Source organism: Streptomyces sp. NPDC001828, assembly GCF_042892175.1.
In the GTDB taxonomy this organism is placed as follows: Bacteria; Actinomycetota; Actinomycetes; order Streptomycetales; family Streptomycetaceae; genus Streptomyces.
Map to the genome: position 1 here is coordinate 56,954 of NZ_JBIATV010000018.1, position 56,625 is coordinate 113,578.

49 protein-coding genes and 7 pseudogenes (2 of these 56 only partly in view) are annotated in these 56,625 nt (G+C 67.9%); 27 read left to right on the forward strand and 29 right to left on the reverse strand.

The features are described 5' to 3' along the window. From ACFYZA_RS36550 to ACFYZA_RS36570, 5 genes are all read left to right on the forward strand, one after another. Positions 1-4,028: the end of an amino acid adenylation domain-containing protein gene (locus ACFYZA_RS36550; RefSeq protein ID WP_388494705.1), read on the forward strand. Its footprint begins 6,391 nt before the window's first position; only the last 4,028 of its 10,419 coding nucleotides appear in the window; the start codon falls outside the window, past its left edge; it ends in the stop codon at positions 4,026-4,028. Then, positions 4,025-4,231: an MbtH family protein gene (locus tag ACFYZA_RS36555; RefSeq protein ID WP_363026334.1), complete on the forward strand. Its 207-nt coding sequence runs from the start codon at positions 4,025-4,027 to the stop codon at positions 4,229-4,231. The genes ACFYZA_RS36550 and ACFYZA_RS36555 overlap by 4 nt, the downstream gene beginning before the upstream one ends. A gap of 39 nt (positions 4,232-4,270) precedes the next feature. Then, positions 4,271-5,287, forward strand: a complete 1,017-nt coding sequence (locus tag ACFYZA_RS36560; protein WP_388494706.1) for an ATP-binding cassette domain-containing protein — start codon at positions 4,271-4,273, stop codon at positions 5,285-5,287. Beyond that, positions 5,284-6,081, forward strand: coding sequence for an ABC transporter permease (locus ACFYZA_RS36565; RefSeq protein WP_388494707.1), 798 nt, complete (start codon positions 5,284-5,286; stop codon positions 6,079-6,081). The genes ACFYZA_RS36560 and ACFYZA_RS36565 overlap by 4 nt, the downstream gene beginning before the upstream one ends. A gap of 89 nt (positions 6,082-6,170) precedes the next feature. Next, positions 6,171-6,587: a VOC family protein gene (locus ACFYZA_RS36570; protein WP_388494708.1), complete on the forward strand. Its 417-nt coding sequence runs from the start codon at positions 6,171-6,173 to the stop codon at positions 6,585-6,587. A 199-nt stretch (positions 6,588-6,786) separates the two neighbouring features. Here ACFYZA_RS36570 and ACFYZA_RS36575 read toward each other — a convergent pair. Then, positions 6,787-7,198 (reverse strand): annotated as a pseudogene (locus tag ACFYZA_RS36575) (NAD(P)-dependent alcohol dehydrogenase); the annotation flags it as partial. Positions 7,199-7,505: 307 nt separating this feature from the next. Here ACFYZA_RS36575 and ACFYZA_RS36580 point away from each other — a divergent pair. Further along, positions 7,506-8,040, forward strand: a pseudogene (locus ACFYZA_RS36580) (IS5 family transposase); the annotation flags it as partial. On the opposite strand, the pseudogene ACFYZA_RS36585 reads toward ACFYZA_RS36580, so the two are convergent. Beyond that, a pseudogene (locus tag ACFYZA_RS36585) lies at positions 7,970-8,867 on the reverse strand (IS5 family transposase). The pseudogenes ACFYZA_RS36580 and ACFYZA_RS36585 overlap by 71 nt on opposite strands. A gap of 396 nt (positions 8,868-9,263) precedes the next feature. Here ACFYZA_RS36585 and ACFYZA_RS36590 point away from each other — a divergent pair. Both ACFYZA_RS36590 and ACFYZA_RS36595 read left to right on the forward strand, forming a co-directional pair. Further along, positions 9,264-9,608 carry a hypothetical protein gene (locus ACFYZA_RS36590; protein ID WP_388494709.1) on the forward strand — a complete coding sequence of 115 codons (345 nt, stop codon included), beginning with the start codon at positions 9,264-9,266 and terminating at the stop codon, positions 9,606-9,608. 181 nt (positions 9,609-9,789) lie between these two features. Then, positions 9,790-10,617, forward strand: coding sequence for a hypothetical protein (locus ACFYZA_RS36595; protein WP_388494710.1), 828 nt, complete (start codon positions 9,790-9,792; stop codon positions 10,615-10,617). 169 nt (positions 10,618-10,786) lie between these two features. Here ACFYZA_RS36595 and ACFYZA_RS36600 read toward each other — a convergent pair whose 3' ends face one another. Beyond that, a complete protein-coding gene (locus ACFYZA_RS36600; RefSeq protein ID WP_388494711.1) occupies positions 10,787-11,140 on the reverse strand; it encodes a hypothetical protein in 354 nt (117 codons plus the stop codon). A gap of 135 nt (positions 11,141-11,275) precedes the next feature. Here ACFYZA_RS36600 and ACFYZA_RS36605 point away from each other — a divergent pair. Next, positions 11,276-12,036 (forward strand): annotated as a pseudogene (locus ACFYZA_RS36605) (IS5 family transposase). A gap of 123 nt (positions 12,037-12,159) precedes the next feature. After that, positions 12,160-12,504, forward strand: coding sequence for a hypothetical protein (locus tag ACFYZA_RS36610; RefSeq protein WP_388494712.1), 345 nt, complete (start codon positions 12,160-12,162; stop codon positions 12,502-12,504). Positions 12,505-12,807: 303 nt separating this feature from the next. Here the strand turns inward: ACFYZA_RS36610 and ACFYZA_RS36615 are convergent, their stop codons facing one another. Then, the gene (locus ACFYZA_RS36615; RefSeq protein WP_363029658.1) at positions 12,808-13,437 is read right to left on the reverse strand and encodes a helix-turn-helix domain-containing protein; all 630 of its coding nucleotides are present in this window, start codon (positions 13,435-13,437) and stop codon (positions 12,808-12,810) included. 81 nt (positions 13,438-13,518) lie between these two features. On the opposite strand from ACFYZA_RS36615, the gene ACFYZA_RS36620 reads away from it, so the two are divergent. The 3 genes from ACFYZA_RS36620 to ACFYZA_RS36630 are packed head-to-tail and all read left to right on the forward strand — an operon-like array spanning position 13,519 to position 16,199. Further along, complete coding sequence (locus ACFYZA_RS36620) at positions 13,519-14,271, forward strand: MBL fold metallo-hydrolase (protein ID WP_388494713.1); 753 nt, start codon at positions 13,519-13,521, stop codon at positions 14,269-14,271. 23 nt (positions 14,272-14,294) lie between these two features. Continuing rightward, positions 14,295-14,939: an NAD(P)-dependent oxidoreductase gene (locus ACFYZA_RS36625; RefSeq protein ID WP_385021792.1), complete on the forward strand. Its 645-nt coding sequence runs from the start codon at positions 14,295-14,297 to the stop codon at positions 14,937-14,939. 3 nt (positions 14,940-14,942) lie between these two features. Next, on the forward strand, positions 14,943-16,199 hold the full coding sequence (locus tag ACFYZA_RS36630) for a multidrug effflux MFS transporter (RefSeq protein WP_388494714.1): 1,257 nt from the start codon (positions 14,943-14,945) through the stop codon (positions 16,197-16,199). Here ACFYZA_RS36630 and ACFYZA_RS36635 read toward each other — a convergent pair. From ACFYZA_RS36635 to ACFYZA_RS36645, 3 genes and pseudogenes are all read right to left on the reverse strand, one after another. Continuing rightward, positions 16,180-16,320, reverse strand: a pseudogene (locus ACFYZA_RS36635) (IS5/IS1182 family transposase); the annotation flags it as partial. The gene ACFYZA_RS36630 and the pseudogene ACFYZA_RS36635 sit on opposite strands and share 20 nt — an antisense overlap. Before the next feature lie 334 nt (positions 16,321-16,654). Then, the gene (locus ACFYZA_RS36640) at positions 16,655-17,317 is read right to left on the reverse strand and encodes a DUF6192 family protein (protein ID WP_388494715.1); all 663 of its coding nucleotides are present in this window, start codon (positions 17,315-17,317) and stop codon (positions 16,655-16,657) included. Between the two features lie 458 nt (positions 17,318-17,775). Next, the gene (locus ACFYZA_RS36645) at positions 17,776-18,267 is read right to left on the reverse strand and encodes a LuxR C-terminal-related transcriptional regulator (RefSeq protein ID WP_388494780.1); all 492 of its coding nucleotides are present in this window, start codon (positions 18,265-18,267) and stop codon (positions 17,776-17,778) included. A 589-nt stretch (positions 18,268-18,856) separates the two neighbouring features. Here ACFYZA_RS36645 and ACFYZA_RS36650 point away from each other — a divergent pair. The 3 genes from ACFYZA_RS36650 to ACFYZA_RS36660 all read left to right on the forward strand — a co-directional run bounded on the left by ACFYZA_RS36650 (position 18,857) and on the right by ACFYZA_RS36660 (position 22,023). Next, entirely contained in the window at positions 18,857-21,058 is a 2,202-nt protein-coding gene (locus ACFYZA_RS36650) for a DnaB-like helicase C-terminal domain-containing protein (RefSeq protein WP_388494716.1), read from the forward strand. Further along, positions 21,058-21,630 carry a hypothetical protein gene (locus ACFYZA_RS36655; protein ID WP_388494717.1) on the forward strand — a complete coding sequence of 191 codons (573 nt, stop codon included), beginning with the start codon at positions 21,058-21,060 and terminating at the stop codon, positions 21,628-21,630. The genes ACFYZA_RS36650 and ACFYZA_RS36655 overlap by 1 nt, the downstream gene beginning before the upstream one ends. Before the next feature lie 69 nt (positions 21,631-21,699). Beyond that, positions 21,700-22,023: a transposase gene (locus tag ACFYZA_RS36660; protein ID WP_388494781.1), complete on the forward strand. Its 324-nt coding sequence runs from the start codon at positions 21,700-21,702 to the stop codon at positions 22,021-22,023. A gap of 210 nt (positions 22,024-22,233) precedes the next feature. On the opposite strand, the gene ACFYZA_RS36665 is transcribed toward ACFYZA_RS36660, so the two are convergent. The 5 genes and pseudogenes from ACFYZA_RS36665 to ACFYZA_RS36685 form a co-directional block, all read right to left on the reverse strand. Then, entirely contained in the window at positions 22,234-22,764 is a 531-nt protein-coding gene (locus ACFYZA_RS36665) for an Imm1 family immunity protein (protein WP_388494718.1), read from the reverse strand. Beyond that, positions 22,765-22,938 (reverse strand): DddA-like double-stranded DNA deaminase toxin, encoded by a 174-nt coding sequence (locus tag ACFYZA_RS36670; protein ID WP_388494719.1) that lies wholly within the window; start codon positions 22,936-22,938, stop codon positions 22,765-22,767. It abuts the gene before it with no gap. A gap of 483 nt (positions 22,939-23,421) precedes the next feature. Next, a pseudogene (locus ACFYZA_RS36675) lies at positions 23,422-24,088 on the reverse strand (IS110 family transposase); the annotation flags it as partial. A gap of 456 nt (positions 24,089-24,544) precedes the next feature. Further along, entirely contained in the window at positions 24,545-25,048 is a 504-nt protein-coding gene (locus ACFYZA_RS36680) for an Imm1 family immunity protein (protein ID WP_388494720.1), read from the reverse strand. A gap of 13 nt (positions 25,049-25,061) precedes the next feature. Next, complete coding sequence (locus ACFYZA_RS36685; RefSeq protein ID WP_388494721.1) at positions 25,062-29,087, reverse strand: DddA-like double-stranded DNA deaminase toxin; 4,026 nt, start codon at positions 29,085-29,087, stop codon at positions 25,062-25,064. Positions 29,088-29,568: 481 nt separating this feature from the next. Here ACFYZA_RS36685 and ACFYZA_RS36690 point away from each other — a divergent pair, with 481 nt between their 5' ends. The 3 genes from ACFYZA_RS36690 to ACFYZA_RS36700 all read left to right on the forward strand — a co-directional run bounded on the left by ACFYZA_RS36690 (position 29,569) and on the right by ACFYZA_RS36700 (position 31,997). After that, entirely contained in the window at positions 29,569-30,078 is a 510-nt protein-coding gene (locus tag ACFYZA_RS36690; protein ID WP_388494722.1) for a hypothetical protein, read from the forward strand. Between the two features lie 143 nt (positions 30,079-30,221). Further along, complete coding sequence (locus ACFYZA_RS36695) at positions 30,222-30,398, forward strand: hypothetical protein (protein ID WP_388494723.1); 177 nt, start codon at positions 30,222-30,224, stop codon at positions 30,396-30,398. 45 nt (positions 30,399-30,443) lie between these two features. Beyond that, positions 30,444-31,997, forward strand: coding sequence for a trypsin-like serine protease (locus tag ACFYZA_RS36700; RefSeq protein ID WP_388494724.1), 1,554 nt, complete (start codon positions 30,444-30,446; stop codon positions 31,995-31,997). Between the two features lie 60 nt (positions 31,998-32,057). On the opposite strand, the gene ACFYZA_RS36705 is transcribed toward ACFYZA_RS36700, so the two are convergent. Further along, a complete protein-coding gene (locus ACFYZA_RS36705; protein WP_388494725.1) occupies positions 32,058-32,186 on the reverse strand; it encodes a hypothetical protein in 129 nt (42 codons plus the stop codon). Between the two features lie 26 nt (positions 32,187-32,212). Between ACFYZA_RS36705 and ACFYZA_RS36710 the strand changes: the two genes are divergently transcribed. The 8 genes from ACFYZA_RS36710 (at position 32,213) to ACFYZA_RS36745 (ending at position 41,116) form a co-directional block, all read left to right on the forward strand. Continuing rightward, entirely contained in the window at positions 32,213-32,647 is a 435-nt protein-coding gene (locus ACFYZA_RS36710) for a hypothetical protein (RefSeq protein ID WP_388494726.1), read from the forward strand. Positions 32,648-34,404: 1,757 nt separating this feature from the next. Further along, positions 34,405-34,689 carry a hypothetical protein gene (locus ACFYZA_RS36715; protein ID WP_388494727.1) on the forward strand — a complete coding sequence of 95 codons (285 nt, stop codon included), beginning with the start codon at positions 34,405-34,407 and terminating at the stop codon, positions 34,687-34,689. Positions 34,690-34,699: 10 nt separating this feature from the next. After that, positions 34,700-35,512, forward strand: coding sequence for a helix-turn-helix domain-containing protein (locus ACFYZA_RS36720; protein ID WP_388494728.1), 813 nt, complete (start codon positions 34,700-34,702; stop codon positions 35,510-35,512). A 2,039-nt stretch (positions 35,513-37,551) separates the two neighbouring features. Next, entirely contained in the window at positions 37,552-37,761 is a 210-nt protein-coding gene (locus ACFYZA_RS36725) for a hypothetical protein (protein ID WP_376498499.1), read from the forward strand. 176 nt (positions 37,762-37,937) lie between these two features. Beyond that, complete coding sequence (locus ACFYZA_RS36730; RefSeq protein WP_388494729.1) at positions 37,938-38,705, forward strand: sigma-70 family RNA polymerase sigma factor; 768 nt, start codon at positions 37,938-37,940, stop codon at positions 38,703-38,705. Continuing rightward, on the forward strand, positions 38,702-39,529 hold the full coding sequence (locus ACFYZA_RS36735) for a hypothetical protein (RefSeq protein ID WP_388494730.1): 828 nt from the start codon (positions 38,702-38,704) through the stop codon (positions 39,527-39,529). Before ACFYZA_RS36730 ends, ACFYZA_RS36735 begins: the two co-directional genes overlap by 4 nt. A 204-nt stretch (positions 39,530-39,733) precedes the next feature. Continuing rightward, complete coding sequence (locus ACFYZA_RS36740; protein WP_388494731.1) at positions 39,734-40,111, forward strand: hypothetical protein; 378 nt, start codon at positions 39,734-39,736, stop codon at positions 40,109-40,111. 3 nt (positions 40,112-40,114) lie between these two features. Then, on the forward strand, positions 40,115-41,116 hold the full coding sequence (locus ACFYZA_RS36745) for a hypothetical protein (protein WP_388494732.1): 1,002 nt from the start codon (positions 40,115-40,117) through the stop codon (positions 41,114-41,116). Positions 41,117-41,415: 299 nt separating this feature from the next. Here the strand turns inward: ACFYZA_RS36745 and ACFYZA_RS36750 are convergent, their stop codons facing one another. From ACFYZA_RS36750 to ACFYZA_RS36825, 16 genes and pseudogenes are all read right to left on the reverse strand, one after another. Beyond that, a complete protein-coding gene (locus tag ACFYZA_RS36750; protein ID WP_388494733.1) occupies positions 41,416-43,338 on the reverse strand; it encodes a hypothetical protein in 1,923 nt (640 codons plus the stop codon). Continuing rightward, positions 43,335-43,916, reverse strand: a complete 582-nt coding sequence (locus ACFYZA_RS36755; RefSeq protein ID WP_388494734.1) for a hypothetical protein — start codon at positions 43,914-43,916, stop codon at positions 43,335-43,337. Before ACFYZA_RS36755 ends, ACFYZA_RS36750 begins: the two co-directional genes overlap by 4 nt. Further along, the gene (locus tag ACFYZA_RS36760; protein ID WP_388494735.1) at positions 43,906-45,009 is read right to left on the reverse strand and encodes a dsDNA nuclease domain-containing protein; all 1,104 of its coding nucleotides are present in this window, start codon (positions 45,007-45,009) and stop codon (positions 43,906-43,908) included. The genes ACFYZA_RS36755 and ACFYZA_RS36760 overlap by 11 nt, the downstream gene beginning before the upstream one ends. A 320-nt stretch (positions 45,010-45,329) precedes the next feature. After that, positions 45,330-45,542 (reverse strand): annotated as a pseudogene (locus tag ACFYZA_RS36765) (helicase associated domain-containing protein); the annotation flags it as partial. A gap of 118 nt (positions 45,543-45,660) precedes the next feature. Continuing rightward, a complete protein-coding gene (locus ACFYZA_RS36770; protein WP_388494782.1) occupies positions 45,661-46,392 on the reverse strand; it encodes a prepilin peptidase in 732 nt (243 codons plus the stop codon). A gap of 264 nt (positions 46,393-46,656) precedes the next feature. After that, positions 46,657-49,959 carry a LysM peptidoglycan-binding domain-containing protein gene (locus ACFYZA_RS36775; RefSeq protein WP_388494736.1) on the reverse strand — a complete coding sequence of 1,101 codons (3,303 nt, stop codon included), beginning with the start codon at positions 49,957-49,959 and terminating at the stop codon, positions 46,657-46,659. A 9-nt stretch (positions 49,960-49,968) separates the two neighbouring features. Continuing rightward, positions 49,969-50,418 carry a hypothetical protein gene (locus ACFYZA_RS36780; protein ID WP_388494737.1) on the reverse strand — a complete coding sequence of 150 codons (450 nt, stop codon included), beginning with the start codon at positions 50,416-50,418 and terminating at the stop codon, positions 49,969-49,971. Further along, on the reverse strand, positions 50,415-50,861 hold the full coding sequence (locus ACFYZA_RS36785) for a TadE/TadG family type IV pilus assembly protein (RefSeq protein ID WP_388494738.1): 447 nt from the start codon (positions 50,859-50,861) through the stop codon (positions 50,415-50,417). The genes ACFYZA_RS36780 and ACFYZA_RS36785 overlap by 4 nt, the downstream gene beginning before the upstream one ends. Next, a complete protein-coding gene (locus ACFYZA_RS36790; RefSeq protein ID WP_388494739.1) occupies positions 50,861-51,214 on the reverse strand; it encodes a pilus assembly protein in 354 nt (117 codons plus the stop codon). Before ACFYZA_RS36790 ends, ACFYZA_RS36785 begins: the two co-directional genes overlap by 1 nt. 50 nt (positions 51,215-51,264) lie before the next feature. Next, positions 51,265-51,507 (reverse strand): hypothetical protein, encoded by a 243-nt coding sequence (locus tag ACFYZA_RS36795; RefSeq protein WP_388494740.1) that lies wholly within the window; start codon positions 51,505-51,507, stop codon positions 51,265-51,267. Between the two features lie 51 nt (positions 51,508-51,558). Beyond that, entirely contained in the window at positions 51,559-52,443 is an 885-nt protein-coding gene (locus ACFYZA_RS36800) for a hypothetical protein (RefSeq protein WP_388494741.1), read from the reverse strand. Further along, entirely contained in the window at positions 52,440-53,351 is a 912-nt protein-coding gene (locus ACFYZA_RS36805; RefSeq protein WP_388494742.1) for a type II secretion system F family protein, read from the reverse strand. Before ACFYZA_RS36805 ends, ACFYZA_RS36800 begins: the two co-directional genes overlap by 4 nt. Further along, positions 53,348-54,829: a CpaF family protein gene (locus ACFYZA_RS36810; RefSeq protein WP_388494743.1), complete on the reverse strand. Its 1,482-nt coding sequence runs from the start codon at positions 54,827-54,829 to the stop codon at positions 53,348-53,350. Before ACFYZA_RS36810 ends, ACFYZA_RS36805 begins: the two co-directional genes overlap by 4 nt. Then, a complete protein-coding gene (locus tag ACFYZA_RS36815) occupies positions 54,819-55,664 on the reverse strand; it encodes a hypothetical protein (protein ID WP_388494744.1) in 846 nt (281 codons plus the stop codon). Before ACFYZA_RS36815 ends, ACFYZA_RS36810 begins: the two co-directional genes overlap by 11 nt. Continuing rightward, positions 55,664-56,371 (reverse strand): SAF domain-containing protein, encoded by a 708-nt coding sequence (locus ACFYZA_RS36820; protein ID WP_388494745.1) that lies wholly within the window; start codon positions 56,369-56,371, stop codon positions 55,664-55,666. Before ACFYZA_RS36820 ends, ACFYZA_RS36815 begins: the two co-directional genes overlap by 1 nt. 25 nt (positions 56,372-56,396) lie before the next feature. Further along, a protein-coding gene (locus ACFYZA_RS36825; protein ID WP_388494746.1) for an ATP/GTP-binding protein crosses the window boundary here: on the reverse strand, positions 56,397-56,625 show its 3' end. The gene runs 242 nt beyond the window's last position; the window shows 229 of its 471 coding nt (coding positions 243-471); its start codon lies off the right edge, out of view — the gene reads right to left on this strand; its stop codon occupies positions 56,397-56,399.

Consider the following 56,625-nt stretch of genomic DNA (forward strand, 5'->3'; position numbering starts at 1 on the left):
CCGCACTGCGCAAGACCCCCAGGCCTGCCCTGCCCCCGCTCTCCCCGGCACAGCAACGACTGTGGTTCCTCCACGAGTTGGATCCCGGGACCGCCGCTTACCACATCGCGGTGGCGGTAAGGCTGAGCGGCGCTCTGGACCGCGTGGCGCTGCACCGGGCACTCGCGGATGTGGTGGCCCGGCACGAGAGCCTGCGCACGCTCGTGAAGATCAGCGACGGTGAACCCTTCCAGGTTGTGCTCGCCCCCGGGGACGCACGCCCCGGCATGGCGGTGACCAAAGTGGATGAGCAGGGTCTCGCTCAGGCCCTGCGGGAGGCGAGCAGGCGGCCGTTCGACCTGGCACGGGAGATACCTCTGCGCGGCGAACTGTTCCAGCCGGCCGAGGACCAGCACACCCTGCTGATCACGGTGCATCACATCGCGGCCGATGGATGGTCCATGGGCCCGCTGGCCCAGGACCTGGCCGGCGCCTACGCGGCACGGGCAGCGGGACGCGCGCCGAGCTGGGCGCCGCTGCCGGTCCAGTACGCGGACTACACCTTGTGGCAGCGCGCGCTGCTCGGCGCCGCCGATGACCCGGACTCGCTGTCGGCCCGTCAACTGGCTTATTGGACAGGGGAATTGGAAGGAGCGCCGGAAGAGACGCCGCTGCCCGCTGACCGGCCCAGGCCCGCCGTCTCCAGCGGCAGCGGCGGCACTGTGGCGTTCCAGGTGCCGGCGGACACGGCAACCGCCCTCGGACGGCTGGCCCGGACGTCCGCGACCAGCACCTTCATGGTCCTGCACGCCGCGCTGGCCGCTGTCCTGCACCGTATGGGCGCCGGGGACGACATCGTCATCGGCACTCCGGTGGCCGGGCGGACGGACGAGGCCCTCGAACCGCTCGTCGGGTTCTTCGTCAACACGCTCGCTCTGCGCACCGAGTTGAGTCCGGCGGCCACGTTCAGCGAACTGCTGGCCCGGGTACGGGAGACCGACCTCGCCGCCTATGCCCACCAGGAGCTGCCGTTCGAGCGCCTCGTCGAGGCTGTGCGGCCCACGCGCTCCCTCTCCCGCCACCCCCTCTTCCAGGTGATGCTCACCCTCAACAACACCCGCCCGCCGCGCCTGGACCTGCCCGGTCTGCGAGCGCGGATGGAGGGAGTCGACACCGCCGGGGCCAAGTTCGACCTCTCCTTCAGTTTCACCGAGCGGCCCGCGGCCACGCCCGGCACCACCTTCCTCGACGGGACCGTCGAGTTCAGCCGCGACCTCTTCGACGAGGACACGGCACGCTCGATCACGCGCTGGTTCCTGCGCCTGCTGGAGCAGGCCGTCGCCGAACCCGACACGCCGGTCGCCGACCTGGGCCTGATCGACAGGGACGAGCAGGCACGACTGCTCGAGCTCGGACACGGAGGCCACGGCGTCACGGCTGCGGCGACCGTCCTCGACCGGTTCGCCAAGACGGTCGCCGCCGCCCGCAGCGGGGACGTAGCGGTCACCGCGCCCGACGGCCGGATCTCTTTCCCGGACCTCGACGCGCGTTCCGAGCGCATCGCCGCTCTGCTGAAGCGGGCCGGCGCGCGCTCCGGCGACGTGGTGGCCGTGCTGCTGCCCCGGTCCGTCGACTCCATCGCGACCCTGCTCGGTGTACTCAAAGCCGGCTGCGTGTACGCGCCCGTCGAGGAGTCCCTTCCGCAGGGGCGGATCGACGCCGTCCTCGACGACGCCCGGCCCCGGTTCGTCGTCACCGTCGATGCCACGGCCGGCCGGGTCCCGGGGGAGTGGCCCCAACTGGTGCTCAACGATGCCGAGTCGGCCCGTTTCCTGGCGGTGACCCCCACCCCGGAGGAGTCCGCGGCCCGGCCCCGGCCCGAAACGCCGGCCTATCTCATCCACACCTCCGGATCGACCGGACGGCCCAAGGGCGTCCTCGTGGGGCACGGGTCACTGGCCCGCTTGCTGGACCACCACCGGGCGCAGGTCTTCGCGCCGGCGGTGCGCGCCGCAGGCGGCCGGCGTCTGCGCGTCGCCCTGACCGCGGCCCTGTCCTTCGACGCCTCGCTGGACCCCGTCCTGTGGATGATCGACGGCCACGAGCTGCATGTCCTCGACGACCTGACCAGGCGGGACACGGAAGCTCTCATCGACGCGGTGCGTGAACACCGCCTGGACGTCATGGAGTCGACCCCCAGCCACATACGCCAGCTGCTGGACTCCGGTCTGCTCGCACCCGGTTCGCCACACCGCCCTTCGGTGCTCGTCCTGGGAGGCGAGGCGGTCCCGCCGGCCCTGTGGACCGCTCTGCGCGAAGCGCCCGGGGTGCGGGCCTGGAACTTCTACGGCCCGACAGAGGCCACCGTCGACACCATCGCCGCCCCCGTCGGCGCGAGCGACCGTCCGGTACTGGGCACCCCGGTAAGCGGTACCCGCGTGTATGTGCTGGACGCGCGGCTGCGCCCCGTCCCTGCTGGTGTCGTCGGCGACCTGTACCTCGCCGGAGAGAGTCTCGCCCTCGGTTATCTCGGCCGTCCGGCCGAGACGGCGCGTGGCTTCGTACCCGACCCGCACGGCCCGGCCGGAACCCGGATGTACCGCACCGGGGACCGGGCGCGGTACATCCGGGACGGCGCGCTGGAATTCGCCGGGCGCGCCGACAGCCAGGTCAAGGTGCGCGGCTTCCGGGTCGAGCCCGACGAGGTGGCCTCCGTCCTCGAAGCACATCCCGACGTGGTGCGGGCCGCGGTGATCGCCCATGACGGCGGCCAGGCGGGCACCCGGCTCGCCGCCTACCTGGTCCTGGCCGGGCCGACGGGCGAACTGGACGGCATATGGGCCCACGTGGTCCGCAACCTGCCCGCGTACATGGTTCCCGCCAGCTGGCAGCCCATGGACCGCATTCCGCTCACCCACAGCGGCAAGCTGGACCGCAAGGCGCTGCCCGACCCGGCACCGGCCGCATCCGCCAGGAGCACCGACGGCTCGGGCAGGGGCCCGCGCAACCCTCGTGAGGACGTGCTGTGCACCCTCTTCGCCGAGGTGCTGGGCGCCGAACAGATCCTGATCGACGACGACTTCTTCGCACTGGGCGGCCACTCGCTGCTCGCGACGCGGCTCATCGGCCGGATCCGCACGGCCCTGGGCGTCGAGACCAGCATCCGTACCCTCTTCGAAGCTCCGACGGTCGCGGCACTCGCGGAACGACTCCTCGACGGCGCGGACGACAACCCGCTGGCCACGCTGCTGCCGCTGCGCACCACGGGGGACCGGCCCCCGCTGTTCTGCGTCCACCCGGCCGGCGGACTGGCCTGGGCGTACGGCGGCCTGCTGCCCCACCTCGACCCCGACCAGCCGGTGTACGGCCTGCAGACCCCCAACCTCGACGGAGCGGCCCCCTTCCCGGACAGCATGGAGGCGATGGCGGCGGTATACGTCGCCGAACTCCGCTCCGTGCAGCCGCACGGCCCGTACCACCTCTTCGGCTGGTCCTTCGGCGGCAACCTCGTGCAGGAGGTGGCGGTCCAACTCCAGGAAGCAGGCGAGCGGATCGCCCTGCTGACCATTTTGGACGCCTTCCCGATCGCGCCCCTCGACGGCCTGGACAGCGCGGGCCGCGACACGGTGTTCCGGGCGCTGCTCTCCAACATCGGCGTGGGCGAGGAAGCCCTCGAAGGCGACGGCGCCGTCGAGGCGACCGCCGTACGCGATGCGTTCCGCCGCAGCGGCAGCCCCCTCGGCTCGCTCGACCCGTCCACCATCGACACGATGGTGGACAACTTCGCCGGTCAGGCGCGACTGATGCGCACATACACCCCCCGCACGTTCCACGGGCCCGTCCTGTTCTTCACCGCCGCCGAGGGCCGCCCCCGCGATGCCTTCGGACTCGACCTGTGGGCGCCCTACATCGACGGACACATCGAGAACCACGACGTGGCGTGCGCGCACGCCCAGATGATGCAGCCGGCTGCGCGGACGCAGATCGGCACGACCCTGGCCGCAGCCCTGCGCGCCGGCCACCCCACCACCCAAGGAGACCACTCGTGACCAACCCCTTCGACGACCCGCAGACCCAGCACCGCGTCCTCGTCAACGACGAGGGCCAGCACGCCCTGTGGCCGTCCTTCGCCGACCTCCCCGCCGGGTGGCAGGCCGTGTTCGGCCCGGCGGCCCACGCCGCGTGCCTGGACTACGTCGAGGTCCACTGGACCGACCTCACGCCCCGAAGCGCCCGCGTTGCCATGGCCTGACCCGTGCGGCACCCACCAGCAACGCGACGAAAGGCAGCGATGACGGAGCGGCAGAGCAACGTGGCGATCAGCGCCGAAGCAATCACCAAGAGCTTCGGCGACAAACGGGCCCTGGCCGGTGTGGACCTGGAGGCGGCACCCGGGACCGTACTCGGGATGCTCGGCCCCAACGGAGCCGGCAAGACCACCATGGTGCGTGTGCTGTCCACGCTGCTCCGCGCGGACGGCGGGCGGGCACGGGTGGCGGGGCACGACGTAAGTGATGATCCCGAGGGCGTGCGGCGCAACCTCGGCCTCTCAGGCCAGTTCGCGGCAGTGGACGAGAAGCTGACCGGCCGGGAGAACCTCTACCTCGTCGCCCGCCTGTACGGGATGGGGCGGCACGCAGCCCGACGCCGGGCCGGCCAGCTGCTCGAAAGCTTTCGGCTGGAAGCCGCCGCCGACCGGCCCAGCGGCACGTACTCCGGTGGAATGCGCCGGCGCCTCGACCTGGCGGGTGCGCTCGTGGCCCGCCCGCCCGTCGTGGTGCTGGACGAGCCGACCACCGGGCTGGACCCGCGCAGCCGGGCCGACACCTGGGCCTCCATCCAGGAACTCGTCGACGGCGGTACGACGGTCCTGCTCACCACGCAGTACCTGGAGGAGGCCGATCAGCTGGCCGACACCATCGTCGTCATCGAACACGGAAGGGTCGTCGCCCGCGGTTCGGCCGCCGAACTAAAGGACCGAGTCGGCGGGGAGCGGCTCTCGCTCACCATCGCCGACCCGCGCGCGCGAGCCGTCGCAGCCGACATCCTGGCCGGCATGAGCCCGCACACGCCGGCCCTGGACGCCCGCACGGGGCGCTTCACCGTCGCTACCGAACACGGCGCGCAAAGCCTCGAATACGCCCTGGGATGCCTGCGGCTGGCGAACGTGACCGTACGGGACGTGGCCCTCGCGCCCCCCACCCTCGACGACGTGTTCCTGTCGCTGACCGGTCAGCCGGAACCGGCCCGGGGATCGGCCACCGCCGAGCAGAGCGTCGGCGCGACGGCAACGGAGGCGCGTCGATGATGATGCGGAGACTGGCCCGCGACGCATCCATCGTCGCCTGGCGCAACCTGCTGAACCTGCGCCGCACCCCCGGCTCGGTGATCACCGCGCTGGTACAGCCCGTGATGTTCGTACTCCTGCTGGCCTACGTCTTCGGGGGCAGCCTTGGCGGGGCGGGCTACCGGACCTTCCTCATGGGCGGGATCTTCGCCCAGGCCGTCACCTTCAACTCGGCTTTCACCGCCCTGGGCCTGGCCAACGACATGGACAAGGGCATCGTCGACCGCTTCAGATCACTGCCCATGCCACGGATGGCCGTGCTGCTCGGCCGCACGATGTCCGACCTGCTGATGAGCACGGTGACCCTGGTGATCACATCGCTGTGCGGTCTGCTGGTGGGATGGCGCATCGATGCCTCCGCGGGCGATGCGATGCTCGCCTACCTCCTGATCCTCCTGTTCGCCTTCGCCATGTCATGGGTCGGCGCGACCATAGGGCTGATGGCCCGGAGCGTCGAGGTGGCACAGAGCGCCGGCCTGCTGTGGCTCTTCCCTGTGACGTTCGTGTCATCGGCGTTCGTATCAACGCACACCATGCCGGGGCCACTGCGGACGGTGGCGGAGTGGAATCCGATCTCAGCCACGGCGACCGCCGTGCGCGATCTCTTCGGGAACGCCGCGCCGAGCGGCGTCCCAACGAGCGCCGCGTGGCCCGTCGTCCACGCTCTGCCCTACGCTCTCGCCTGCGCATGTCTGATAACCGGGGCCTTCATGCTGCTCGCCCTCACGCGCTTTCGCCGGGTGACTCTGGGGTGACACAGCTGCGCATCTTTGGGATGAACATCTCCAGCGCGGTTCGGCGCGGCGTTTCCCCGCCGAGCGGGCGGCGTGACGGAGCATGAGCCATGACCATCAAACCCCGCGGCTACGCCCACGTCCGCCTCACGGTGACAGACATCGACCGCTCCCGCGCGTTCTACGACAAGGTCCTCGGGCTGCCGGTGGCTGTTCAACTGCCGCCCGACGCCGATGAGAAGACGCGCCAGGATCTTTCCTTCCTCTACGGGGGAGTCCTCTACCAGCTCGGGGACTCCCTGTTCGGGCTGCGCCCGGTTGCCAGGGACCGTTTCGACGAGGACCGCACCGGCCTCGACCATCTCAGCTTCGCGGTCGGCGGCCGTGAGGAGCTGGAGTCGGCGGTGCGGGTGCTCGATGAAGAGGGTGTACGGCACGAGGGCATCAAGGACATCGGAGTCGGCTTCATCCTGGAGTTCCGGGACCCGGACAACATCGCCCTGGAGCTCTTCGCGCCCGCGCCCTGACACCCGGTCCCATGGACTTTGACGACAGCGCCCGGCCCACCGGGTCCCGGCGGGCTCACCGCGCTGTCGGTCGCGGTCGCGCTGATCATCGAGACGAACGAATTGCTGGGCCTCATCGCAGACGGCCGGGCTCAAGGAGGTCCTGGCCCGCTGCCCGGCGGTGGCGCTTTCCTGCGGCGGCGGTTCCGCCAGTACTCGGTCAGTCCAGGTCGGACATGTCGAGTACGAAGCGGTAGCGGACGTAGTTGTTCTTGAGGCGGTCGAGAGTTCACTTGGGATGACGGCAGCAACTCGATGTCGGCCGTGATGCCGTGTTCAGCACAGAAGTGCAGCATGTCGACGGTGGACGGACGGCCGCCGCTGCCGGCGGAGCTGAGCTTCTTGCGGCCGATGAGCAAGTCCATGGTTTCCACGGTGACCGGCCCGAGGTGGCCGAGGTGGCTGAGCGTCCCGTCCATGTTGACCACACGCAGGTACGGAGCCAGGTCGTGCGGCGCGGAGATGGTGTCGATGACGACATCGACCTGATCGCGGACCGCCTCCATCTGCTTCGGGTCGGTGGACACGACGAATCCCTGCGCCCTCAGGCTGCGCGCTTCGTCCGCCTTGTCGCGCCGCCAGCTCCGGCCGGCGTGGTCGTCCTTCAACGGACTTCCGGCGACCGGGAGAATGCGGCACACGGATGACGCGTTCACACTCCTTCGGCAGGCCCTCGATCTACTGCCGGAGGACGCAGCGGCAGAGAACGGACAGACGGTCGGGGATGTGCGCGAGGACATCGTGCGCCAGGAGTGGAAGATCGTGCTCGGCGCTCTCATCGAGATCGGGGATGTCCACCCCGTGTGCGTTGACTACTGGGAACTCCTCGCCGAGGCCGCTCGCGAGGTGCTGCTCAACCGCAGCCAGCGGTGGTGCGAGTGGCGTGGCTGGGAAGTTCGACACGGCACCGTTCGGGCAACCCCGTGGGCCACATTGCACACCCGGTTCCGCCGGTGGGCGCTGGACGGTACGTTCGAGCGGATGCTCCGAGCCGCCCAGGCCCGGGCGGACGCCGCGGGGGACATTGACTGGCTCGTGTCGGTCGACTCCACCGTCGTCCGCGCCCACCAGCATGGCGCCGGCGCACGAAAAACGAGGGCTCCGTGGCCTCGCCGTCGGACCCTCCAGAGGTGGCCTGACCAGCAAAATCCACCTGGTGTGCGATGCAGTGGGGCGTCCGCTCGGCTTCACCGTCACTGGCGGGAACACCAACGGCTGCACCCAGTTCGCGGGCGTGATGGACGCGATACGGGTGCTCCGGCTCGGCCCGGGGCGGCCACGGAAGCGACCTGACCACGTGCTGGGCGACAAGGGGTCCAGCTCCAAGGCCATCCGGGCCCGGCTCAGGCGGCGGGGCGTCGGCCACACCATCCCGGAACGGGCCGACCAGATCCACAACCGGCTCCGCCGCGGCAGCCGCGGCGGACGCCCCCCCCGGCCTTCGACAAGCAGGCCCACAGGTCGATCGTCGCGAGCTGGGTCATGGCTTCGGATCGGTGGGAGTGGGTTTCGTAGTCGCGGGCGAGACGCCGGTGGTGCATGAGCCAGCCGATGCTGCGTTCGATGGTCCAGCGTCTCGGGACGATCGTGAAGCCTTTGACGCCTGGTGGCCGTTGGACGGGATGGACGTCGATGCCGAGGCGGGCGCCGTGCTCGATGGCGCTGGTGTGGTATCCGGCGTCCACCTAGGCTTTGGTGATGTGCGGGTGGGCGGCGGCGATGCGAGTCAGCAGCGTGACACCTGCCGCGGTGTCGGAGAGGCTGGCGGCTGTGACCAGTACGGTCAGCAGGAGGCCCAGGGTGTCGCATCCGAGGTGACGTTTGCGGCCGACGATTCGTTTGCCGGCGTCGGTGCCCTGGTCCGTCAGATGCACGTTGGCGGAGGTCTTGATTGTCTGTGAGTCCAGGACGCAGACGGATGGTTCGCCTCGGCGGCCCTCGTTATGGCGGACGAGTGTTCGCAGCAGCCCGGTGAGCTGGTCGAACACGACGTCCTGCTGCCAGCGAGCGAAGTAGCCGTAGACCGTTTGGTGGGGCGGGAAGTCGTGGGGCAGATACCGGGATCCCGGTGCGGTCCACGTAGAGGATGGCGTTCATGATCTGGCGGAGGTCGTGCTCGGGCGGGCGGCCGATGTTCAGGGCGGCCTGGCGGCGCTCGGTCCCCCAGGGCGCCAGGACCGGCTCGATCAGCGCCCAGTAGGCGTCGGAGAGGTCGCTGGGGTAGCCGTCGCGCCGGGTCATGCTTCAGATGTACTGCGCGAGGGCCGCTCTGGCGAGTGGTCAAAAAACCCTGGCCTGGGGCGTGTTGGAGCAAGACGGGAGCAGTACGGGCGAGACATACCTCCCCCGCCGCAGGGAAATCGGACACCCCACCCCTCGCTCCAGAACCAGGGCAGCGGGAACGCACTACCACCACAAGTTGCCGTGAAACACGACCAAACGCCCAGTAAGGCCTGTCCGGCGGATGTGGCTGCAACCCGGGTGACGTTGAGCTGGCGCCCGCCGCTGACCTCGCAATAGGACGATTCTAGGACGCTCCTAGGACGACTGGCGGACCCGCAGCCCTAGCGTCCCCATCCAAAGCCCACCGAACGGCGGGACGTTCCTGCAGGATTCAGAGGGAGAAGTATCTTGAACTTGCGTAGAAAGTTTGCCGCCAGCGCTTTCGCCGGAGCCATAGCACTCGCAGGTTTCGCGGCGGCCACCCCGGCAAGCGCCATCACCAACGTCGGCTGCAACAACAACACTCTGCACGAGTGGAGCCACACCCACGACTACTGCTACGCCGGCGTCGGTGACGGCTGGGCAAACATCTCCGAGGTCTACAAGACGACCTCGGGGAACAGCGGCAGCATCACCGACATCACCGTGAACGGGCATAACTACAGTCGCTCCTTGAGTCCGGGCATGACGGATGACTACATACAGCACTACGGGTACACGGGGACCGTGTTCGGCGTTCACATCCTGTACGTCCCGTAGCGGATCGCTCGCTGCCGGCGGGAGCCTCGGGGGGCCGTCGGCAGCGGTGTCCACGACGTACCCGCGAAGGACCTGCTGAGGAGCCAAGATGAGAAGCGCGGGTCAAGCCGTTGTAGGGCTGCTAGCGCTGCTGCTGACTGCCGGGTGCTCAAGCCAGGCAGCCCGGCCCCCCGCACCGGCCTTGGGGCCGATTCCGGAGATCACCTCGGTCGACGCCATCAGTTTGCCGACTGACGCCTACATACCCACCTCGACTCAGATCCTGGCCTTGCAGAAGGCCACTGACGTGGTGTCCGCGCGCTGTATGCGCAACTACGGACTGCCGTACCACCCGCCGATCATGGAAGGGTTCGCGGACTTCGCCCGGCAGAACAAAATACGCACGGCCCTGTACGGCTTCTTCGACCTTTCCACGGCCCGCAGCAAGGGATACGACACACGGCTCGACAGCCCGGCCGGCACTTCGGGCGAAGCGCCCTACACCGACGCGGAAATGGGTGTGCTCCGTGGCCAGAGCACCACAGGATCCACTGTGGCCACGTTCAAGGGCAAGAAGGTCCCCGCCGGCGGGTGCCGCCAGCAAGGCATCGACGCGATCGGAGGAGACCCTCCGCCACCTCTCGTCAACGCGCTTCCGGGGGGAGGTCCCAAGGTCCCGCCGGATGATCCGCACATAAAGGCGGTCACTGCCCGATGGGCGACCTGCATGAAAGGCAAAGGGTTCACATACCCGAACCCCTGGGCGGCCTACAGCAGTCCTACATGGAAAGAGCCTGCCGCTCAGGCGTCGCCCGGACAGACCCCTCACACATCAGAGGAAATCGCCACTGCCACAGCCGATGTGGAGTGCAAACTGTCCACCAACCTGGTCGGAGTCGCCGTAGCCGTCGAGATCGCCTACGGCCATCAGTACATCCAGACCCACATGGCTCAGCTTGCCGCGTTCAAGCAGCACCTGGACGACCAACTGCGAGCAGCTGCACGGCTGACAGGCTCCAACACGACTTGAGAGTCTCAGCTGAACCGCCGAACGGTCGTCCTCGACGGGGTTCCCGGTTCCGGAGCTGCCGTCCCGCCGGGGCCCCGGGCGATCTGGGCCGCAACTTCTCAGGTCGCCCGGCATCGTCTCGCTCGCCCCCGGGCCGCTATCACCGCCGTGGTGTGCTGCCGCGTCCGGCTCACACCGTGTGAGGCTTCTTGGCTCCCAGGCGCCGATCGGCGAGGCCTGCCACGAGCTCGGCCGCCTCCGGCCGACGGCTCGCGCCGAGGTAACGGATGCCATCGCCCTCGGGCGCCGCCTTGGCGTCCGCCTTGCCGATCGGGTGGCGTCGGCTCACCGCCGTACGCCAGTCAAATCGCTCATCCCACACCAGCGCCGGCGCCTCCCCGCCGACCGTCAGCTGGACGGCGGTAGCCAGGTGCTCCTCGCCCAGGCACCGAACCTGCCGCTGCTCCTGCGCGAGCCCCAGACCGGCGAGAGCATCGGCGACGTCCTGGAGGTAGGGCTGCACCGTGCGGGCCCGCGGTTCCACACCGCCTTGTGCATGGCCGGCGCATAACCGAGGTCCTCCGCGGCCTGTTCTGGGGTAAGAGGGCATCTGATCTAGCTAGTTGGTGATTTGGGATGTTCTTGTGACTGCGGGTGATAGTCGGTTGTTGCGTAGTGGGTGAGCACTCGTCGCTCGTATCGCAGTGCTGTGTCCGATGTCCGGTGGGCTTTGATCGAGCCGGTGTTCACGGAGTGGCGGTCCGGGCGGAGGGGGCCCGGTGTGGCGGGGCGGGTGCATGACCTGCGGGAGATCGTGAACGCGATTCTCTATGTCAATCGAACCGGCATTCCGTGGGAGTACCTGCCCCACGACTTCCCGCCGCACAAGACCGTCTACGACTACTACGCGAAGTGGGAGGCGGACGGCGCCACCGGGCGGGTCCATGACCTGCTGCGGGACAAGACGCGCCGTGCCCACGGTCATGTCGCGGAACCGTCGGCAGCAGTGGTGGATGCCCAGAGTGTGAAGACCTCGGCAAACGTGGCCGAGACCAGCCAGGGCATCGACGCGGGCAGGAAGATCAAAGGGCGCAAGCGCCACCTGATCACTGACACCCTGGCCTCGTCCTCGCCGTGATCGTGACGGCCGCCTCGGTCCACGACTCCACTGGCGGGAGGCGACTGCTCGACGAGCTGGCGGTCACGCATCCCGGCGTGACGAAGATCTGGGCCGACGGCGGCTACCAGACGGCCGTGTTCCAGCATGGTGCCGGCCTGGGCATCGACGTCGAGGTCGTCAAACGGCCGACATCCAAAGGCTTCCAGCCGCTGCCGAAGAGGTGGGTGATCGAGCGGACCTTCGGGTGGCTGATGCAGCATCGGCGCCTGGCGCGGGACTACGAAACTCTGCCTTAACGGTCCCGAGCGATGATCCACTAGGCGATGGCTAACAAAATGAGCCGCGAGCTCACGGGAGAATCCACCCCAAGCTGGCGAATCGAATCCGGTGAATCGGTCAAAACGGCCTGAACGCTGATCAGATGCCCTCTTAGGCTTCGGCGCATGCACAGCACACTGACCGAGCACGCCCGGTGTCTTTACGGAGATGAGTACCGTCTGACACCGGCGTGCAGTCAGGAGCATCGCGAGCACCGCTTCGTCGAGGAACTGATGTTCGCTGACGCGGACGCGATCTTGTCGATGCTGCGGGAGCTCTGCCCGCACGTCGTCGACGGCCGGCTTCCGGTGTGGATTCGCAATCTCGCCTATCGGCTCGTGCTGCTGCAGAGGCCGGACGAGCCGGCTCTCTTGCGGGAGGCGGCAGAGAGCCTGTGGCTGCATGGCCCGGACTGGGACGACATCGCGGCGGGGCTCACGCAGAGGGCCGAAGTTCTGGAAGCTCGCTGACAGAACCCAACGGTGGTCGCACCATCGTCGGCCCCCGGGCACCGGACTTCGGCAGATGCGGCTCAAGCCGCATCCACTCGTCGTTCCTCAGATCTCCCGCCCACGACCAACCGTCGGACGGTCGCAAGATCCGCCTAGACAGGCCCTAAGGTCCCCGCACGCGGGGATGGACCCCACATCCCCGGCCTACGCGAACTGCGCGCGGGCGCCGGCCCCCGCCAGCTCGAAGCCCCGCGAAGTAGCCCAGCACGAGCAGGATCAATCTCAGCGGCACTTTCTGTACGGCAACTACTCACACCCGGATCAGCGGGGCAGGATGCGCAGTACTGCCTCGTGTTCGCCGCTGAGCCGCAGGCCTTGCTGTACTGCGGCGCTCAGATCGAGGTCGCCGAGCAGGGTCGCGGCGAGCAGGTGCGGCGGTCCGGTCAGTGACGCGGTGGGGTGGTCGACCCGGCCGGCGTGGGTGTGCACCGAGCCGTCCTTGACTTCGATGACCAGGTCTTCGTTGCCGTCGGCGTGCAGTTGCAGGACGATTGCCGGCTGGTCGGGGCGGTGGTCGGTCAGTGCCCGGGCGGGCATGTCCAGCCAGTGGGTGCGGAAGGTGTCGCTGCTGGCCGGCTCACGCAACAGCGGAATTCCCCATCGGCTCAGTTCGCGCAGCACCGGCTCCAGCTCGCGGCCACGCTCGGTGAGGGAGAACAGGGTGGTGGCCACCGGCGGCGGGGCGGCCTCGCGGTGGATCAGGCCGGCTTCCTCGAGTTCGCGGAGCCGGTCGACCAGCAGGTTGCTGGCGATCCCGGGCAGCCCGTTGCGCAGGTCGGTGTGCCGGCAAGGACCCAGGGCGAGCAGTTCACGGACGATCAGCAGGGTCCATCGGTCGCCGATGGTGTCCAGTGATTTCGCGATGCCGCAGTACTGCCCGTAGGTGCGCATGCCACCACCCTACATCGTGGTGTTGAGATTCAAAACTCTCTTGTTGACTTTCTCAACAACGTCGGTCTAGCGTCGCTGCCCATGACCACCACCCTTTCCGTGCGTCGGCTGGCCTGGGCCGGCGTCGAGATCCGTCTCGACGACACCCGCCTGCTGATCGACCCGCTCGAGAACGTCGCTCCGCTGGCGCCGGTGATGGGGCCGCCGCACCGGCCGGTCGACCCGGTCGACACCCCGCCCGGCACCCACGCCCTCATCACCCACCTGCACCCCGACCACTACGACCACGACCTGATCGCCCGGATCGCGGCCACCGGCACGATCGGCTGTCACACCCCGAGCGCGGCGGCGCTGCACGAGGCGGGCATCACCCCCGTCGCCCAGGACCTGGGCCAGTCACGCCGCATCGGAGAGCTGACCGTCACCCCGGTGACCTCGCTGGACTGGCGCGGCAACGACTGTGACCAGGTCGCCTGGGTCGTCGAAGGCGCCGGCCGGCGGGTCATCCACTGCGGCGACACCCAGTGGCACGGCAGCTGGTGGCAGATCGCCCGCGACCACGGCCCGTTCGACGTCGCGTTCGTCCCGGTCAACGGCGTCATCGCCCACTTCGAGGGCTACGCGGCCAACGTCCCGGCGACCATGACCCCCGAGCAGGGCGTCGAGGCCGCCGTCGCACTCGGCGCCGGCACCGTCTGCGCCATGCACTACGGCCTGTTCCACAACCCGCCGTTCTACACCGAACAACCCGACATCGAGCAGCGCTTCCAGCACGCCGCCGCCGAGCGCGGCATCACCGCGGCCGTCATCGCCGACGGCCAGCCCGTCCTGTGACCATCAGAAACAAGGAGCAACACATGAAGATCGTCCTGTTCGGTGCCAGCGGAAACATCGGCCGGCCCACCACCGAGGAACTCCTGCGTCGCGGCCACACCGTCACCGCGGTGACCCGAGCCGGCCATGTCGACGGACTCAGGCACAAGGCCCTGACCGTGACCACCGGTGACGTCACAGACGCCGCCGCGGTCGCCGGCCTCGCCGCCTCCCACGACGCCGTACTGTCGGCCGTCGGCCCCCGGATCGGCCAGGAGAACGACCGCGCCACGATCGTCGGTGCCGCCCGTGCGCTGATCGACGGACTCCGCCGAGCCGGTGTCACCCGCCTGGTCACCATCGGCGGTGCCGGCAGCCTGCGCACGCCGACCGGCGCCCGGGTCATGGACGACCCGGACTTCCCCGCGCTGTGGAAGGCCAACGCCGAGGCCCAGTCCGAAGCGCTCGACCTCTACCGCGGCGTGCACGACCTCGACTGGACGTACGTGTCGCCCGCCGCGGTCATCGGAGCGGGCGAGCGGACCGGGGCCTACCGCAGCGCCGGGGACACCCTGCTCACCGACGACAACGGCAACAGCCGCATCTCGTACGCCGACTACGCGATCGCCCTGGCCGACACGATCGAGAGCGGCACCGCGATCCGCCGCCGCATCACCGTGGCGTACTGAGCCATGAGCAACGACGCCGCCGGCCGGCACACCCGATTCATCGTCCTGCTCGCAGCGCTCGTGGCCCTGGGACCACTGTCCATCGACGGCTACCTGCCCGGACTGCCGGACCTCGCCGGCGACCTGCGTGCCAGCGCCTCGGCCACCCAGCTCACCATCACCGCCTGCCTGGCCGGGCTGGCCATCGGTCAGCTGATCGCCGGGCCGCTGAGCGACACCTACGGCCGGCGGCGTCCGTTGCTGGCGGGCCTCGCCCTCTACACGATCGCCAGCGCGCTCTGCGCGGTGGCACCCGACGTCCGGACCTTCGTCGGCCTACGCCTGGTCCAGGGCATCGGCGGGGCGTTCGGCATCGTCATCGCCAACGCCATGGTCCGCGACCACACCTCCGGAACCCGCACCGCACGTCTCTTCTCCACACTGACCTTGATCACCGGCCTGGCGCCGGTGTTCGCACCGGTCCTCGGCGGCCAGCTACTGCGCGTCACGGCCTGGCCTGGAATCTTCGTCGCCCTGGCCGTACTCGGCGCCGTGATGCTGGCCGCGGCCGCCGCAGGACTGCCGAAGACCCGGCCCTCCGCGTCACGCCAGCCGCTGCTGGCTGTCGTCGGGCAGCTGCTCAGCGACCGGGTCTTCACCGGGTACGTCCTGGCCAACGGCCTGGTCTTCGCGGCGATGTTCACCTACATCTCCGGCTCGCCGTTCGTCCTGCAGGAAATCCACGGCCTGTCACCGCAGCAGTACAGCGCCGTGTTCGCCGTCAACGCCGCCGGACTCATCGCGGCCGCCCAGATCAGCGGCCGGCTGGTGGCCCGGGCCGGCGCCCGCGTGCTGCTGCTCGCCGGTCTGCTGGGCGCGACAGCCGGTGGCACCACGGTCCTGGGCGCGGTGCTGACACGGGCATCCCTGCCCGTGCTCCTGATCGGCCTGTTCGTCCTGGTCTCCAGCGTGGGCCTGGTCATGCCGAACGCCTCGGCCCAGGCCCTGGCCGACCACGGCGGGCACGCCGGGTCGGCCGCCGCTCTGCTCGGCTTCAGCCAGTTCATGTTCGGCGGGGCACTTGCTCCGCTGGCCGGCGCGGGTGGCGCCACCGACGCCTTGCCGATGGGAATCATCGTCGCCGTGCTGCCGGCGCTCGCTCTGCTCACACTCGGCGTCCTCACCCGGTCGACGCCCGGTGAGCGCACTCGCAGGCCGGCTCGCCAAGGACGTGCCGGGCACCGGCGACCGTGTCGGTACCCACGCGGATCTTCTCCATGACCGGCTCGAACTGGGTACAGTCCGCCCGCTGTCCGGGTGTGACCAGCAGCGACAGCGGGCGACAACGGCCATCCGCGCTCAGGTGGACCTTGGTGGTGAAGCCGCCACGCGAGCGGCCCAGGCCCTCAGTTTGTTGTTTAACGTCTCCGCTGGGCAGGCAACGGTGCTGGGGCGGCGATCGACGGAGGTCTATCCCCAACAGCGTCTTGCCCACCATCCGTCGTCGGGCGAGGCGAAGGGGTCGGGCCAGGTTTTGGTGATGTAGAGGTCGTCGAGCGGTTTCACCAGACGTCGCAGTTCACGGGCCGCCTGTGGCGGAAGAGCGTGCATGGCCGCTTCCAGCACTTCCCGCTCGTCGGTTGTGTAGAAGGGGTTGCACAAAGGGCAACCGCAACCGCCAGAGAGAGCACGCCTGGGGCGGTGAGCTATTCGTGACCACTGCTGCAAGGCCCGGGCTATCGCCCCAGGCCAGAGCCGGTCGTGTTCGAGGCGGGAGACCGCTCCGGCAAGCTTGCCGGAGCCACGGGGCAACCCAGGCGTTGGTGTTTCATGCGTCTGCCGCCTCGGGTGACGTCCGGAGGCGCGGACTTGGGACGGCCGATTACGCGGCATCGTCCTTTCTGAGCTTGTTGTTCACGGGGCCAGCATGCCAGATCCGGGGACGGCTTCGCGCCCAGGATTAGGCGTCGGAACGGGTCGTCTCGCCAGTACGACGGGGCTTGGTTCCTTGCTTGTGGTGCGCGGGTTGTCGGGTTCTGGGCCCGGTTGACCTGGTGGCGGGCCGTGTCGTCGCTCATGGCCTTGAAGGCGACGTGTTCGTCGCGGGTCAGTTCCTCCACGACCCGGACCTTGTCCTCGTCCCTGACCTGCGCGACCACCTCCGGCCGCCGCAGCAGGTCGCCGGTGACACGTCCCGCGACCTCGTCGTCCTTGGCGAGCGAGTGGATCGCGCTGACCTTCTCCTGCGGGGTGACGGGCTCGACGACCTGTCGTCCGATCCGCCGGTTGGCCTCGTCCGGCGTCCAACGGGGCTTGCCCTCAGACGGATTGAGGATGGTGGTGAACCGTTCCTCGTCGTCGGCGATGGCCGCGAGGATGTTGTGGACCGTGAATGACACTCCTGAGAACGTCGATGAGGCCGCGGTCGGGGTGGTGGCCTGGCCGAGGGGGGTGACGTGCCGCCGGCCGGCTCGGTGCACGGTGATCGTCGGATCTACGGGGCCAGCGTCATCCGGGTGGCCGGGCAGCACATGTCGGTGTGCAGGGTCGTCCGTGAAGGCCGGTACGAGCTCATGTACACAGGCTGGTTGTCACTCGGAACGGCTCACAGACTTCTTCGTCGGGCGGCCCCACCACCCATTGCACGTGGCCCGGTTGCGGCATCGAACAGGTCGTGTTCGGCCCTGCGGATGGCGTGGTGGAATGCGAGGCCGAGTTCCGCGTACCGAGTGATGCAGGGGAGAGCAGCGGCCTCCGCCTCGTGTTCGCGGGCGTACGCGGTGAGGCGCTGCCGCAGGGCGTCGAGAGGGCGGTGCGGCGGTGTAGTGGCGCGCTGTCTCGTGTGCCGCGTTGCTGTTCAGCCGAGCCGGTCGAGGTAGTGCAGGACCGCGAGGACGCGCCGGTTCTGGGCGTCGGTGCGGGGCAGGCTCAGCTTGTCGAAGATCGCGGCGGTGTGTTTCTCCACCGCCCGGCGGGAGATGCCGAGCATGTCCGCGATCGCCGCGTTGGTGTGGCCCTCGGCCATGGTGGACAGCACCTCGCGCTCATGTGCGGTGAGCGGGGACAGTGCCTCAGCCGTGCGGCGCGCGGCCAGGAGTTGGGAGACCCTCGCGGAGTCTGTTTCCCGCGCGGTGGGGTGTGGCGGAACGGGGGCAGGGCTGCCCGGTGGTCGACTGACGGCGATGCCCCCCGGTAGTTCGTCCAGGCGTCCGTTGCGGTTCGGGGCCTCGCTCGGAAGCTCTACCGCAGTGTGAGCACATCCCGTGCGGGGGTCGGGTCCGTTGTGGACCGTGGGACGCCCAGGGAGCAGGCGTCGATAGCGGGCAGCTGATGCCGCCTTGCGGGGGATGCGTGAGCGCCGGCAGGCGGCATGGGGGGAGGGGCCGGAGTGTGGTTCCCGCCTTTTCGTGGTCGGTGCTGCTCAGTGGAACTGTGGTGCGGATTTCGACCCGGGGATCTCGCCAACGGCTGAAGAGATTAAGTGATTTCAGCAGGATGGGTTAGTGAGTTGTCCCCTCTGAAGTAGTGGCTGTTGGTAGCGTGGCGGGTAGTTGAGCGTTTGGGGAGGGTGAGTGGGTCAGTCACAGGATGAGGCTGTGGTGAATGCGACCGATGCGCGCAGGGAGCTGTTCGCTCTGGTGAGGCGTGCTGAGAGGGACGGGCTCACCACCCTGATCCACAGGCACGGTGAGCGCGTGGTGCTGGCTCCGCTCGACCGGCTTCCGGCGGCCCGGAAGGCGGATGCGTTCCCCTCTCATGCGCTGAGTGCGGCGCAGAGGGACTTCGGTGAACTCCTCACGCTGGCAGCTCAGGGACGGCCGCAGGTGTTGAGGCGCAGCGGTACCCCTATCGCGGTACTGCTTCCCGTTGACGCCACGTCGGGTGTCCTGTCGTCCGAGACTGCCGTGCCTCGTGGTGCGGTACCCGTAGGAGGTGCGGTGACCAGGAGCAGTGATCAGGGCGGCGGTAGTGGCGGTGGTGGTGTGCCGCGTCGCCTCGCCTCGCTCGGCGATGCCATTGGTGCTGTCCTCGCGGCCGGGCCGGAGACGGGCCCGACGTTCGGGCTGTCGGGCCTTGATGCGGCCACGGGTGGTCTGCAGTCCGGGCGCCTGACACTGGTGGCGGCCGCTCCGAACGTCGGCGGAAGTCTTCTGGGGCTGGCGGCCGCGCGGCGGACGGCGCTCGTCGACAACCGCCGTGTCCTGTATGCGGCGTCGGGCCCGAACCAGGCCGACATCATGCGCCGGATCATCTCCGCCGAGACCGGCGGCGACTACCTGCGGCTGAAGCAGGGCCGCCTCACCCCGGACGAGCAGCAGGTGGCCAGGGAGCTGGCCCACGCGCCGCTGATGATCGATGACGGGAGCGAACTGACGGCCGAAGCCATCGCGGAGACCGCCCCTTACGTCGAGGACCTGGCCCTGGTCGTGGTCGACCGGCTCCAGGCCGCCCGCAACGCCCGGCTTCCGCTCTCCGGTGACCGCCTCCCCAACGCCTCCCAGCAACTGGCCGGCCTCGCCCGTGCCCTGCGGGTCCCGGTGCTCGCCATCGTGGACAGCGCCGACCCCGCACTGCTGAAGCTGCTGGACGCCGATGTCCTGCTGACGCTCGCACCCGCCGACGACCCCGCAATCGTTCAGGTGACGATCGCTGAACGCGACTTCGGCGTGATCGGCACGGCCTGCCTCACTCCCGACCTGCTGCACGCCCGCTTCCTCGACACCCCCGCAGCCACTCGCGCGGCCGGCGCGGGTGGTGAGGAGCCCGCGCGGGGGAGCGGCAGCGCCGTGGAGCGGGAGCTGGCCGAAGCGGCCCTTCCCTACACGTCCGGCGCCCGACAGGGGCTGCCGGCTTCCCTCACTCATGAACTGGCCGCGCTGCGCAGCACGCTGGCCAGTGGCGACCGGGCGGCCCTCGACGAACTCGCAGCGCCCCTGGCCGAGGCGGCCGCCACATCGCCGCGGCTGCCGGACACCGCCGAGGGACAGCGTCTTGCCGCGGCCCTGCACGCCTACGCCATGGCCGCCGGCCGGCCCGCATCTGCCCAGCACGCCGAGACCGGCGGGCCCGCAGTGTCCGGTAACACGCGAGCAGAGCCTGAACGTGAAGCCGACGCTGAGGCTGAGGCTGAGGTGGAGGCTGAGGTGGAGGTGGAGCTTCAGCCGGGAGATGAGCAGGATGAGCCGGAAGGCGCCCCGTTCCCCGCGTTGAAGCTTCTCAAGGACGCGGTGGGCCGCTCGAAGATGCACCCGATCAAGGTGATCCGCGGTGAAGAGCGGGAGGGCGGGCCGTGGCCTTTGATCAGTGAGCACATGGACGGTGAACCACGCTGGGTCCATCCCGACGTCACCAGCACGCGCGTCCCCTACGACCGGCCGAACGGCAAGCGCGTGCGGCGTGACCAGCTCGACGTCCCGGACACGTTCGGCGACGGTGTGCTATGCCTGATCGACCGCAACGGCAGCTATCCCTCGGCCTGTTCCGCCGTTCCCCTGGCGCCGAACAAACTGCTGCACACCGGCCCCCTCGAGGAATTCGACAGAGCCGGGGCCGGCATCTACCTCATCGACATCCCGCAATGGTCCCGCACGGACATGCCGCACCCGCTCGGCCGGATCATCGACCGGCCCGACGACGCGGGCCGCGTGTGGGTGACCACCCCGCACATCAAGCAACTGGCCCGGCTCGTACGCGACGGCCACCTTCCCGCGATGCCGCCCATCCATGACTCCTGGACCGGCAAGGCCAATGAGTCCCTGTTCAAACCGTTCTACGAAGCGGCCCGCACCGCCCGCACCGACCTCATCCAGACGGGCGGCGAACCCTACAAGGCCTACAAGACCCGCCTGTCGATCGCGCTGCGCCTGCTGTGGCCCAAACGCCAGGAGCAGAAGTCCCCGTTCTGGCGGCCGGACTGGCGCATGAGCATGGTCGCCGAGGCCTCCGTACGCCACTGGACCGTCGCCTTCAAAGCAGTCCAGGAAGGCCACCGGCTCATCGCCCTGCGCAATGTCGACGCGGCCGTCTTCTGGACACCCCCCGGCACCGCACCGGACACCTACCGGATCGGGACCGGCTTCGGCGAGGTCAAGGCCAAGTTCATCCAGCCCGGCCAGATGATCCCCGAAGGTGACGACTGATGGCCGGCCCCACCGGCCGCGGCCCGTCCCTGGGCGCCGCCCTCAACGACCTCCTGCGCACCCGCGTCACCCCACGCCACCGCCTCTCCTCCTACAGCGCCCAGCACTGGCACGCCCAGCTCAGCCAGCTCACCGGAACCCACCGCGGCTACCAGGCCCTGGAGGATGCCGGGCTCGAGGTGACGGCCAAGACCCTGATCAACTGGCTGTCCGATCCCGAGTACAACGTGCGCCGCGGCTACCGCGACCTCATCCACACCGCCTACGAGAACGTCGCCGTCGTCCCCGCGGACCCGATCCCGCGTCAGGTCGAGGACGGGCAGTACGAGATCAGCGGTTACGTCACCACCGGCACCGACCGCCGCAACCGGGGAACACCACACGCGGCCCCCCTGCGGATCGACGGAAGCCGCGGCCACTGGACGACGATCGAGGACCTCTGGACGGCCGGCGAACTCACCGACGACGCCTTCGAGGACCACTTCATCGACGACGTCATCGTCGAGGACATCGGCGAAGGCACCGACGGCTGGGACTTCGACGGCAGCACCTACTCCGTCGAACTCAGATAACAAGGCTTTCCGTTGGGACAACCGACAAGACCTGTTCCTTCCCGGGATCGTTCTCCGGATGTGGACGAGGTGGTTCTTGGGGTTGACACCCACCGAGATGTTCACGTGGCCGCCGTGATCGTGATGACAGGGAAGACCCTGGCCGTCGAGCGCTTCCCGGCCACCGCGGCCGATTACCGGCAACTCGTGCAGTGGGCATCCCGGTTAGGTGCCGTTCGGCGTGCCGGAGTGGAGGGCTCCGGCAGCTACGGGCGCGGCCCTGTCCCAGTACCTGCTGTCGCAAGGTATCGATGTCATGGAGGCCGCCCCTGGACCGGGGCGTCCGGCCAGGTGCTGACGGACCAAGACCGACAAGGGCGATGCAGAAGCGGCCGCCCGTGCCGTGCTCAGTAGCCGCGCGCACTTCCGAGTGAAGTCAGGGAACGAGCCGATAGAGATCGCGCGCATGAACACCTTGGCCAGGGACTCTGCCGTCAAAGCCTGCACCCAAGCCACGGTGAATGGCGCGGGCGTGGCTCTGGCTGAGCCCCCTCCCCCCGTCGAGGGGGAGGGGGCAACAGGGGGTCCGGTCGACCTCACCGAGAATTGTGCTTCTGTCAGAAACTATCCTTGCTCGCGCTCGCCGGATGGCTGCCCCTTAACCCAATTGATACATTCCGGCCTGGTGCCAGAGGCGGTGTGACAGAACTCCTCCAAAGCCGCGCGAACGTTGCTCAAAGGAAGGGCATTGCGGGAGTCATGATAGTAGGGAACGTGAACGTCGATCAGGATTTCCGGATCGAAACCTACAGGACTCGGGTTGTCCGACACCCAAGCCCAGTCGGCCATGTCGCTCTGTGTTTTTGCATTGATTTCAGGAGCGCGATTGGTGTCCACATACCACACAATCCCACCGTATCCATTGCGGAAATTGACTGTGACTTCCAGGTTGTTGTCCGGCCACTTCCTGGACGCGTCTTCGGTTGGCACGCCTTCCATGAACCCGAATGATGCAGTCTCGCATTCCAGCTCGAACCCGGGTGCGCGTGCGGTGCCTGCAGGGAACCCTGCCAAGAAAAGGTCAATCAGGTCGTTTGATTCCTCTGCCGACTCGGCGTAATGGAATTCCCCGAAGACGTGGACTACGAGCATCATTTACTGTCCCCCTATCAGAGTTACGTGGCTTTCCGCTCCCGGGTAGTACACCTTAAGTGAAGAACCCTTGGGCAGGATGGCCGTCACCGCGTTCTCGCAATTATATTTTTTGTTGCAGACGTCGTTGTTATTGTTGATCACTACGGTAACCTCGTTGATGTTCTTCTGTCGCATGAGTGCGGCATATTTTGTATTCGCATGTGATGAGGAGGGGGAAATTTCAGGCCCTTCGGCTTCCGAGCGTAAAGCGGGTCTGAGGACGTGTGGAGGTATTCGTTGGCCATCGAGTACAGGTCATCGTGCTCACCGCTGAGCACGTCATCGTACTTACCTTCCAGGCCTGCGATGCGTTTGCCACTGCCGTCCCTCAAGGCTCCGTGGGTCTTGTCGCCAAGCTTCGTGTAGGGGCGCATCCCGTCATAGATTTTGTTAACCCAAACAGGGCAGGTTTCATTGCTGTTGTGGACGAGGACGGCGGTGGTGGCTGTGCCGACGTAGTAGGTGTGAAAGTCGTTGACCGTGAAGGTCATAGGCAGGCTGAAGGCCGGTCCAATGGCTGGTGTTGCCGACCTGTACTGCGGTGCCGATAGGGGTGCGCAGGGCGTCGCCGACCCGCACATTGACGGCGTCGATCCAGCGCTTACGGTTCTCCGCCCAGACCAGTCGCTCGGCCATCCTCGGCGCCTTCGGCGTAACAGGGTGACGAGACGGTGTTGTCCGGCCTTGCGGATCTGGGACGGAGAGCCAAACCGCTCCAGCAGGGCCAGGACGGCCGGGTGTTGCAGCCGCGGTCCCAACACGCGCTCCAGCGAGGGATGGATCTGGGTCAGCAGGCCGTGCAGCCGGTTGGCGACGCGGGTGGCCTCGCCGGCCAGGTCGTCGTCGAAGCCGACGATCATCTCCAGCTCGGCGATCGTCTCGTCCTCGCCGTCGATGGCCCGCAGCGTGTGCGGCATCGCCCGGGCCGCGTCCGCGATCATGAACGCGTCCCGCGCATCCGTCTTGGCCTCGCCCGGGTAGAGGTCGGCGATCCGGCGCATCGTCAGGCCGGGCAGGTAGGCGATGGGGCAGCCCATGTCTCTCGCAACCGCCAGCGGCAGGGGCCCGATTGGGGCGGCTGGTCGACCACGACGAGTACGATGCCGTGCTTGGCCTGGAGTTTCGCGAAGAGCTCGCGGAGTTTGGGTTCGGTGTTGGGCAGACGCTTGTCGAAGGCCTTCTTCCCGGTCGGGGTGACGGCGGTGGCGTGGTGTTCGCCCTTGCCGACGTCCAGGCCGAGGAAGACGTCGATGTCGCCGGTGTCGAGCACGTGCAGGCCCCCCATCACGCTGTTCGTCCGGCCTTGCCTCGGCACCGAGCTGCCACACCCACGTTACGGAGAGCTCTTCCAGCTCGGGTGAAGCCGGTGCTCAAGCCCCTCATCAGCGGCCCGCCGATGTCTCCGGGCCCGGTGACACCCCACCGGATCATGAACAACAAGGGGGGAGTCATGGCGGACCCGAAGGCCGGAGGCCCCATTGCGGAACCATGAAAAAGGTAACGGGGGCTGGCCAGCCCCGGCGGCATACCTTCGGTTTCGGAATGCGTGGAGATAGCCAATGCTCCGGACGGTTTTCCTTCTAGGGCTGTAGCCGTCGGAGCTGCAGTGCGAAAATGTGGCGGCCCGCCAGTTAAACTGACGGGCCATCACGCGATATTTGGGTTGGTGCCGATCCTCCTGAAGAACTTAGCTCCTCACTGCTAAGCGCTCACGGCACTTATCCAGCGATACTTCAGTGCGTTACACGGTTTGGTCGAGCAGCAGCCATGGGACACATTCCGGGCGCTCTCCCGTGCGGGCTCTGCAAAATTCTTCCAGGGCGCTGCGAACTTGCGGCACCGGGATAGCAGCCTCAGGAGGGTAGTAGCTAGGCGTTCCTGGGTCGAGGATCAGCCTGGGATCGTATGACGGAGGGTTGGGATTTCCGGATGTCCAGATGAACCTGGAAATGTGATCTTCGGTGGCCCCGTCGGGAGTGTCTGGCGTCCACCATCTCAGCGCCCCATATCCGTTCCGGATGTTCACTGTGACGTAGAGGAAGTTTCTTGCCCACCTCTCATCGGTCTCCTCAGGATATTTGCCCTTGACAATGCTGACCACTGCCTTCTCGGGCATTACAGCATATCCGTCCGGGGTGGTGGACCCTTGGGGCAGGTCGTTTATGATGTGGTCGATGAGCGCATCGACCTGGCTGTCCGTCCTGGCATAACGGGGGCCTTGATGCGTGGTGCCTAGAACTATCATGAGGCAATCGTCCCTACTTCCTCTTTACCGTGCCCTTGAGCGGAATGCCCTTCTCGAACCCAGGGTAGTGCACCCATAGGGTTTGATCCTCGTAGAGGATGGCGGGAACGGCCTGCCTGCAGCCTGCAGCGTTCTCGGAGGCCACCTTCGGGCAAACGTAGTTCTTATTAATTACGATATGCATGTCGCCGGGCCCTCCCTTGTTTCTCATTTCCCAAGCGGTCTTCACTTCGGTGTGATGAGATACGGAAGAATACCCTCGGAAGTCTGGGAAATCTTTAGACTCCCGCAGGTACTTATTAATTTCTTCCGAGTTTTCGCCCACGCCACTTTTTACGGTCTTTTCCCACAGCGGCTTGCCGTCGGGATAGAAAACGTATCCTTCAGTTGTAGCGCCCTCGGGTGATGAGGGGAGTTTATCAAGCGCCTTCCGAACCCATAGCGGGCAGCCTTCGTCGTTGTTGTGGACGAGGACGTTGGTGGTGCCGGTGGAGACGTAGAAGGTGTGGAGGTCATCGACAGTGAGGTCGTAGGCGGGCTGGAGGCCCGTCCAGTGGCTGATGCTGCCGATCTGTACCGCTGTGCCGACGGGAGTACGCAGGGCGTCGCCTACCCGGAGGTTGGCGGCGTCGATCCAGCGCTTGCGGTTCTCGACCCAGTAGGGGTGGCGATCCGTCGACGTGAGGTGGGATGCGTCCGTCAGGGTGACGTTGGTGAAGTTGCGGTCGTCGGGAGTGTGGATCGCGCGTGTGACGGCGCGGGATCCGGTCTCGCCGTTGGCAGGGTTCGTTGCGGTAACGCTATCGCCTGGCTGGACCTGTTCGATGGGGCGGCCGGTGCCGTCAGCCATGAGGACCTTGGTGCCGGCAGGGAAGCTGTGGGTGGCTGCGCCGACTAGGCATCCGACGGAGCGTCGGGTCTTGCGGTAGTCCTTGAGGGCCTCGACACCTTTGTCGATCTTACCGAGGAGCCTTAGCTTGCCCAGGGGCAGCACGCCAGCGGCGGCCATGGTGCAGCCGAATGCGGTGGGGTTCTGGATGCACTCCTTGATGTCGTTGAGGCCGGTGAGCTCCCAGATGATGTTTCGCAGGACAGGTTCGTCTTCCCATGGCCTGATCTCTGAGTTGTCAGGGTCGGCGAGGCATGGCAGAAGCGGCACTATGCTTTCGCGGCTGGTGAACGGGACGCACACCTTTTTGGGTTTGGCGTCCTGTTCCTGCCTTTTCCGCTCCTCCAGTTCCTGCCGGAGGGCTTCCTCTGCCTCTTTCTCACGCAGGTCGAAGACTGATTGCCAGGCGTCCTTTGACGCGGCCTCGGCTTCTTCGTGGCTCTTGCCGGCGGCGAGGGCGGACTGCAGAGCGTCTGCCTTGGCCGCATTGGCCTTCTGGGCGGACTGGCGAGCATAGGCGGCTGAGAACTCGGCGTCGGATGCGGAGTTCTCGGCAGCGGTTGCGTCCTGTTCCGCCCGCGCGGCGGCAGCGCGTGCCGTGGCGGCTGACTTGGCCGCGTCGGCTGCCGAGGCGGCGGCGGCATTGGCGGACGTCTTGGCCTCGGCCGCGTACCCGTCAGCAGCTGCGGCGGACTTCTTCGCTTCGACCACGGCGATGTCGGCGTCTGCTGCGGCGGCCTTGGCCCTGGCGGCAGCTTCGGCGGCGCGCCAGCGGTTCTCCATGGCCTTCGCGGCGACCTGTTGGCCTTCGGCGAGGAGGCGCTCGACGAGGTGGATGTGGTTGGCTGCCAAGTCGTCCTTGCGCTGAGCCATGTACTGGCCGGTGGCGACGAAGGAGTGGAGCAGATCGGGCGGGCCGGCCAGCGCAATCTTGGCCGCGGCCTTGACCTCGGGGCCGCCGGTGTTGGTCAGCCGAGCGGCGATGACTCTGTCGTCGGTGACGCGTTCGCTGTACTGGTTGACTTGCAGGAATGTCGCCAGTACTTTGCCGTTTCCGTCGGCGAGTGCCTTCTTGGCGGCCTCGGCGACGCTGGGGCCACCGGTGTTGGTGAGCCGGGCAACGTCGACCTTCATTTCATCGATGGCGACGGCGTACTGGCCGCTGGCGTAGAAGCCCTGGATCTGTTCGGGCGCCCCCTTAAGGGCTTCGGCCGCCGCTGTGCGGACAGTGGTGTAGGGGCTTTGAGTGCTCAGGCGGACGACGTTTTCACGGATGTCGTGTTCGCTGGCCTCCTTCCAGCGCGTGCGCAGGTAGTCCAGAACGTCCTGGTCGGCTCCGGACAGTGCACGGGCGGCCGCCTCCTGGTGCCAGGGTCCCAGCTGCTTGAGCGCCTGCAGCGCAAGCTCGCGGCCCTTGGCTGCGGTGGCTTTGACATCCACGTCGGGCTGGGCGGCAACTTGAGCGAGAGTGGCAGCGGTGTCGTTCAGGGACAGGGCCGCTACCTGGGCCGAGGCGGAAGCGGCGATGTGGGCCTCGCCATTGGACTTCAGGGAGCGGGCCTGCTCAATCGCACCTTCAGTGCGCGTCTGCAGGTCCAGTGCCTCGCCCTCCCGGGCGAGAGTGAAAACTTCCTTGGCTTTGGTCACCGCTGCAGCTGCAGCTTCCGCTGCGAGTTTTGCCGCGTCAGCGTTCTTCTTGGCACGGTCTGCGTAGGCGGCCGAGTCGCCCGCGTGCTGGGCTGCTTCGTCTGCGAAGTCGGCTGCTTTGTTGGCGTGTGCGGCGGCTGAGTTCGCGCAGTCGCGGGCGTCGAATGCTGCCTGCGCTGCACGGGCTGCGTAAGCGGTGGAGCGGTCTGCTGCGGCTCGGGCCGCGTTGGCATGCCGGCGGGCCTCGGTTGCAGCCTGGCGGGCCTCGGAGGAATGTGCACCGGCGGCATCTGCGTAGTTGTTCGCCGCTTCCGCCGAGTTGGCTGCTTCGTCGGAGTTTGCGGCGGCGTCCTTTGCCGCGCCCGATGCGATCTTCGCGGCAGTGGAAGCCAGCCCTGCATGATGGGCAGCTACTGCGGAGTCAGTCGCGAGCTGTGCTGCGAACCGTGCACCGGCAGCGGACTTGCGTGCGTTCTCCGCCTCACTGGCGTTACCGGCCGCAGCGATGGCCGCGTTGTAGGCCTTGTTCGCGGCTTCCGCGGCGCCCGCGGCAGCAGCAGCGGTCTGGGACGCAGCAAGTGCGGCTCTGCGCGCTGCACGGTTGGCGGCGTTCGCTGAGCCGATGGCCTCCTGCGAAGCTTGCGCTGCGGATCGAGCCGCAGCGGCGGCCTCCTTCGCCTTGACCGCGGCCTGGCGGGAATCGAGCTTGGTGTCCTGCATCTGGGCGGCCGCGTTCTTCGCAGCCGTCTTAGCCCGATCAGAGGCCTCGATCGCCTTCTTGGAGTCCTCCTCGGCCTGCTTCGTAGCAGCCTCGGCCTGCGTACCGGCTTCCTTGGCCTGCTCGGTCAGTTGGGCGACGGAGGCATACTCCTGATCCCGGTTGCGGGCGACGAACTGGCCGATCTCCAGGAACTCGACTATGTCGTCGGGTGTGCCCCGTAGAGCGACCTTCGCGGCAGCCTTCACGTTCGGGCCGCCCGTGTTTGTCATGCGGGCGACATCGACCTTGTTGTCTTCCTGACGGGCCTCGTACTGGCCGGACTGCAGAAAACGTTCCCGGTCTTCTGCCGTGCCGAGCAGGGCTTCTTTGCCAGCCTCGCGCACACTGGAACCGCCGAGGGTGACCATACGGGCGATGTCCACCTTGGCATCGTCGTCCTGGGCCGTCTCGAAGCCGTCTAGGAGGAACCGCTCGAGCTCGCTGGGGGACTTGCCCATCGCCTCCTTGGCGGCCTGTCTCACCTCAGGTCCACCGGTCATCGCAAGGCGAGCAGCGTCGAGTCGGTTGTCGTCGTCCTGGATGGACGGAGCGTCCTGCAGGAATTTACGAACGGCGTCGTCGCCGCCAAGCAGGGCTTGCTCGGCGGCCAACTTCAGGTCATCGCCGCCGTTCCGCCAGTAGCCCACAATCTGGCTACGCACATCGGCTGGCACAGCGGGCGCCTCGGCGGCCAGCGCGCTCGGCGCTCCCATGAGGCCGGACAGCAGGCCGGTAGCCAGCACTGTTCTCAACACGCGTCTACGCGCCGAAGGTATTCCCGAGCCTAGAGACCGGGACAGAATACGCCGTTTCATTCGGCGGGCCCCCCATTTTTGACTACACATCGAAAGTTCGGCCCAGCCAGCTCAAGGGCACCGACAAGAAGGTGTGCCGATTGCCTTGAGCTCGAACCAGAGGTCTCCTCTCGCAGCGGCACGGCAGAGTGCCGGTGCATGGGAGCCGGACCGGATGATCGTAACTCGATCCATATGCCGTTCAGTTCCGGGACCGAGAAGAACTCCCCCAACACGGGCTCGAGACGGGGACCGCCCATGGAACAGACCGTGGGCCCCTTCAGGGCAAGAAAGGTTGTACGGAATCTGCTGCTTCTTCTGAGATACCCGTCACAGGCGGGCCGACGTCGAGGCCAGTCACAAGTGCAGCTAATATTCGATGACTTGACGGGACCTTTACATCCCAACCCCTGCTCGCGAAAGGCCTCTCATGGCTATACCCCGTGCACGCAAGCTGATCCTGACCGGTCTGTCCGCAGCCTTGGCGGTAACCGCGACGGCCCTCGGAGCGGCACACGCCGTCACCGGAGGCACCGCTTCATCAGCGGCATCGACCCGCGATGAGATGCTTTCGACCGTCGAAAGCTTCAACTATCCCAACGCCGCGCAGATCCAGGCTGAACAGGGCATCATCCTCAAGCGCGGCGATGGGAACATCATCTTGACCGCATGTGATGGCACCCAGGACATCACCGTCAACAGCAAGACGAAACCGCAGAAAGATTTCTGCTTCGCAGTGAAAGCCAAGCGAGGCTACGTCACCCTGGAAATCGCCAGAGCCTATGGCATCTGGACCACAGCCGATCCAGTGAAGACCACCATCAAGGATCCAGACGGTAACATTACCGTCATCAATGCACCGGCCAACGACTTCACCGGCTATGGCGAGGCAACTGCGCAGAGAGTGCCGGCAACCCTGATCGAACTTCGCGTCGGCTGACCCAGTCACATCCAATGCCAGCTGCTGAGTCGACGTCATGACAACGGTGCAGCACGGCTACTTGCAGCGTGGCCGTCATCCGCCGACAACCGGGCGCCGCGCGCTGACGACCCATCAACGAAGGGCCGCCCACGACTCCGGGCATGCTTTGCACCGCTGCACGGCTCGCTGGCCTGTTCGCCCACTCCGCAGCAACTGGCCCTCTGGCCGCCACGCCTGCGGGTGCCCTGTCGGGCACCGAAGCCAAGGACGTCGACTTCGCGGTCAGGCTGAACTTCGGCGACAAGCAGAACTGTTCGGCCGCGTTGCCGCATGCCTAGCCGCACTTCGACTCTCCATTGGCGCAATCTTGTAAGGGAACACACATGTCTGGAAAGAGCTCTCGCACTGCGTGGGCTACGGCCACGCTCGCCACAGCAATGGGAGCCGGGCTCCTAACCGCCGCCTCTCCCGCCACTGCGCTCGCCGGCAGCGACGCCGCCAACGGCAATTACTCATTCTCCGCCAAGCTGAACATCGGCGCCCGGCAGGCCTGTTCCGGTGCGCTGGTGGATTCACAGTGGGTCGTCACCGCGGCCAGCTGCTTTGCCGTCGACGGCAAGCCCGCCCAGACCGGTGCTCCGACTGTGAAGACGACGGTGACGGTGGGCCGCACCGACCTCACCACGACCGACGGCACTGTCGTCGACGCCGCCTACGTGGTCCCGTACCCCGACCGTGACATAGCGATGGTCAAGCTCGCCAAGCCCGTCACCGGCATCACCCCGGTCAAGGTCGCCACCACCGCGCCCACGGCCTCGGACAAGCTGATAGCTGCCGGGTTCGGGCGGACGAAGACCGAGTGGGTGCCCAGCAAGCTGCATTCCGCCGCCTTCACGGTCGCCACCGTCGGCGACAAGACGGTCGACCTCAACGGCTCGGCCGACGCGGTCATCTGCCAGGGCGACGCCGGCGGTCCCGCGCTGCGCGACAACAACGGCACCCCCGAACTTGTCGCCGTCAACTTCCTCTCTTCGCAGGGTGGTTGTCTAGGCACGAATGCCGCTGAGACCCGCGCCAGCGCCGTCAACGCCCGTCTCGACAACGTCAACGGCTGGGTGCAGCAGATCCGCCTCGCCGCGATCGTTCCTGACGTCACCTCCCTGATGACGAGCGGCGACTTCAACGGCGACGGCATCGCCGACGTCGCCGCCACCCTCAAGGACGGCAACCTGCACGCCTTCTACGGGCGCAAGGACGGGACCTTCGAGTACGGCCGTCCCCTGTGGAACACCGACGGATCCTGGGGCAAGTCCATCACCAGGATGGTCGGCGGCGACTTCAACGGCGATGGCATCACCGACATCGCCGCCGTGTGGGCCAACGGCCCCCTGCACCTGTACCTCGGTACGGCCGACGGTCCTCTCAACTTCAGCAAGCCCATGTGGCTCGATGAGACGACCAACTGGAACCCGATGCTGCAGCTCACGCGTTTCAAGGCGGACGCCTCCGGCCGCGACGGCCTCCTCGCCGTCTGGAACGCCGGCCCCAAGGGCGCCCTGTACGCCTACACCACCGGCGCCGACGGCAAGCTCACCGGCCAGAAGCGCAACATGTGGCGCGACAACAGCTGGCAGTACTCCCAGAAGGTCGTGGCCGGCGACTTCAACAACGACGGCCTCGACGACGTGGTCGCCCTCACCGACACCGGCGCCCTCGTCCGCTACGGCAACGCACAAGGCGGCCTCGAAAACGGTGTCCCCATGTGGCCGGACAACGGCTGGAAGGGCATGCCCGTCGTCCTGGCCGGTGACTTCGACGGCGACGGCAACACCGACATGGGCGGCCTCTGGAACAACCAGCAGCGCTTCAACTTCTACCAGGGCAACGGCAAGGGCTCCATCGCCGTCGGCAAGAACGCCTGGCCCGCCATTCCATAGCCCCCTCAAATCGGCATCGTGGGCCCGCTCCAATCCATGGGGGCGGGCCCACTTGAGATATCACGTGCGGCAGCCCCTATTCAGCAGCTCTCGCCGGGTGGTGACGAGCTGGCGCCAGTTGGTGCCGGCGGCATCGGGGCCGTCGAGCCAGCGGACGGTGGAGCCGGGCGGGCGGGGGAGGTCTGCCATACGAGGGCGGCGTCACGCTGCGACAGGTGATGTACCGCCTGGTCTCCGAGGGCGCGCTGCCGCACGCCGCCCCGACGTACCGGCGGCTTTCCGCGCAGCTGGCCAAGGCACGCCGGGAGGGGAGGTTCCCCGACCTGATCGACACGGTCCGGGAGATCCACGTCCCGCCCGCCTGGGAGGGCGCGGACACGTTCGTCGCGGAGATGCCCGGCTGGTTCCGGCTGGACCGCACCGAGGGCCAGAAGCACGCACTGTACGGCGCGGCGGAGAAGGACACCCTGCGCCAGCAGCTCACCGGCTGGCTCGCGTACGTGGGCATCCCGGTCCTGGTGGTCCGCGGTTTCGGCTCGCAGTCGTACGCCGACGTCGTCCACGACCGTGTCACCACCGATCCGCGCGACTCCGTGCTCCTAGTCGTCGTTCTCCCAGGCTTTCAAGACCGTGGCATGACGCTGCGCTAGCCGTGTGACCTGGGTTTTTCTCTAACATCTCTCAGGCTGTCGGGATCGTTGCGACACATTGCACTAGAGATGGAGGAGACCCTTGCGGGCCTTTCCTGTCCAACTCCCATCCGGTATCCGCTACTGGACCGTGATGGATGAGGACCTGACCGCCCGCACTATCCCTGACAGTCATCTGCTGCACCCGCGGATCCACCAGTGCCCCGGCTACCACGACGACGTCCGGGAAGACCACCGCGTCGCGCACCAGCAGCCGCCATTGCCGCTCACCCCAGCCCTCCAGGTCCGCATACCGGCGGCGCGCACGGGCTGCCGCCTGCTCCAGCCGCAGCCCCCACACCGCATCCCACTCCCCGAACTCCTCCCGCTCCCACCACCCGCGCCGGCGCGAACACCTCTTCAGGCACTGCATCGGCTGCCACCGCGGCCCGCGCAACCCGCCCCCAGCGCGCTGGGCCCGCCCCAACTCGCCCGCCAGAAAGCCGACATCGACGAACTCGAGCGGATGTCCCCCTCCCACATCCAGCAGCCACCGGCCATGGCGCGCACACAGCCGCCCCACCGCGCCCGGTATAACCACACCGGCCCCCCGCCGCGGCCGGCCGCGCACAGCCGGCACCCGAACGCCACCGGCCCCCACGCACTGGACCCCGCCTGCCACGCCGCCCGCCCCCGTCCCTGCCCGTCGTCCCTCCCAGCCCGCACGGGCGGCCGGGACGACCACGACGGCAACGCCCATGCCAGACGCTCCACCGGCATCCGGCACCAGCCGGCCAGTTGCGCCTGCGCCGTCTCGTCGAGCAGCACCTCGCCGTCGGGACGCGCCCCCCGGGCCCGGTGCCCGCGGTTGCCCCGCTGCCACGCCGCCAGCAGGTCGCCCGCCCGCAGCCGGTAAGAGCCCGCCACGCGGTGCACAAAGGACCACGTCGTTTCCCCCGCCACGGGCACCACCCGCAAGGCCGAATCCACAGCACACCCCTTTCTGCCCGGCCCTCGCCGCCGTGGCGGGCGGCAGGTGCAGGGCGGCATGTCCGGGCATCGCTGCGATGGCCCCGGCAGGGGGAGTCTTTCTCCGAAGTCCACCAAAAGGTCGGGATATACGCCCGCTTCGCCCTCAAGGGTGGACAGCGGCTGGCCGGGGGAGAGATGTCCGGCCAGGCACGAGACGGGACAGGACAGGACACGCACTGCCCTCGCTCACGCCGTGGGGCCGGCATCTCACCTGAGAGATCCCGGCCCCACGATGACAGGCCGTGCGCCAACACGGTTGCTGCCGAAGTCCCTGTTCCAGCGCGGTTTGCAGCCAGTAGCCGTCAGGGGGCGGGCGGCTGTTGACCGTCCCGTCACCATCCAGGGTTCGTCATGAGCCGGCGGCGGCGCAAGCGAGAGATGGACGGATCTGAACCAAACTCCGTGCCACAGCCACCCCCTGAGAGGGCCTGTCCAGCGCTTCCTCCAGCCGGCACTGCTGGTCACGCGAGACGGCCGTGCCGTGACCAGTGCAGGAGCCCGCACGCCTGCTCACGCGTGCGCATCAACAAGAATCTGGAAGTTGGAGCCGCCGGCTGGAACGCCCGTGAGCCAAAGCCGCCCGCTGGGCCATTTGCGGGACACGAGATCCGCAGCGTGTTGCGACAATGAATCCGCTCCACGCACCGGCGGGAACGCCAATTCCCGCTGTGCGCACGCACGTTGCAGCCAGTAGCCCACGCCGGCCGGCGCCCAAAGACGCCGGCCCTCTCTCCGCAGGGGGACTTTTGCCCACCCGCAACACCGCCGCGCCCGGCCATGAGCTCACCGCGGTCACGCCACCCGCAACAACCAGCAGCCCCACGCCCCGCCTCACCTTCGCCCAGGTAGTCCCGGTCGTCGCGTTCCCTGCCCTGGGCAGCGGGCTGGCTCTTTCGGGCATGGCCGTCACCGAGATCTGCCGGCTCCTCGCCTGCTGCGGAGCGATCGGCGTGGCCGTGCTCACCGCGGCCAGCGGCGGGAAACGTCTGGTCAGCGGTCTTGCCCAGATGCTCCTCCACCTGGGCAAGTGAGGCAGCCACCATGGGACGCCGGGAGAACCCTGTCGACTTCACTGTCCGCCGCCGCGGCGACCTCGCGGCCCTGCTGCGCCAGCACCGCGAAACAGCCGGCTTCACCTACCAGCAACTGGCCGCCCTGACCAGGCTGTCCGCGGCAACACTCAAGCGCGCAGCCTCAGGCCGCACCGTCCCGTCGCAGAGCACCGTCGAAGCCGTCATCACCGCCTGTGGCGGGAACACGGACGACCACGCCGCTGCCCTGCAGCTGTGGAGGCAGGCCCGGATCGAGGAGCGGCGCGGCCACCGGCCTGCGCGACGCGCCCCCCACCCCGAACTGATCGCGTCACGGGCCGAGCTGAGCCTGGGACTCGTGCGTCTGCATGACCTGGCGGGATCCCCAAGCCTGCGCGCCATGCAGCAGCGTGCCGGCGCCCAATGGCTCGCCATCAGCAGTGCCTCACGCATCCTCAGACGCCAGACACTGCCAGCAACCGAAGGGCAGATGGAAGGATTTCTGCGCGCGTGCCTTGTTCCGGAGCGGAGCAGGGCCAGCTGGCTGGAGGCCTGGTGCCGGGTCATGTACCCGCCGTCGTCCAGGCGGTGGCTTCCCAGCCACGCGGCCTGGTCATGGCGCTACCGCAATGACCCCCGTTTCCGCGAGTTCCCGGACTCCCACGAGGCACCACCGGAGCCGCCGGGTACTGAGGCAATGCGCGGAGCATGGACGGCGGGCAGGGACCGTGAAGGCGTCACCGTGTCTGTCGACCCCGCCTGGCCAACGCGCGGGCAAGCCGAAATGGTGCACGCTGCCGGCCCCGACACGAGTTTCGTGTAGGCCTGCGCACCGCCGCGGGTGCGGCCGGCTCAACTCTCCCTGATCTGCATGCGCTTGACGCTTTCAGTCGAAAGCAGCGTGCCACCTGAGCCGCCTCCGTCCACAGAACTAAGGCCGTTATCTGCGGACTTGGGGAATTCGCCACGCCACCGCAGCGGGGCGCATAGGGTCAGATCGTTACGGCTCTCGCTTGCCTGGCTCGCCCTCCCGATCACGTGTTCGACATGTGGTCGGTTGTCCGAGTGCACCGCAACGGTGAAGGGAGAGTGAGATGGGAAAGCACGAGAAGCCGAGGTCGCGGCGGCTTACCAGTCGCCACGTCTGGCTGCTGATTCAAATCGCGATCTGGATCAGCAACCGCTTCTGACGGCTGGTAAGCCGTAGCGCAACGTGGGCATCGGCCATGAAGGCGGCTAACCGATTGGCCGGTGCTCACTCAGCAAGGGCGCAGTGCTGAGCCCTTGCTCCGACCATAGCGCCTTGACACGCAAGAGTTGCAGGTTTTGGCGACCCTTAATTAAGTGTGCACGGGGGTGACCTGCGGCGCACGCGACGACAGCTGACGCCGCGGGTGCATCACCCTTCAACGTTGAGGTGGTGTGGGCCCCAGGAGCACCGCACCACGTGGCCCACTGCCCGCACCATCCTCGGAACGTTCCCATGACGCCCCTCTGCGCCTACTGACTAGCCGTACCTGCGACTCACGTGAGTCGGTGCCTTGCCTAGGAACGCCTCGAAGTTCCCCGAGCGCCTATTAGTTGAGTAGTGGGTGCTCTCTCCGTTCTCCGGCCCTGCCGCAGCGGCTCGGGCCGTTTCCTCTTGGGGCCGTGTCCACAGGTTCGTCGTCGGTCGAGCGCGTACCAGTTTTGGTAGGCGGCGTGAGTGGTCTAGTCCACTGTGCATTCTGGCGGCGTCCATCGAAACGACCGTCGTCAATGTCGCCCGGCAGGGTGTCGAGCTGGCCGGGGTCGGTTCCGTTAGTCCATGCACTCGACACAGAGATGCCGGGGAGCCCCAGTGGCCCGCAGGCTGTCCTGCGGAAGGGACATCGCGCGAGGCGTCCTTACGGTCCATCGCTGCTAGTCGAGCCGACAGCTCGATCTCCGACGCGGTGGCGACGTAGCCTCCGGCGAGACCCAGGTGGTGCTTCGAGCGTGCGAGCGTCGATCCGGGGAGGTCTGAGCCCAGCACAGCCTGCTCGATCAGCCACCGCGCTGCTCCGACAGCGAACATGGCGCCCTCAACCCGGACGCCGCCCGGCATGAAACCCGCGAGTGCGGAAGGCATGCCGATGGCCTGTTGGTCGTGAGGCTCGATGGCCCCTGAATCAACGGACCGCGCCAGGACCCTCTCGACGGCGCGGAGCATGTCGATGACTCCCTGCCAGTCCTGAGGCGAAGGCCGAGCCGATCGAGTCATGTGCACGCGCTCTCCAACTCCCGACCCTTCGCTCAGTCACGGGCGCCCGCAGCGATCGGGCCCAAACGGACTATCTCTCCCTGCCTCGTGACCGAGCCGAGAGGGCTGCGGACTGCTGGACTTGGCAAAAGGCGAGGCTGCTTCGATGCGGGCCGCGCTGTCCGTGCTGCGGTCTACCGTCTGAGGAGCGTCCCTGTGGGACGCCTGCGCTCTCGCCTGGCCTCCAACAGCGGTCAGGCGAGAGCGCGCTGCTCGCCCCCCAGGGTCCTGCGGCACGGGGGCGGGCCCTTCCGGATGGAAGGCCGACACCGATGGCGTCTATGTCCCATTGGCGGGGGCTCGCTCTGAAATTTCAAGGAGAACCGGGAACTTCACCCGGGAGGCGGGCGGGATCGTGCGTTTCTGTCCCCTGGCGGCCCATCCGTGTTAGTCCCGTGGCTGTCCGCGACAGTCATTGTTCCGTGATTTCTTGATCGCATGGTGTGACAACTCCCCTTGTGGTCATGCTGGTTGACCTCTCCAGCAACGCGGCATGGCACCCGTCTGCTGGTGACCCGTGGCTGCCCGGATGGGCTGCGGGGCCCGAGGCCAAACCGATACTCACGCAAAGGTGCGTCTGTATGGAACGAAAGCAGCTCGTGATCATCGCTGCGACGGTGTTCGCCTGGAGCGTGGTGATGGCCGCGCTCGGCCAGGCTGCGGCGATCGCGACCGCCGCGCCGGCCCTGGCGCTGGCGGTGCAGCAGGTCGTCACCGCGGTCCGCGCGCACAACACCCCAGCCTCCGGACGCCGTGTGACGCCGGTCCCGGATGAGGAGGGCGCCCCGTGACGACGCCCTTCGAGACTCCTGAGTCACCGTCGGAGCGACCAGTGCCGGGGCGTCCAGGCCGGAAACTCGGCCCGATCACAGACAGCGTCGGGAGCGCGCACCGCGCGTGGCTGGAGCCGGTCCGCGAGAGGTATCTGGGCAGCGGGCGGACTCTGAGCGAGCTCAGCGTGAGGATCATGTTCGCGAAGTCCAAACTCTCCGAACTCCTGCGCGGGAGCGGCCTGTATCCCCGGTGGGAGGTCGTGAACGGCCTGTCCAAGGAACTGGACCTGCCCAGCTGGCCGCTCTACCGGCTTTGGCGCCAGGCCGCGTTCGAAGCACACAAGACCAACGCCTGGGTGGAGCGGTGCACCGAGGACGCCACCCTCAGGACCGCCCCGACCCCTCCGCCTATGGATCACCTCGCCTTCCGCGAACTGGTCGGCGACGACTACACCGGCTACGCCCAGGTCTTCCTCAGCGATGACCAGACCCGATGCGCCGTCTCCGACACCTTCAACATCCTCTGGCTGTGCTGGAACGACGCGCTCGCCAGCCCGGACCTGCGCCACTTCGCCTGGGAGGTCCTGCGCGCCACCGTCCTGGCCAAGACCCCGCATCTCGACGGCCGGCCGCAGTTCGGCGACGCGGCGTTCGACACCGTGATCCTGCGGTCCCTGCCCGAAGGGGACCACGTGGAGCAGATCGCCGAAACCATGGAGCTTTTCAACGCGATGAGCCGGCTTCCCGACCACCAGCTCGACGTGATGGTGCTGCGCAGTCTGTGCGGCCACTGCGAGGAACAGACCTCGGCACTGCTGGGTGTCTCGCGGGCCACTGTGCGCTCCGACGAACGTCACGCCGTTCGCTTCCTTGAGAGCATCCTGTGCCCGCCGGAGACCGAGCAGAGCGATGAAGAGAGCTCTCTGCGCCCACTGCCGGAGACCGAAGGGAAAACCGAATGACCCGCATCGAAGAACTCCTCTCCCGGGCCCTGCTGGTCCGCGACCGTGCCGTGCCTCGCGACGTCGTCCCGCCCACCGCACCCGCAGCCCACTCCGCCGACGCCCCGTCGGCGAAAGCCGGCGACCCCGACAGTGCCGCGGAAGACCTGCGCGCACTGTGCGAAACCCTGGTCGCGCGCACACCCGCCTGCGACGTCGCCACCTTCGTCACCGACCAGATTCCCGAGCCCCGCAGCGCGCTGGTCTTGGCCTGTGTCCTGCAACTGACCGATACCAACGACGGGGCCCGTTTCTGGTGGGAGTACGCGGCCGGCGCCGGACAGGCGGCCGCCGCCTACTGCCTCTACCTCCACCACCTCGCACTTGGGGAACGCGAGGCCGCTACCTGGTGGCACCGCCAGACAGATGACACACCCACAGGCGACACAGAGCCCCCAGCGCCCCGCCCCAGCGCGGCATGGCATGCGGACAACCACCGCGTCACCAACTCGACCACCACCATTCTCCGCGTCCTGCGGCATCTCGCGAAGCAGACCGTCCGTCCCCGCACGGCCGCAGTCGCGGACCTCATGTCCTACATCCCCACTGCCGTCGCCGTCGGATACCTCCGCCAGCCGGACATGGACCTGCCCATGCCCGGACCCGACTTCGCCCGGCAGATCACCGCCCGGCTGGAAGCCACCACGCGCCCCGCCCCCAACCCGTGCCCCTCGGCCCGCACCCACGAGAAGCCCCCGCAGCGACAGACCGCAACCACCTCATTGCCTGACGTCGAACCCAGCAAAACGAAGCACCCCCATATGGGAGAGATCGCGACACGATGACCGCAGACCGGCTCCCGGAGCGTGGGTTGAGTGATTCGTCGGACGCGCCCACTCAGTGCGGTCAGAATCGGGAGAGCAGATGGCGCGACCGATACCCGGCAGCATTTCGGATGGTGCAGGGCAAGGAGTCCCGCCGTGGGGAGGAGCGGGCGTGCCGGGGTGATCCGCCCTGATGGCCCGCGAGGCGCAGGGGAGGGCACTTTCGTGAGCATGATCCAACCGGTTGCCAACGGGTTACGCACCGATCACCCGGTCCCTGGACTGCCGTTCATCAATGATGAGCGGCTACTCCTGGACAATCCTGATGCGATCGAGCGGACCGGCCGTAATCAGGGTGAGGGCTTGTGGGGGCGCGCGGACCGGCTGCCTGGCGGGGGATGGGTGGCGTTCACCACCGAGACTAAGAACCGTGTCTTCGCCTGGGCGGTCCACCAACACCCTGAGCATGGGCGGACTGTCCTCCTGATCCGTGACAGAGACTTGAGTGGTCTGCACCACGAATGGATGTACGGGCACAACGGGTTCCTCTACCGGCATGGCGGTTACTGGTGGGACGGGGCCGACTGGTACCGGCCTCAGTAGATCGTGGACCGCGCCTACGAGGGATACGTAGCGCGGCCGGTGGCGGGCGCCGTCACCGCCCTCGACTTCCTGGCCCGACCGGCGACATCGCACACCGCGCGGGTGGAGAAGATCGCCCACTTCACTGCAGCGGAAGGACCGCTGCCTCACTGGCGGGAGCACCTCGCCCTGTGGGCCTCCCACCGCAAGCCCGCTTCCCGACTGCTCGACCAGTGCGTCGTCGACATCCAGGCACCAGAACTCGACCCCGGGCACTTCGTCGACCGCGCCGGCCTGGCGCAGATCGCCGAACTCACACCGAAGGACCTGCCGCATCCGAAGTACGGGCGCAGGGACTTGCCCCCGCCCCAGGCCGAGAGCGATGAGGGGCCACGCTGGTCCCGGCCGGTCGCCCGAGACTGGGCCGAGCAATACCACCGAGTCCACGGTCCGGAGAAGCTGCTCTCCGCCACAACAAGGTTCGGCACCGACCAGCCGCAGGGCCTGGTCGACGACCACAACCGCCTCACGACGATCATCATCGACAGCCTCCAAGACGCCACCGCAGACGGCAAGAAGAACCGCCTCTTCACCCGCAGCAGCACGCCGAATCACGAGGAGCAGGCAGCGCACCTGGCCTGGTGGCCGGCAGTCGCCATCAACGACGGCACCGACGGCTTCATCCCTATTGCTGCCGTCCGCACCACCATCGTCGAGGCGGTCCTCGGGGGATTCGCCCGGGACGTTGCCGACTCCGACGCACCCACGCCCGCCCTTCTGGGCGACATCCGCGGCGATGTCGTGCACCTCATCGACTGGTACATCCAGCGCGAACCCCAACACACCCCCGCACTCTTCGGCGAAATCTGTCTGGACGCCCGCATGCGCTTCGACCTCGACCCCAAAGACGTCGGAGACCTTCTACGACGCTCCCTCAACCTCGACAGCACAATCGACAGCCGCACCCTCAATGCCCTGCTTGACCTGGCGCTCCCGCCCTCCGCGCAATCCCGTGAAGGGCAGTGAACATGCCAGGTCGATACGAGGCCAGCGAGGTTGCTCACCCAGACGCCGGCAGCATTTCAGTTCAGGAAGCCAACTCGCTGTCTGGAGTGTTTGCGGCAGACCCGTTGCTGTATGCCAGCCGGCGTATACAGCCGGGCGAACGCTTCGATCCTGCTGTAGGGCATAGGGCGCCGTACGAGCTGCCGGTAGGCCGGGTCATGTTGTGCGGGAACGAAGACATCTGCGGCGAAGCCGTCTGCTCCTGATTCTGACATTGGCACATGCTTCTATCTCGTGGATTGGCAAGGTACATCGGCCGCTTACGGGGCGGCGTACACCCGCGGCATGGGGATCACCCGGGTGGTTTTCGAGTCTGCATGCGGCGGGTGTGCCTGGGTGCTGATGACTTGAGTGCCGGTGTCGCGAGCGGCCTGTGCGAGCTTGTGCAGCACGCGGCGCACGACGTTCTCGTCGATCCCCTGCTGGTACGGGTTATCGAGAAGGAGCAGGCCGGGAAAGGCGCATTCCTTGTCCAGGTCGCGATCAAGGAAGAGTGTCGCGTAGCTGTAGGCAAGGAAGAACAGCACCGTCGCTTCGGCTCCCAGGGCTTGGTCCCACGGGCGCGTACCGACGTAGAAGGTCAGGTCGGAGTGTCGGATGGACACGTCGCGGTCCAACCACGCGTCTCCCCGGAACTCCTCCAGGAACTTGTTCATCCGATCTGCGAACGCCGAGCACCGCACCACCGGCGATGCGCCCGCGTGCGCGGGTGGTGCAGGCTCGCTGCCGAGTTCGTTGACGACCTGCTGTGCGGCCGTCAGGGCCGCGCGCGCCTGGTCGCGGCGCTGAAAGATGGCTTCGATGGCCGGGAACGCCGTCAGCTTGTGCTCTAGCCGTGCGATTTGGGCGGCTAGTTCCTCCAGGGCGGTAACGAAGGGGGCGAGCTGCGCTGCCCGCTTGTCGTTTAACTGCTGGGCGAGATCGGCTTGGTTGCCCTGGAACTCCTCCTGCAGGGTTCGGGCTGCGCTGAGGTCGGCCAGGGTGCGAGTGACGACATCGTCTAGGTCGGTCAGCTCCGACTTCAGAGACCTGATCTCAACCTGTGCTCGCCGCTGCCGCTGGTCTTCATTGACGGGCTGGTAGCAGACGTAGCAGGAATCATGGGCGTGATATCGGGCTGGGTCGATGTCCTGCTCGCATGCGGGGCACAAACGGACTGGAAGGCTTCCGAAGATCCCAACGGACGCGCTCAGCCGCTCCATCCGGCCGATCTCGCCGCGCACGGTCTCAGCTGATCGACTGTGTTCCTCGTGAAGCTGCTCCAGTGCGGCGACATTGTCTGTGGCCAGCTTCAGGTCTCGGGTGATGCCGGCGTAGCGGGTGGTCAAGGAGGCGTCGTAGCCTGCGGGAAGGTTTGTGTCCGCTCTCTCTTCGTGAGTGGTGCTCTGAATCTGCATAGTCAGCTCTTGCTTGCGGCGGCGCGCGGCTTCGAGCGCCGCCGTGACGGTGCGCCGTGCTTCGGCAACCTGTGCCATGGAGCGGGTTGAGGGCAGCTGCATGCTGTCGCAGATCGCTGAGACGGCCTGACCGGTGCTCTGCTGCACCTCGCGGTCGACCGCTTCGGCCTCGTTCAGGCTGCGTGTGGCTTGCGCGAGATCGAACTGGCCCCTCGCATCGGTAGCACGAGGCCGAACGAATCCCAGGAGCTGGCTGGTGACCGCACGCCGGACGTACTCGTGCTCCTTGTTCGCGAAACTGATCCAGGATTTCTCGTTGCGGTGGATGTGCCGCAGGGTGTTGCGGAACGACAAAGGCGTCAGCCCTGGGGCAGTCGCCGGGTTGAGTCCAAGCGGGATGTGAACGTTCGGCCATCCCAGTACTTCGAGGATCCAGTCCGAGAACTCGGTTGCTGTGATCTCCTCGTTGTTGATGGTGACCTTGCCCATGGATCCGTGAGCCCAGGACCGGGAGAGCTCATAGGGCTGGCCGTCGATCCTGAGCTCCGTCGTGACAGCCGCATAGCCGTCGGCGACGGCAGCCCCCAGGGCCTTCGTCACGTTGTCGCGGTCGCCCAGGCAGTAGTCGATGACCCGCAAGGTCGTGGTCTTGGAGCTGTTGCGAACACCGTGGAGGATGTTGAGCATGCCGGAGGCGAAGTCGTACGCGTCGAATTCTCCACCCCCGCGGATGAGCCGCACCTTGGAGATGCGCAGGCCGCGCTCAAGGCTCGTGCCATGGGTCATGGGCGAATCTCTCGGTGGAATGGTGCGTCGCCGACCTCGTCTGGAAACATGTCGTAGATGAGGTTCTTCAAGTCGGTCCCCGACATCGCAGCGAGGTTGCCCTGCATGGCCTCGCACCGACGGACCAGAGGCTGGAACTGCTCCATCTCGGCCAGGCGAGCTGCGGCTGCCCTTCCGGAGGGACGCAGCTTCACCCGCTCCGGGTTGTGGCTGACCGTGATGGTGACCAGGTCGCGGGCAGTGAGGAAGAACAGGAACTGCCGGTAGCGGTGATCCCAGAGGCCGTACCGGTACCGCACCATCGGTGCCTCGACCTCTTGGGAGTCCGCTGCGACGAAGGCGTGACTCTGCCCTGCCGTCTGCGGGAGGAACGCGTGTGCACGTTCAAGAAACCCTGGGTACCGCAGGAAGAAGTCGAGCTTCGCGAACTTCGTTCGTCCTTCGATGTACGGGCCCGGCTTCTTGCCGCACAGGTGGATGAGTAGCAGGAGGCGGGAGGCGTGAAAGTCCACGGAGTCGTCCGGATCCCACGCCCTGTGCGGCGGCGGCACGACACGGCTGCCGATCTTATGAGGCATCTTCGTACCTGTTCTGGCAGCGCGCAGTGATGTCGCTCAGGACAGCGAGGGCCTGATGGAGCGGCACCTCATTCGACGCGACTTCGGGCAGGTTGCAGACGGCGAGGAAAGTCTCCCGGTAGGCCGGCTCTCCTGCTCCGATCAGCCCGCCGCGTCGCTGCATGGCGGTGACTTGGCAGATGGCGTAGATCTTGTCCGATAGATCGGCAAGGCGCTGCTTCTCGATGCCCAGACTGCCGCGCTGGTGCCGGCGGAACGCGAGCATGGCCTCATGCTGTCGATCAGCTTCTTCTGCCAGAACACCTGCTGGCCGAAGCTTCTCCTGGAGCGTCAAGAGCCGCTCCATCCCACCGTCGTGACGCTGCCCCGTGACCCGCTGAACTGCGTCCTCGAACAGGCCTTGGAAGTCCTCAGCGCTGTGTCGTACGGGCCGCAGTTCCGCGGCCTTCCGACCGATGTGAACTGATACCAGCCACTTCAGCACCTCATCCACCTCGGCGACCAAGGGTTCCTGGCCCAGGTAGCTCTTGACCATCGGGGTCAGGCGTCGCCGTGCTTCGTCTTCGACCTGATCGCTCGTGCGTGCCTCGATCAGTACGTCCAGGCGGTCGACGCACCAGCCGACGTCTCGCAGATCGGGCAGGCTGAGTCCGTCGAGCTTATCGATGATCTTCTGCCGCACCGTAGCACTCACGGGCGCCCTCGTCCCGCCACGCTCACAGGCGAACTCATACAGATCGGCTGCTGGCGTCTCGTTCACGATCAACGTGAACCGGGTGTCCTCAGGGAGTGGTTTTCCGATGAAAAGTTTCCCGAGATAGCTCGTCTCAGGCGTCCGGTTCTCACGGCTCTTGGTTGAGTCGGGCTGGCAGACTCGCGCAACGCTATGGCTCTTGCCGGGCCCTTCGACCGTTTTGACCTGTCTGTAGACGGGCACGGTGCCGCGGTAGCAAAGGATGTCTTCCAGGTCTTCCCAGGAGACCTCAGTCCAATGGCCGTCAAACATGTCAAGGCAGTCCAGGAGCGTGACCGCATCCTGGTACAGAAAGCCGCGCCGGCTTCGACGCCCCCCGTCAGCAGGCGCAAGCGACACCGGCGCTCCTGCTCCGCAGTTGACCGGCCTCAGCCGTTTCAACGGCGCAGGTTTCTGTTCGCACGGTCCCCCCAACGACGCTGTGGAGAATGAAGTAGATCACTCAGCGGATATGGATCGCAACGGTCCGTCTGAAGCAGGATGCGGCAGCTTGTCGTCCGCCGAGCTCCGTCTCCGCCGCCTCCACCCGGTCCCGAACTTCCTGCACCCCGGGGGTCGGACAGCACGGCCGAGGTGACATCCTCCGCCTCCGCGAAGGCCTTTGTTGAGGGCGTGCCGCCACACGGCGTCCTGCACCCGCTGTTCCTCCGCTGCGCTCATCACATCGCTCCTTCCGCGGTTGCCCACTCCAGGCCGAGGCGGGCGAGCGCGGCGAGCTTGTCGACGGTCAGCTTGGCCCGGCGGCTCTTGGAGTTGGACAGGAATACCCCGAGCTTGGCCTCCGTCTCGTCCGGCAACGGCTCTACGTGGGCCCTGGGGACCGTCACAGAGCCCGTACGGGCCTTGTACTGCGCCAGGGCCGCAACGCCCTTAACGCTGGGTGGGGTCCGTTGCATGATGGCAGCGGTTCGGTGGGTTGGTCGCGGTGTCGCGGGAGAGGTTTTCCCGCTGTTTCCGGTGAGCGGTCACCGTCCGTGCGGCGTGGGATTGTTATCGCGCGATCATCGCCGCCAGGCTGCCGCCGATCAGGAATGGGCCGTAGGGGATGGCGGTTTTCGGGTGGGCTTTGCGCAGGGCTATCAGTCCCAGGCCGTAGGCGGCGGCGAGGAGTTGGCCGGTGATGGCGCCGAGGGCGAGTGTGGGCCAGCCGTGCCAGCCGAGTATGGCGCCGAGCGTGACGGCGAGTTTGACGTCGCCGAATCCCAGGCTCCTGGGACTGATCAGGAACAGCATGAAGTATCCGCCCCCGAGGGCGAGAGCGCCGCTGAGTGCGGTCGGCCAGGATCCGCCTGCGTTCGGGAAGGGGACTGTGGTACCGAGCAGGGGCAGGGTGGCGGCTGTGAGGGGCAGGGTCAGGACATCGGGCAGCCGGTGCACGCTGGCGTCGACCCAAGCAAGCAGGACCAGGATCGGTGTGAGGAGCAGCCAGATGGCCAGCTCGGGACGGGGCCCTGTTCTGTAGGCCAGAACGCCGCACACCACGGCGGTGATCAGTGCGGCGACTGGGGTGGAGGGCCCGTACCAGCCCCGGGTGCCTAGGCGGTTCTGCTTCTCGGTGGAGCAAGGCTTGCAGTGGGGGAGTCCGAGCCATGCCTGGGCTGGGTGTCCGGCTGGGCAGCGCGACCGCCAGCTTTCGTTTGCGGGTACGGCCAGCTTGTACACGGCGCGTGGCAGAAGCAGACCGGCAAGAGCACCGTAGGCGGTGGAGAAGGTCACGAGCATGTGCACCGGCCGGCCTCGCGGGTTGCGCTGATGGCACAGGCGCCGCAGCTCCCGTGGGCAGCGGACCTGCGCAAGGCCTCGATATCTGGATCAGGGGTCGTTGGAAGACTGCGCAGGTCCTGGCCGGCCGGACGAGTACGGCGCACGCGCGACTGCGTACCGATGGTTCGGGCTGCGTACCCGCTCGCTGCGCACTGGCGCTCCCCACCGTCCGTCGAGGGCGCCAGCGTGCCGGCTTGTGGCCGCCGGACGTTCCCGGTTGTCCTAGAACCCCTGTGCACGCTGACCTGCTCCGAGAAGGCTGTCGATGAGGTGTTCGGTCTCGGGGTCCAGGGGGATGCGGTTGTGCCGGCTGATCTGCTGGACGCGGGTGGAGGCGGTGAGGAGGCCGGGGCGGTTTCCCGCGGCATGCTCGATGCGCAGCCACGCGCGATAAATGAGCTCTGCCCCCTCGTCCACTTCGAGTCCGGTGACGACTGCCTGCCGGGCGGCGGCGAGGTTGTGATGGGGGCCGGGGGCCAGTCGCCAGGTGGCGATGGTGTGGGCGACGTCGACGATCCGGGTGCTCATCTCCTGCTGGTGCGGCAGCGCCCAGGGCAGGGGGTTGTGGCCGAAGGGCCTGCCGCGGACCAGGCGGAGGGCGCGTTCCAGGTCACCCACGCAGGCGGGTCCGCCTGCCAGGGCCCGTTCGGCGAGCTGTGTGAACCGGGTCCAGTCGCAGCGCACGTGGGGGGAGAGGCCATAGGGGTCGTCGCGGGCGGTGCGGCGCGGTACGTAGGGGTTGCCGTGGGCGTCGTCGCCGAACCCCCGGCGGAGATCACCCAACCGGGAGTCGAGGGTCTTCTTCGACCAGGGGTTGAGGGGGTCCATTTCGACGCAGAGGGTGTCGGCGCTGCGGCCCGGCTTGAAGAACAGCAGGGCGGCGAGCTGGGCGGTGCGCGGGCCGTGGCCGGAGCTGGAGAGGCCGGCGACGTGTACGGGGCCAAGGACGCTGATCTCGGGCGCGTTCGGATCGCGGTCGCCTTCTTCGTCTTCCGCAGCCGGTGCGGCATTCACCGTGGAGGGAGCCGGATCGGATCCCGGCTCGGGGTCGGAGACGTCGGCGTTCTGGGGCCTGGCCGCCAAGGGTTCTAGGGGCACGAGGTGGAGGGCGGTGGGGTCGGTGCCGGCGCTCACCAGTGCGGGATACGCTCCGAGGCCGGTGGGGGCAGGGGCCTGCTGCGCGGCCTCGGTGTCCGGGGCGGCGGAGGGGGAGTCCGTCTCGGCAGACGCAGGTGTGGCGGGGTCGGGTTCGGTCGGCACGTTCTGCCAGGCACCTTCGGCGGGGGTGGGGGGCTGACCGGAGATCCGGAGTTCGGTTGCGATTTGCTGGAAGGCCTCGTCGTCGAGGCGCTGGAGCCGGATCGGCCCGAGGGTGTCCATCTCCTGGAGCTCGGAGGAGGAGGCGTCGAGGAGCTCGGCGTCGGGGAAGTGGTGTCTGGTTCGGGCGGCGGATGCGACCAGGGCCACCGGGAGGTCGCCGGATTTGTCGAGGGCTTCGGCGAGCTGCCAGGCGGTGTCGCTGTCCAGGTCTGTGGCACACAGCAGGAGGTAGGGCTGTGCGGCATCTTCGGCTTGTTGGTAGGCGGTGAGCATCCAGTCGCCGAGGTCGCGCATGGCGTGGGCGGGCTCGCGCTTGTGCGCGATGCGCGTGGTGGGCAGCAGGTGTGGCAGTTCGTCACCGAACCCGAGTGTCACGATCTCCACATGCTCGGCCCAGGGGCTCATCCCGAGTTCCAGCGCGATGGAGGTGCATGTTTCCCTGATGTGTTCCGCGGTCCCCTCCAGGAGGACAGCGCGCGAGTGGGCCAGGTTCAGGAGCACAACGCTGTTGTCTGCGGCGGCGCCGATGGTGGTCAGTAGCGGGTAGGGGGCCGCGACGGACGCGGCCTCGTCAGCGCTGAGCAGTGCCGCGCCGGTGGGCAGCGCCCACCAGCCGTCCGCTCCTTGCACGAAGGGGCGTTGGGGGGCGTGGTCCGTAGTGTCTGGCAGAACCTCGATGTCTTGTTCGCTGAGGCGGGCGGCCTGGATCACTGGGAGTGGGAGGTTGTCGGCCTGGGCGTGGTGGGCCAGGGTGCGTAGCGCGACGTCGAGTTCGTCGACGAGGGTGGGCGTGGCGGCTTGGGACAGTTGGGCTGCGGCTCGCGAGGTTTCCTCGGCGATGGCGATCGTTTCGCCGGGTGCGCGGCGCCGCTGTTGGAGGGTGCGGCGCAGCGTGAGGGCACCGGTGACGGCGGCGGCCAGGAGCGTGAGGGCTCCGGCCACGGTGGTGAGCTGGATGGGCTGGTGTGCTGCGGGGTCGGGCTGGGCGGCCGGGGGAGTTGCCGGGTTGGAGGGGCCCGTGGAGGGGGGCGAGGTGGCTGGACTGCTGGTGGAGGCAGTGGCAGGTGCTGGAGCGGAGGGGGCCTTCTGAGTTGGTGGGGTGGTCGGGACTGTGGGTGCGGCAGAAGGGGCCTGCGGCCGGGGGGTGTCGTGCGGCGGGACGGGGGCCGGCACGGCGGGAGCCGGGTTGTCTTTGGCGGGCGGTGCAGCAGTGTCCCCGGGGCCTCCGGGCGCGGCGGCCGCGGGGATGTCGAGGCTCCAGCCCACTTCGAGTTCGTCGGGGTGGGTCAGGGAACCGCCGGTGGGTTGGGACTTGTTCCGGTTCGCGTCGAAGATCTCCTGGTAGCGCGCGCCGTCGTGGTACTCGCGTTCAGCGATCGTCCAGAGACTGTCGCCGGCGCGGACGGTGTCGCGGTGCGGCGCGCCCGCCGGATTAGCGGGGGCAGTCTGCGCGGTCTGCGCGGTCTGGGTGTGGAGGGCGGGATCGAGTAGCGGCAAGTCGGCGGGCAACTCCAGGACCCAGCCGGGCTGGACGGGAGCGTTGGTGCGAAAGGTCGTGCCGTCGGCCATGGTGCGGCCCTCGTTCGCGGTGGCGATCTTGGTGTAGAGCTCGCCGTGGCCGGTGAGGTGTTCGGCGATGCTCCACAGGCTCTCCGCGGGACGCACCGCACGCACGGTGTAGGTGTACTGGGCCGTGGGCGCCTGGGAGGTGTCGGCGGTTGGTGCTGCGGAGGGTGCAGGCCCGGTGGAAGGTGCGGTGGCTGCGGGGGTGGCCTGGCCGGGTAGACGGGCGGCCGTGACGGCGTGCGCGGTGGCTGGGGCGGCCAGGGCGGTACTGGTGGGCAGCAGTACCAGGATGCTGCCCACCAGTGTGGCCGCGGCGCGCTGGCTCAGGTGCAGTCCTGGCAGTTGGGGCGTGGTGCGGCCCCTGAGCCGGGCTGGGATCTCCACGAGGAGCGAGATGACGAAGGACAGCCAGCCGGTCCAGCCGATGATGGCGACGGCCAGCAGTGCCACGCTGGTGGTGTCGGTGCGGGTGAACAGGTGACGCAGCCCGTCCAGACCGCCGGGTAGAAGCGCGGCGGTGGCCTGCCACAGCAGCCAGGGCAGGCCTGCGAGGAGGGCTGCCAGCGCAAGGAGCGCGGCCAGGGCGCGCAGGGCGGCGGACAGCGTGCGCTGACGGCGAACAGGGCGGGGGAGGGCCATGTGCAGTCCCTATCGGTCCGGTTGGGTGATGCCGTGGAGCAGGGTGGCCGAGCTGGTGGCGTGTACCAGGAATGTCTTGGGCCAGAACACGCCGGGGTAGCGGCCGGTGACGGTGACCGTGACGGTGCGCCCGCTGTCGGTGACGTGGACGACTCCGGTGTCTCCGGTCTTGGCGAGGTAGATCCGGGCGGCTGCCGGGGCGCCGGCGGGGTCGGCGACGAAGGCCTTGCCGGGGATCGCCTGAGCGGGGTCGATGGCCTGTTGGGCGGCACGTGCCGCCTCCACGGAGAGATCGTCGGCGTGCTGTTTGGCGCGCAGAACCCCGAACGCGTCGATGGTGAGCAGCCCGCACAACAGGAGGAGGGGTCCGATGACGAGGGCGACGAAGACCGGCACGGCGCCGCGGTCATCCCACCGGGAGGCTCCAGCCGGTGCGCGGCGCCGCAGGATGGGGTTCATGCGCGCCCCCGATAGGCGTCGACGATTGAGGTGAAGGTGGAGCGGACGGTGCGCATGCCGGGCCCGCCGCCGATGAGGACCAGGTCACCGATCGGCACGGTGCAGGACACGGTGACTGTCACCGTGGCCACCTGCCCGACCGGCACGGCAAGGCCCTCCACCTGAGCCTGGACATTGGTGTGGCCGCAGACCTGGCCACTGGAGGCGAGCGCGTCGGCGGCCGCGGTCTTGGCATCAGTGCCTGCGGCGGCGGGAGTTCGCGCCAGGGACGCGGTGCGGGCGGCGGCCTGGGCGGCAGCGTCCGTCTTCTGCCCGGCCAGGGAGAGACGGGCGCCGGCGACGAACAGCAGCACGAGCACGATCAGGACCGGGACGATGATGGCGGCTTCGACGGCGACGCTGCCCTCGTCCGCCGGGCGCCCTGGCCGGGGTGCAAGGGTCATCACGGTGCTCCCGCCGTGGTCCACCGTTCGATGGGCCCGGACACGGTGGCCTGGACATGGATCCCCGGTATGCCCGGAATCATCGACAGGGCCCGTGCATCGACGCGGACCCGCAGCCGCTCGGGTGTACTGCCGTCGGTGGAAACCGCCCGGTCGGTGAGCAGGCTGGAGCCCACATCGTCGAGTACGCGCTTCGCCTTGACTGCACCTTCGCCGGGGGTGGCACCGTACAGCCGCCCTGCTGCCACGCCGGCCCGGGCGGAGCTGTAGGCGACGTTACGGGCATAGGCCCACATGATTCCCTGCAGAAGGATGAGGATCAGGATGATCACGAAGGGGTAGATGACGGCCATCTGGATCGGGTTCGAGCCCCGGTCCGAACCCCAGGGCAGGCGGGATGCGTTCACTTGCCGTCGAGGTCCACGTTGTCCACCTTGGTGGACGCCTTCGTGCCGAGCGCGACCAGCGCCGCGACGATGCTGAGGGCGATGCCGATACCCGCAACCCACAACAGCACCGTCACGACCGGGTTGTCGCCGCGCTCACCGCGCTCGCTCATCTCCTCGTACACGTCAGCGATGTGGGCGCGAGCCTTGCCCGCCAGCAGCGACAGGCCGATGCTGGCCTTCAAGTAGGCGTCCTTCACGGCCTTTTCTCCTTACACGATGGGGAACGGCGGGCTGAGTTGGCCCTGCGTTCAGGACAGCGCGAACAGTTTCAGCACCACGGGGAAGCCGAGCAGGCACATGATGAGGACACACATCACGGCGCCGGGAATGTGCATCTTCTCGCTGTCGGCGTTTGCCTTGGCCACGGCCGTGGCCAGTTGCTCATCGCGGGTGCTCTTGGCACGGGCCCGGACGGGTGCGTAGATGGAGGCGCCGTCCTTGCCGGACATCTGGGCGAAGTCCGCGACGTCCCGCAGGACGGGGATCCTCAGCTGGGCACCGAGGCCCTCGAGGACCTGCCAGGCAGAGGCCCTCTCCATCCGGGCGCGCAGCAGGGCTTCCTGCAGACGCACGAACGACCAGCTGCTGCCCACCCGGGCTGCTTCCTCCAGAGCCTGGTCGACGGCGATGTTGGAGGCCAGGCGCAGGGCGACCAGCTCAAGGTAGACGGTGACGGCGTGGGTGAACTCCTCCCGTGCGCGGCCCGCATCGCGGCGCACCATGAGGTCGGGCACGAACCACAGGACGAAGGCGGCCAGCACGCCGGCCACCGCGGGCACGAACAGGGGCAGCGTGATGCCGAGCAGGATCCACGCTGCGCTCAGCACGCATGGCAGGACCAGCCCGACGAAGGCGAGCAGCACCTTGTTCAGCAGGAACTGTTCGACCGGCTGGTTCAGCAGGTCCAGGTCGGCCCGGGGGAGCGGCGCCGGGATCCGGGCCACCAGCCACGCGCCCATGACGTTGTCCGCACGCCGTTCGGGCAGGGCGGTTCCGGCCGTGGGGGCGGGTGGGCTGAGGCGCTTGAGGGCCGGACCCAACTTGGGCGGCGCGGGGGCGAGTTCCCGCACCACCAGGGCCAGGCCCGCGCCGATCAGGCAGCCGAAGAGCACCACGACCACTGTGGTCGTCACCGTGAGGCCTCCACCCGGACAGCGGCCTTGACGGGGCTGCGCGCGTCCGGAACCAGGACCCGGGCGGTGCGGCCGCGGGTGGCGTAACTGCGCGACCACACCAGCACGGCGACGAACGCCGCCGAGAGCAGCCCCAGGACCAGCTGGCCGAGCAGCGTGGTGAAGACATTGGTGATCTGGGGGACGGTGAAGCCCAGCGGCACCAGAGCCAGGGTGATGAAGGTGAGCGTGCGCACGACGGTGCGGGACTTCTCCCGCTCCGCCTCAATTTTCTGACGCGCACTCACCTCGTCCCGCAGGGAAGCGGACATGTCCTGCATCGCCTGCGCGAGCCCCGGCCCTGGGTCGGTGACCGACAGCCTCAGCGCGGCACACACCTTGTCCGCGGTCGGGTCATCCAGCGCGTGCCCGAAGTCGTCCACCGCCTCACCGAGGGGCCACCCGGCATCCACCTTGTCCACCAGCTCCTCGATCTCCAACTCCAGTGCCTGGGGGGCATGACGGCGGCTGGTCTTCAACGCCTGCTCGATCGCGACGCCCAGGCGCAGTACCTCCGCCAGGCGCTGCGTCCACTCGGCGAGCGCATCCCGCTTGGCCATCCGCTCCTTGGTCGCCGCCACCGGCGCGGTCAGCCACGGCACGCCCACCACCGCGGCCGCCGCGATCAACGCGACCACGAGCACCCCGCTCACCAGCCACACCGCGACCCCGGCCACCAGCGCCGCGCCGAACAAGGCACGCCGGCGGGCCGCTGTGCGGGACGTGCGCCCCGACCGGGACCGCTGGCGCCAACCAACCAAGAATCCGGGCCCCTTGGGCGTAGTCGTACCGGCCAGCCCGGCCACCAGGGCGACGAGACCGCCGCCGAGCAGCGCCCCGGACAGCGCCCACCACCATCCGGTGATCATGCGCCCACCTCGTGCGGCCAGCCAGAAGGCTGCGCCACCAGGTCCGCGCGCAGGCCGGCGGCCTCCAGCTTCTGCCGGTTGCGGACCGACAGCGAGGCGTAGGGCACTGCCCGCTGGTCCCACTCGCTGGCCGGCCGGTAGATCTCGTTGTAGGTGGGGCGGCCGTCCGGACCCACGGGCTTGATCTCCCAGATGTGAGAGACGAAGCGCCGCTTGACGGGCCCGGATTCATCGACCGACAAGAACACCACGAAGTGCAGACCGTTGGCGATCTGACGGTAGGCCAGCTCTGGGGTGAAGTTTGACTGTGCCAGCAGGTACAGCTCCGCGATCCGGTCGAAGATCGCTTCAGGCTCGGAGGCATGGATGGTGCACATGTTGCCGGGCCTGTCCGACGTCATCGCCTGCATCATCGCGGTGATCTCCGGGCCACGGACCTCTCCGACCACGACGCGGGTCAGCGACATGCGCTTCGCGCTCTTGAGCAAGTCCAGCAGCGTGATCTCGCCCGCCGCCCGGCCATCCACCCGCTCGCCGTTCGACGCGCGGGCTTCCATCGGCACCACATGCTGGTGATAGCCGTTCTTGTGGGCCCACAGCTCGAACGTCGTCTCGAGGGTGCCGAACCGCTCATGGGCAGGGATCTCCCGCAGCGTCGCCCGCAGCATCGATGTCTTTCCCGCGGACTGCTCCCCGGCGAACATGATGTTGCGCCGCGCCCGGACACAGGCCCGCAGGAAGTCGGCCATGTGCTCGTCGAGGGCGCCCAGGCGGACCATCATGTCCAAGTCGGCGTGCTGGATGCGGTGACGGCGGATGGTGATGTGCGTGAACTCGCCAGTCACCTGCGGGCCCAGGGCCTGGACGCGGGAGCCGTCCTTGAGCCGCAGCTCGACATCCGGGCTGAACGTCGAAAACGTCCGGCCGCTCTGCCCACTGGCCCGGATCAAGTCTCTGACGAGCTCTTGCAGTTCTTCCTCGGAATCGGCGACCGGTGCGACCTGGACCGCTTCCGCATCGTCGCTGTACTTGAGGAACACCCGGTGCGGGCCCTCGATCCAGATGTCCTCCACCAGATCGTCGTCCAGATAGCGCTGCAGCCGCCCGGCCCGAAAGCACATGTCGAAGGCGAGCGCGGCCACCTCCCCCTCCTCGACCGCTGAACATCCGCCGCCGCGGCCGGTTGCGTCCGACCAGATCGCCACCTGCTCATTGATCAGCGCGCGGCCACGCTGCTCTTCCGCTTCCCCGGTCAGCGACGGGGCGTTCTTCTTCTCTTTCAGCAGCTGTTCAACGACGATCCGCTTGATCTCCTGCGCCGCCCGGTAGTCGATCCGCACCTGCGGGACCGCTCCCTGGCCCACCATGCGCGGCAGGGCTGCGCCCGCCGGCCCGCCGGACCGGGTTGACGTTCCGGCCGGGGCCACTGGCCGACGCGAGGGGTAGAGCTCGCCGTTGTAGACCGGTTCAGCGTGCATCGGCGCCTCCCATCATTCGCTGGTGCAGGGGCGAGGCGACCCGGGCGCGCTGGCTGGCCACCCGCTGCCGGATCGGGGTCGAGGCGTCCAGGACGGCCCGCATCAGCCTGCTCTCACGGAACCGCTTGTTCTCCGCGGCGCCATCGGACAGCACGGCGGCCTCCTGCGGCCGAAACGGCAGGCTCGCCACCACCGGTACCTGCAAGTGGTCCTCCACCTCACGTGCCGCGTAGGGCCCCTCGGTAATCAGCAGGACTCCCAAACGTCCGGAGCGCCGGCCCTCGCCGTCCAGCAGCGAAGTGAGCATCCTGGCGCGTGCGGAGGCCATGTGCAGGCTGCGCAAGGTACTGCGCATCACCAGCAGCACCAGGTCAGCCCGCTGGGCCAGGACGCGGGCCGGACCGAAGGCTCCGTTGCGCCCGAGGTCGAGCAGCACGTCGTGACCGTGCTGCTCGATGCGGTCGATCCCCACGAACAGATCCGCGATGGCCCCCCACTCCGGTGCGAGCCCGGCGGCCTCCGAGGGACTGGTCAGGCCGGGCAGCAGCATCCTGGCAGGGTCATCACGCCGGTCCTCGTCGGAAATCCGCACGAGCTGGGTCCAGAAAGCATCCTGCAGGCTGACCGTGCGGCGGGAGGCCGCCAGATTATGAAGACCACGGTCGGCTGTCAGCCTGCTCTGCAACGCTCCCGCCAGCACGGCGCCCCCGTCCGGGCAGCACTCGGCCAGCAGCACCCGCCGGCCGTGCTCCACTGGCCACATCCGCAGCAGCGCCAGTGCCGTTGACGTCACCCCGGGTGCCCCCGGAACCCCCACCAGAGCGATCACGGCCATCAGGAACCGGCCCCGCTCGCCGCCTTCACAGCCAGCGCGACATTCCCGGCCGCAGCCTGAGCTGCCAGCCGCGGTCCGTCCGCCGACTTGACCGCTACGTCGATTACTTGCTGGCCTGTGCTGTCCTGCTTGGCGCCCACACGGACGATCCGCGCATCCACGGTGACAGGCCCGCCGTCCTGGCCCGGCCTGCCGTTCTTCCCCGAGGCTGTGACCGTACTGTCGCCGGTGAACACGACCTGGACCTGATCCTCCGGTTTCAACGGAGAGTCCGGCAACTGCCCCGGCTTCAGGTTCAGCCCGACCAACTGCTCATCCTGGTGCACGAGTGTCCGGCTGGTGATCTGACCTGGAGCCAGCAGCGCACCGGGCAGTAGCGCGACAGCGGCGCGCTTGCCGACTACCTGCGTGCGCTGCCCGGTCCCAATCGCCTTGAGCGCAGGATCCAGCGCCACCGAAGCCTCCGCCAGGTCCGCGTCCTGGATCACCGTGCCTGCTGCCACATCCCGGGCCACCACCAGGACGGGGGTGCGCTGGCCATTCTGCGTCCAGTACCAGTAGTTGCCCACCGCTCCGGCTGCGATCAGTGCCGCAGCCAGGGCGAGCACCCCCGGACGCCGGCGTCGTGCCTGCCACCGCAGGGACGGCGGGCCAGGCTGTGCCGGAATCTGATCCGCCACTGAGGCGGGCGCTGCCGTCTTGCTCACGCTGTCACGCCTTTCGCTCTCATGCTCAATTGCCGACGGCCTGGAGTTCCCCGACTCCGATCTGAGTCTGGGACTGTCGGATCTCCGTGAACTGGCCCGTGTCCCGGGCGCCGGCCGTGACCGTCCAGTCGACCTGCCATGTCGCCGTGGCCGTCAGCGCGAACCTCTGACCGGACTGCCCCGCCGAGGACTTCGCGAACGTGTGACCACACGTCGGCGACGGCTTCATACCGGACGACGCCTGGTACACGGTG

What these genes read in the sequence shown, in the direction of transcription:
- ACFYZA_RS36560 (WP_388494706.1), top strand. Translation starts at nt 4,271, where the DNA reads ATGACGGAGCGGCAGAGCAACGTGGCGATCAGCGCCGAAGCAATCACC.
- ACFYZA_RS36565 (WP_388494707.1), top strand. Translation starts at nt 5,284, where the DNA reads ATGATGATGCGGAGACTGGCCCGCGACGCATCCATCGTCGCCTGGCGC.
- ACFYZA_RS36570 (WP_388494708.1), top strand. Translation starts at nt 6,171, where the DNA reads ATGACCATCAAACCCCGCGGCTACGCCCACGTCCGCCTCACGGTGACA.
- ACFYZA_RS36610 (WP_388494712.1), top strand. Translation starts at nt 12,160, where the DNA reads ATGCACAGCACACTGACCGAGCACGCCCGGTGTCTTTACGGAGATGAG.
- ACFYZA_RS36615 (WP_363029658.1), bottom strand. Translation starts at nt 13,437, where the DNA reads ATGCGCACCTACGGGCAGTACTGCGGCATCGCGAAATCACTGGACACC.
- ACFYZA_RS36620 (WP_388494713.1), top strand. Translation starts at nt 13,519, where the DNA reads ATGACCACCACCCTTTCCGTGCGTCGGCTGGCCTGGGCCGGCGTCGAG.
- ACFYZA_RS36625 (WP_385021792.1), top strand. Translation starts at nt 14,295, where the DNA reads ATGAAGATCGTCCTGTTCGGTGCCAGCGGAAACATCGGCCGGCCCACC.
- ACFYZA_RS36630 (WP_388494714.1), top strand. Translation starts at nt 14,943, where the DNA reads ATGAGCAACGACGCCGCCGGCCGGCACACCCGATTCATCGTCCTGCTC.
- ACFYZA_RS36655 (WP_388494717.1), top strand. Translation starts at nt 21,058, where the DNA reads ATGGCCGGCCCCACCGGCCGCGGCCCGTCCCTGGGCGCCGCCCTCAAC.
- ACFYZA_RS36665 (WP_388494718.1), bottom strand. Translation starts at nt 22,764, where the DNA reads ATGATGCTCGTAGTCCACGTCTTCGGGGAATTCCATTACGCCGAGTCG.
- ACFYZA_RS36670 (WP_388494719.1), bottom strand. Translation starts at nt 22,938, where the DNA reads ATGCGACAGAAGAACATCAACGAGGTTACCGTAGTGATCAACAATAAC.
- ACFYZA_RS36680 (WP_388494720.1), bottom strand. Translation starts at nt 25,048, where the DNA reads ATGATAGTTCTAGGCACCACGCATCAAGGCCCCCGTTATGCCAGGACG.
- ACFYZA_RS36690 (WP_388494722.1), top strand. Translation starts at nt 29,569, where the DNA reads ATGGCTATACCCCGTGCACGCAAGCTGATCCTGACCGGTCTGTCCGCA.
- ACFYZA_RS36695 (WP_388494723.1), top strand. Translation starts at nt 30,222, where the DNA reads ATGCTTTGCACCGCTGCACGGCTCGCTGGCCTGTTCGCCCACTCCGCA.
- ACFYZA_RS36700 (WP_388494724.1), top strand. Translation starts at nt 30,444, where the DNA reads ATGTCTGGAAAGAGCTCTCGCACTGCGTGGGCTACGGCCACGCTCGCC.
- ACFYZA_RS36705 (WP_388494725.1), bottom strand. Translation starts at nt 32,186, where the DNA reads ATGGCAGACCTCCCCCGCCCGCCCGGCTCCACCGTCCGCTGGCTCGAC.
- ACFYZA_RS36720 (WP_388494728.1), top strand. Translation starts at nt 34,700, where the DNA reads ATGGGACGCCGGGAGAACCCTGTCGACTTCACTGTCCGCCGCCGCGGC.
- ACFYZA_RS36725 (WP_376498499.1), top strand. Translation starts at nt 37,552, where the DNA reads ATGGAACGAAAGCAGCTCGTGATCATCGCTGCGACGGTGTTCGCCTGG.
- ACFYZA_RS36730 (WP_388494729.1), top strand. Translation starts at nt 37,938, where the DNA reads ATGTTCGCGAAGTCCAAACTCTCCGAACTCCTGCGCGGGAGCGGCCTG.
- ACFYZA_RS36735 (WP_388494730.1), top strand. Translation starts at nt 38,702, where the DNA reads ATGACCCGCATCGAAGAACTCCTCTCCCGGGCCCTGCTGGTCCGCGAC.
- ACFYZA_RS36750 (WP_388494733.1), bottom strand. Translation starts at nt 43,338, where the DNA reads ATGACCCATGGCACGAGCCTTGAGCGCGGCCTGCGCATCTCCAAGGTG.
- ACFYZA_RS36755 (WP_388494734.1), bottom strand. Translation starts at nt 43,916, where the DNA reads ATGCCTCATAAGATCGGCAGCCGTGTCGTGCCGCCGCCGCACAGGGCG.
- ACFYZA_RS36770 (WP_388494782.1), bottom strand. Translation starts at nt 46,392, where the DNA reads ATGCTCGTGACCTTCTCCACCGCCTACGGTGCTCTTGCCGGTCTGCTT.
- ACFYZA_RS36775 (WP_388494736.1), bottom strand. Translation starts at nt 49,959, where the DNA reads ATGGCCCTCCCCCGCCCTGTTCGCCGTCAGCGCACGCTGTCCGCCGCC.
- ACFYZA_RS36780 (WP_388494737.1), bottom strand. Translation starts at nt 50,418, where the DNA reads ATGAACCCCATCCTGCGGCGCCGCGCACCGGCTGGAGCCTCCCGGTGG.
- ACFYZA_RS36785 (WP_388494738.1), bottom strand. Translation starts at nt 50,861, where the DNA reads ATGACCCTTGCACCCCGGCCAGGGCGCCCGGCGGACGAGGGCAGCGTC.
- ACFYZA_RS36790 (WP_388494739.1), bottom strand. Translation starts at nt 51,214, where the DNA reads ATGGCCGTCATCTACCCCTTCGTGATCATCCTGATCCTCATCCTTCTG.
- ACFYZA_RS36805 (WP_388494742.1), bottom strand. Translation starts at nt 53,351, where the DNA reads ATGATCACCGGATGGTGGTGGGCGCTGTCCGGGGCGCTGCTCGGCGGC.
- ACFYZA_RS36810 (WP_388494743.1), bottom strand. Translation starts at nt 54,829, where the DNA reads ATGCACGCTGAACCGGTCTACAACGGCGAGCTCTACCCCTCGCGTCGG.
- ACFYZA_RS36815 (WP_388494744.1), bottom strand. Translation starts at nt 55,664, where the DNA reads ATGGCCGTGATCGCTCTGGTGGGGGTTCCGGGGGCACCCGGGGTGACG.